This window comes from Hymenobacter taeanensis, from assembly GCF_013137895.1.
Taxonomy (GTDB): domain Bacteria; phylum Bacteroidota; class Bacteroidia; order Cytophagales; family Hymenobacteraceae; genus Hymenobacter; species Hymenobacter taeanensis.
In genome coordinates this window covers 4,342,728-4,400,398 of record NZ_CP053538.1, presented here as the reverse complement: position 1 = coordinate 4,400,398, position 57,671 = coordinate 4,342,728, and the positions used below count along the sequence as shown (strand labels likewise).

Genomic DNA, 57,671 nt, shown 5'->3' with positions numbered 1-57,671 from the left:
AAGCTTATTTGTAGGCCAGTTGATTCTGTATGACTGGGTTATCATAGGTGCTCCCGAATTGGCTTTATGATACCTCCTTCAACGGCCCGGCTACTGCGGTAGCAAGGATAATTCAGGCGCTGAATGGGCCGTGCAGGGCTTCAAAGGTCTGTTTTTTCTGGTTGAGTGGCCTAGGCTCAGCTGGTCGCTTTCCCAGATATGTAGGGGCACACCGTCTGAAGCTAGCGGCAACCCGCTATTTTTGCGCCTCCTCAACTTAGCCACTGCCCGTGCCATCCTTGCTTACCGTGTTGTTACTGCCCCTAAGCTGGCTTTACGCCGGTGTAATGGCTGTGCGCAACATGTTCTACCGCTTGGGCCTGAACTCCTCCGTATCATTTCCGGAGGTGCCGGTCATAAATGTTGGGAATCTGCGGGTGGGCGGTACCGGCAAAACGCCTCACGTAGCGCACCTTATCACGGCACTACAGCAGCTTGGTCAGTCACCGGCCATGCTGAGCCGGGGGTACGGCCGGCGCACCCGCGGCTATCGGTTCGCAACGCCCGCTGATACCGCCGCTACCATCGGCGACGAGCCACTGCAGCAATACCAGCAGTTTAACGGGGCAGTGCCCGTAGCGGTGTGCGAAGACCGGGTGGCCGGAATCCGTCAGCTGCTCTCCAGTGCTCCGGCTACCTCGGTAGTGGTCTTAGATGATGCCTATCAGCATCGGCGGGTGCAGCCAAACCTCAATATTTTACTCACGGAGCAGGAAAGACCATTTTTTGAGGATTGGGTATTGCCTGCGGGGCGGTTGCGGGAAAGCCGGGTCGGGGCTGTGCGCGCCGATTTAGTTGTGGTTACGAAGTGCAACCCACTGCTTTCTGATGCCCGCCGCCAAGACATCACGCGCCGCATCCGGGGGTATGCTAAGCCCGCCGTGCCTGTGCTGTTCTCAACCTATACTTACGGAGCCCCCGTGCCTATTGGAGCAGTTCAGCAGCCTATAGGGCCAGAAGTACTTCTGCTAACAGGCATTGCGCAGCCCGAGCCCTTGCGGCAGTACCTGGAAACTGCGGGCTACCGGGTAATACACCACGCTCGTTTTGCTGACCATCATGCATTCACGGAAGCAGAAGTTGCTGCCGTAGCTGCGCAATTAGCGCCCGGCCAGAGCGTTTTCACCACGCAGAAAGACGCTGCTCGCTTGCTAGCGCCCGCTCTGGCAGGTGTTGTCAAGCAATTGCCCGTATTTTACCTTCCTATTACTGTCCGGTTTCTGGCCGACGGCGATGCCCGCCTGCTGGAGCTTCTGATGCCCTACTTTCAGCCCCACGCTGTTGTCTGATTTATCACTGATTCCGCACTCCCGGGCTACTGTGCCCACATATTGGCTACGCCTCTTGCTGCTGGCGCTTCTGTTGCTGGGGGGCGTGCCCGCGCTACTGCCCGGCGCCCGGGCCCAGATAGTTGATGACTCCACTAAAAATCGGTACGGCGCCCGCACTACCTTCATTCTGCGCGAGGCAGACATGATGCGAGGCGACACAGTGGGCCGCATAATTGACACCACCCTCACGCGCTTGCCTCAACGGCGCTACTGGGTGCATGACTCAGCTTTCTACCAGGACCTAGGCAACTTCGGCACTGCTTCGCGGCACTTGCTCTTGCAGCCTAACACGGAGATAGGCGCCCGTTTGGGCCGTAACGTCTTCGACCGTTACGTCCGCAATCCTTCTACCATTGCCTATTACGATACCCGCTCGCCGTACACGTTTTTCCGCTTTCATCAAGGAAACCCCTTCGAACAGATATTTGAGTTAGGCTATACCCGCAGCCTCAAAAAAGACCTGAACGTGGGGTTTGCCTATGAGCGCTTCGGCTCAAACAAGGCATTGGCCGTTACTAACACTCGGGCGGGCCAGGTAGAGCACACCAACTTTCTGCTGTTTGTGCGCTATCAGACCCCCGACGACCGCTACCACCTCATGGCCAACTTCACTACTGCTCGTCACCGGGCTATAGAACAGGGAGGCATTGCCCCTTTAGCTTCTGATACTATTGAGGGTAGTGATGGAAAAGTAGACCTCACGCAACTGTTTGATTACCAGCGAGAGGAGGTTAGGCTGAGCGGGGCTAGCAACCGCGACGACCGTGACCAGGTGCACTTGGCCCACACCTACCGCTTGCTGGGCCGGGGCCTCACTGCCTACCACATGGCAGACTGGACCCGGAGGCAGAACAAATATTTCGATGATCAGCTTATCAATACTACCACGGGCGAATTTCGCTATGATGTGCGCCGACTCAGCAATACCATCACCGATGACCGCGCCGATTTCCGGCAAGTAGAGAATACGCTAGGGGTAATGGGCAATTCCCCGGCGGTGGCCTACCGCCTCTACGGTAAACACCGGACTTACTCCCTGGAGTCTCGGTCGCGCGTAGGCAGTAACACCGTAACGGTGGAGAAGTTAAACTATAAAATGGGAGTTAACACCCAGTACTTCTTAGGTGGAACGGCTAGTTTCCGCTATAAAGAATTCGCCATCGAGACTTCAGGAGAGGTGAAAGTGCCAGAGCAGTTTAAGGAGCTGATTCATATTACTAAAACAGAGTACATACTCCGCGGCGCAACTAGTTTCGGGCCAGTGCAGGTTGATGCCCTACTCACCAGCTACTCGCCTACTCTAACTGAGCAACGGTTTGTAGGAAACCACGCCATCTGGGAGAATACGGGCTTCAGTAATACGCAAGTGCAGCAGGTACGAGGGGTAGTGAACCGGGCATTTGGCAACCAGCATCTCCAGCTTGTTGGCGCCCTGGCCAATATTACCAACCTGGTGTACTATAATGAGCAAGCTGTGCCGGCCCAGTTAGGATCTGGCCGCCAAGTGTATAGCCTGACGGCGCAGCACAAATTCAATGTAGGCCACCTCTTTTTTGATAACCTGGCTACCTACACAGAGGTAACAGGGGGTACCGAAGGATTGCGCTTTCCCCGGCTGGTAGGAGAGTCGCGGTTGTATTATCAGGGCTATGTGTTCAAGAAGGCTTTGTTCGGGCAGTTTGGGGTGCAAACGTATTTCCAGTCGCGCTGGAAGCCTTACGATTATAGCCCGAGTACTCAACAGTTCTTCTTTCAGGACCACTTTACCGTACGCAATACGCCCATTGCTGACGTGTTTGTCAGCGCTGATATCAAAACAGTGAGCGTGTTCTTTAAGATGGCCTACGTAAACCAGTTTCTGCCACAGTCGGGCTACTTTACCACGCCTTATTATACGGGCCTGCCTCGCCGTCTGCAGTTTGGTATCCGGTGGCAGTTCTTTAATTAACCCATGTTTGTCTCCCACTGACAGTTGGTCAGATACCTCAATCAACTAGCAGTAGGCCACAACTAGTCATACTTCTTTTGCCATGCAACCTGAAGGAAAAGAAAAAACCATTCTGAAGCTGAAGCTAAACACCGATCCGCGGTGGGTTGATATTGCCAGCAAGAACATCGAAGACATTCTCGTCGACCATGCGTATTGCGAGCAGAAGGCCGCCAGTACGGGCATCAGCCTAATAGTTAAGTACCCCGAGAAAACCCGCCTGGTAGATGAGCTCACGCTTCTGGTTGCTGAAGAATGGGCGCACTTTGAGCGGGTATTACTGGAGCTCCGCAAGCGCGGTCATGAGTTGGGCAAGCCCCGGCGCGATGAGTACGTGGTGCAGCTCATGACCCATATCCGGAAGGGTGGGGCTCGTGAGCGGCAGTTGATGGATACGCTGCTGGTAAGTGCTCTGATAGAAGCTCGTAGCTGCGAGCGGTTCAAGCTTTTGTGGAAGCACATTCCAGACCCCGAGCTATCAAAGTTTTATTATGAGCTGATGGTGTCAGAAGCAGGCCACTTCGTGAGTTACGTTGATCTTGCTAAAGAATATTGCGACCCCAAGGAGGTGGAAATACGCCTGCAGGAATTACTCAAGATTGAGGGCGACATTGTAACTAATCTGCCCGTTCGCGACGACCGAATGCACTAAACCGCTTCTCCTAATACCACGTCGGCCCCGGCTCTGCATCTAGTTCATAGGGCAGGTCCGGGGCCGACGTGGTATTAGGAGAAGCGGTTTAGTTTGCCGGCTGGCCTACCAGGCCAGTTGGGGTTACTTCTTGCTGCTGCCGGGAGTTGAGAAGCCCGGCTGGTACGCTTAACTCACCCGTTTGGAAATCCAGCAGTCCGTTGCGCTCATCCTCAATATTGGTGGCTTGGGTGTACACGTCGCCGGCAATATCACGCTGCCGGAGCTCTTGTTTGTAAGCACGGATATTAGCAGCTCGTGCTTCTGCATCCTGGGGGCCGCCGTAATCAGGGAAGCCGAACCCACCCCACTCGCTCACGAGCAATGGCACCTGCCGCCGGTAGAAAAATGGGTCGCCAACCACAAGAGGGAAGGCCGCAGTACCCTCCATTTCCCCTTGCACCAAACGGTCCAGCAATTCCCGCCAGCGGCCTAAGTCTGGGGTATACAGGTGAGCCGTGAGCAAATCTGACTTCAAACGACCCTCCCAGGAAATATGGTGCCAGCCATCGTTATCTACCACCAGAAACTGCGGATACTTGATCTGCATATAGTGGTACATATCAACAATATACTGGCGCGTTTCTTTGTTGGTCGCAATGTCCTGCGCGCCCCAGTCTTCGTTGTATAAGCTCCAGATTACTACCGAAGGGTGGGTCTCAATCAGCTCCACCATCCGGAGCAGCTCAGCGCGGTGGTTGGCCCGGCTGCGGGCCGTGGAGCTATGCGGGCTGGGTACTTCCACCCACAGCAGGAGGCCTAGCCTATCGGCCAGGTTATAAATCCTTGGGTCAACGCCCGCAATATGCACCCTTACCAAGTTGCAGCCCAGCTCCTTCATGGCGTACATGTGGCGCTTGGTTTCCTCATAGGTGGCCGTACCTGGCTGGTACAAAATACCATCTAAATAAGTGGGCTCGTTGTTGAGATAAATGAATCGACCTCGGGCTTCAATCTTCCGCAACCCGAAGTGAGCTTCAATTTTTGCCTCATATCCTTCAGCATCAATTAACTGAGCCTCCAGGCGGTACAATTGCGGTGATTCCGGTGACCACAGCCGGGCATCCGGAACCTCCAGCACCACGCGCTGGTGCGTTTGCCCGGCTGGCAGCTGCAGCGGAAAATCAGAAGCAGCCAGCGGAGCAGATCCGGGCTCAGCCCCCCGCTCACACACCCTAATGCGTATGGTATAGGCCCCCGGATCGTGAATGCGCAGGGTTAAGTTAAAGCGGACCAGATGGTCTTCCACAATACTTACCACGCCCACCCGGGAACGGAGGCGGTTGCGCTCCACCATCTCCAGCCACACGCTACGCACTGCTCCCGTGTAGGTCTGGTACCAGATGCCGCCCCGCTTGTATACATGAGACTCCTGCTTACCACGTGGCGTTTCCGCGTCCATGGTATCAGCAATACGCACTGTGAGGCGGTTGTTTACGTGCAAGAGTTCCTCCGGTAGCTCGTAGGAGAAAGACGTGTACTCCCCGTAGTGTACTTCCTCGCCCTCAATGGTGCTGAGCAGCGTGCCATTAAGCCATACGCGTGTTTCATAGCCGCATGCCCCAAACGTGATCTGGAGCATTGACCGGGCCTCTTGTTGGTCGAAGTCTGGTAGGGTAAACTCCCGTTCATACCATACCACTACTTTATCATGCCAGCTAGTGGGTGTGCAAAGTCCCTTCGCCTCCGCAATATGTTCTTCTACTGAGCCTGGCCATTGGGCGGTTTGCTCATAGGTGTGGCCTAGGGCCCAGTCTTGCGCAATGCCAACGTCTTCGTTGTCAACTGCAAAGCGCCACTCACCGTCAAGCAGTAAGTAATTGTTCATGCGCAATACAGCGCGGGGCAGGGGGTTGGCTATGGGCTCAGCAGCTGGCACATGTTCGGATGTGCTAGTTGATAAGCCATAGTTGGGATGATCAGCGTTCATGCAGAGCAAGGCTTTCGTGACGGTATCCTGGGATAGGGGAGTAGGCCTGCTAACGTTGTCTGGAGCAGTGGCCTACGGTGGTTTCAGATGTTAACGTATTTCTTGAGCTATTGGATAATCAAGCCGCTGACAACATCTAAAATGCTGTAGCATAAGCAGCCTAGTAGAGCTTACAACAGGGATATTGCGCAGAGGTATACGCCACACTAGCAATACCTTGCTATATTAGCAGGCGTGCTTACCCGTGCTTTCGATGAAAAAACTGCTACTTCTCTTTCTGCTTAGCGCTCCAGCATTGGCCGTTGGGCAGGCAGCCACACCTGTCAACACCATTAACTTCTGCGGTACTGATTTCACTGCGCCCACCGCCTGCGCCCCCGACTCAAAGTACAGTGTGCGCTGCGAGGGCTACCAGCTGACCTGGATGTACCTAGACTACAAAATGCTCACAGACTTTCCGGAGCAATTTGTACGGCAGATTGAAAAGAAACACAAACACACCGAGCGCCAGGCGCTGGAGTGTATGATTATGGGCCAGCCCGCCAAAGGGTTTCGCGTGAGCTACCCAACTGAATCTGGCATGACCTATGAGCTCATTGCGTATGGTGTAGCTAAAGGCCAACCCGTTATGGTGGAGTTGACTATGGATATGGATCCGGAAAAGACAACCGACCTGCCGGAAATGCCCCGCCAGATTATTCAGCTTTCTAAATAGCAGTTCACAAAAAAGCCCCAACTATATGCAGTTGGGGCTTTTTTTAATGACCGGCTACTGGAGAGTGGCCTAGGTTTTCTGTTTCTTCTTTTTCGCGGCTGGAAACAGAATGTTATTTAAAATCAAGCGGTAGCCAGGTGAGTTGGGGTGTAAGGCCAAGTCAGTGGGTTCCTCTTCCACTAAGTGCTGATAGTCCTCAGGGTCGTGGCCACCGTAAAATGTCCAGGTGCCTTTGCCCAGAGTGCCGTGCATGTAGCGCACCTCGCCCGAGGCCTTGTTCTCACCCATCGTAACGACATCAGGCTTGATGAGCGACTTGCGGAACGCCGTGGTCTGACCCATAAATCCTTTAATAGTACGCTCATGGTTTTGCGTGAGCATGGTCGGGACCGGATCGTACTTTGCTGAGAAAGTGAAGAGCTGGAAATAGTCGTTGTCCTCGTACACACCTCGTTCAGCGGGTTGCATGTCGATGTTAGAATATTCGTACTCCAGTGGGTCGCGCTCTAACCTAAAGTTTTGGAAGGCCAAAGTGCGGTTGTAATTGAGCTTCTGCTGGGCCTGGGGGTCAGCGGGGTCGCCATCATACATTTCGGCCACCATATCCACGCCTAGGCCTGCCAGGGCAATATCATATGAGTCGGTGGCAGAGCACATGGCAAACATAAAGCCGCCACCAGCAATAAATTCCTGCATTTTAACCGTTACAGCTCCCTTCATCTGGCTCACCTTCGCAAAACCGTTGCGCTTGGCTGTGGCCTCAGCATCGCGTTGCTGCTGCTGATACCAGGGCCGGAAGCGGTAGTTACGGTAAAATTTGCCGTATTCCCCCGTGAAGTCTTCGTGGTGCAGGTGCAACCAATCATACTTCGGCAGGTCGCCGCGCAATACCTCGTCATCGTAAATCTGGGTGTAAGGAATTTCAGCGTAGGTAAGCACCATGGTTACGGCGTCATCCCAAGGCTGCTTGCCTTTAGGAGTGTACACCGCAATCTTGGGCACCTTTTCCAGCTTCATTACATCCATATTGGCGTTCGGGTCGGCTATTTCAGAAAGGATGCTCGTGTACTGCGCCTCGCTGATAACCTGATAGGTGACCCCCCGTACCGCCAGCTCATTTTCTGCGCCCGGCACTACGTCACAGGCAAAAGAGCCCCCCTGGTAATTAAGTAGCCAATCTACTTCTACCTGCTTGCCCAGAAGCCAGTAGGCCACTCCGTACGCCTTCAGGTGCTCCTTCTGGGTAGCATCCATCGGGATGAGTATATGGTTGGCGCTGGTTACTGCTGGCAGGCCAAAATAGCCTGCCAGCAGCAATACCGCAAACAAACGCGAGCGTAGCATAGGAATTCTGATGTAAACAATGAGGGCAAGCTGCAGTAATAGAATTACTTGGCTTCCCAATGAGCAATGACTAAGCCAGTAGAGTCACGTCTTAACTTAAAGGTAACGAAACCGACTGGGAGTTTAGCACAAACCGGCTACCTTGCGGGGCTGCCTACTGCCACATAGTTGCCCTGGCCCAACCAATTGGATAAGGCAGCGGCCCTTGGCCCAACCACTTGCTATCGTTGCTATGCATCTGCTGGAAAATATCAAAGAAGCGTTCCGCTCTATTAATAGTAACCTCCTGCGCACCGTCCTGACGGCACTTATCGTGAGCATTGGTATCATGTCGTTGGTAGGAATTCTTACGGCTATTGATGCAATAAAGGCATCTCTGAACCAAACGTTTGCCAGCTTGGGGGCCAACTCGTTTGAGATTAAAGCTAAAGGCTACAACAATAGGTCGCGTCGTGGGGGAGTGCAACAGAAAACATATCCGGCCATTACCTACCTGCAGGCCCGGCAGTACAAGCGCCAGATTGGTGAGGAAGCCAAAGTGGGCATTTCCACCTTTATTGCTGGTACCGTAGAGGTGAAGGCCAATGGTGAGAAAACAAATCCCAACATGCAAGTAGTTGCCGGCGACGAAAACTACCTGCTCATTCAAAACTACAACCTGTCGGGAGGTCGTTCCTTTTCTAACACTGAACTGGAAAACGGCACCAACGTAGCTATTGTTGGTGCTGAGGTGAAAGACAAGCTCTTTCCTAATCAGAGCCCACTCGATAAATACATTTATATGCTAGGCCGCCGGTTTTTGGTGGTAGGCCAGTTAGAGAAAAGCGGTAGCACCATGGGTGGGGGAGGTGCCGACCGTCTCGTGCTCATTCCCCTGGAAACTGGTAATCAACTCCCACGACAGCGCGCCCTCACCTACGACATCAAGACTGCCACCCTTAACCCCTCTATGCTCAACTACATCACGGGAGAAGCTACCGGCATCATGCGTTCTGTGCGGCACGATGCGCTAGGCCAGGAGGAAAGCTTTGAGCTGGAGCGGAGTGACTCATTAGCCGGCAAGCTAGATTCGCTCTCGGGCAACCTCCGGATCGGCGGGTTTTTGGTTGGTTTTATTACACTGCTAGGTGCCAGCATTGCCCTCATGAATATCATGATGGTATCTGTAACGGAACGTACCCGCGAAATCGGGATTCGCAAGGCACTAGGTGCTACGTCAGTACAAATTCGTCAGCAGTTTCTCATCGAGGCCATTGTCATCTGCGTGATGGGGGGCACTTTGGGCATAGTCCTGGGCGTAGGTATGGGGAATGGCGTGTCTGCGCTTGTAGGCAGCGGCGCGTTTATTGTGCCGTGGCTGTGGATGACGGTAGGCCTGGTAATCTGCGTAACTGTAGGCCTCATCTCCGGATATTATCCTGCCAGTAAAGCCGCCGGCCTCGATCCAATTGAATCGTTACGTTATGAGTAGCGCAGCTCACGGGGATATTCAAGGGTAAAGACTTAGCGTATACTTTTTAGTACGCAAACTGGTGCTTGAACATGGCTTGCTAGGCCTCTAGAACAGCGTAGCATTTTCAAGTATAAGGAGGTGTACAAGCGTTTGCTGGCCAGTAGCAGACTGAATAGATGTGCTATATAGTTGATGAATTAGGTTGTATGAACAGGATTTATTCCCTCTCCTGACTGCTTAGTTGGGTTGAGGTAATAGCTCTTGCCTGTTGTAGCGAATAATCTCAGTGTATTGCTATTTCTACTACTTTCATCATAGGTTGGCAGAATCAGGTAGACTGGTTTTAACAAGTGCTACCTAGCCCCTGGTCTAATTCCCAGTCGAACCGTGCCTAATGGCAACTAATGCTTAAGCCTTTTCATAGCCAAGTGTGTTGCTTGACGCGCATACTTATTGCCTCGTGCCATATTACGCACAGCTTTTGAGCTGAAATTCCCGCGTGTTGATCTCGGCGTTGCTACCGTATTATGTGAACAGTCAGCAAGCCAAAGTGAGAAGTGTTATAGTCTAAGCTTCATGCACAGTAATGTGAGCGATATGATTTAGAGAATTGAACTTATCCCTTGAAAATTCATCTGTGCTGATTACATCATCAATGGTTGCTTAAATATCTATATCTATTGCGATACGTTGATGAGTAGTTTAAACCATATGCTTGCTTAAATAAGATGCATTGCGACTCGAATTGTTTTTATACATTTGGGTATGAATGAAGCTACAACAGTTGGGCAACGCTTTCTGCAATTGATATCTTATCTGGGAATATCTAAAAATGCGTTTGCTACTTCTCTTGACAAGACGGCCACAGTAATACAGCATCTCGTTGATGAGCGTAATAAGCCCGGGTTTGACCTTTTGTGTAAAGTTTTTGAAGTGTACCCAAATGTGTCGAAAGATTGGTTGCTGCAAGGTCAAGGTCCTATGCTATATGATGATATCAAAAAAGATAGCAGTGATGTAGGCCTCACTAACAAGGACGGTGCAACTGAGCAAAAGCCTATAGCTAGTGCTTCCATCCCTGTTCCGTCCGCTATTCCTGCTTTTGCTATTTCTGATGCAATACCTAATACCAAGCCATCAATTTCTGCGCCTGTTGCCCCGGTTACTGCTCCTCCTGAAGTTCAGGCTCCTGAAACTGCATCACTTACAGTGCCTTCGTCGCCAGATACAAGTTGGCAAACTGCTCTTTACACGCAACAAATGGCTCACCAACTTGCTATGGCTGAATTGCGCAACCAACATCTGCAGGATCAACAGCGACTCATGCAACAGATGATGGACTTAATGCAACGCCAGTTGAGCCGGTGATTTGCCGTCTAATCCCAGCTCTTTTACTTGAGTTACCTCTATAGCAACAAATACTACGCCCCGTACCCTTATGATAGGATACGGGGCGTAGTATTTGTGAAGAATATGTTGGGCTTAGTGTTGAAAGACCTCAATACCTAGTTCTTCCGCCTCCATTAAGTTCTGAAAATTAACACTACTTAAGCGCAAGTGCTTTAGTTCTCCGACTAACAACGGATCATATTTAGCCGTTACGCGGATGTAGTTAGGTGTGAAGCCCTCCATCTGGCCATTAGTCACGTCATCCTCAAAAAGGACAGTAGTTTCTAGGCCTGTATGTTGCTCATAGAAATACCGCTTCTTCTTTTCTGATAGGCTGCGCAACTGAGTGGTACGCTCATGCCTATGGCGGTCCTGAACACGGCCCGGTAGAGTAGGCGCCAACGTGTTTTCGCGCTCTGAATAAGGAAAAACGTGCAAATAACTAACATCTAGTTCATTTAAGAACTGATAAGTAATCAGGAACTCCTGTTCTGTTTCTCCCGGAAAGCCTACAATTACATCTACTCCAATGCAAGCATGAGGCATAACCTCCTTAATAAGCTTCACCCGCTCCATATATAGCTCGCGGCGGTAACGGCGGCGCATAAGTCCCAGAATCTTATTGGATCCTGATTGCAGAGGGATGTGGAAGTGCGGCATAAACCGCTTAGATCGCGCCACAAACCTGATTATCTCGTCGGATAGCAGGTTAGGTTCACAGCTGCTGATGCGAAACCGCTCGATTCCTTCTACTTCATCAAGCGCCTGCACTAAGTCGAAGAAGTTTTCCCGTCGCTCACGCTCTGGCCCTTGTAAACCAAAGTCGCCCAGGTTAACGCCCGTCAGCACAATCTCCTTCACTCCAGACTCGGCCAGCTTCTGCACGCGCTCTACTACGCTCTGCACTGAGTCGGAGCGGCTATTACCACGAGCCAGCGGAATAGTGCAGAATGAGCAGGAGTAATCACAACCATCTTGCACCTTCAAGAAAGTGCGGGTACGGTCACCATAGCTGTGAGCCGCATGAAATTCCGTGGCCTCACTAATAGGAGAGGCAAATACTCTGCCCGGTTCACCGGCAGCGGGCTTTTGAAATCCAGCCAATGTTTCTACTAACTGGAATTTTTCGGCGGCACCTAACACGGCATGAACGCCCGGAATCTCAGCAATTTCTTGTGGCTTAAGCTGAGCATAGCAACCTACTATAGCTACAAACGCCTCAGGATTGTGCTTGAGTGCTTCCCTCACCACCTTGCGGCACTTGCGGTCAGCGTGGTCCGTTACAGAGCACGTGTTGATGACGTATATATCCGCAGCCTCCTCAAAGGCCGCTTTCTCGAAGCCATACTCTTCAAACTGCCGGCCTATGGCTGAAGTCTCAGAGAAATTCAGCTTGCAGCCCAACGTATAAAAGGCAACTTTCCTCTTTTCCATATTTACTACTGTCTCCTTACCCATTGCCTAGCGAAATAGGCTAAACCTCTTTAGTAAGCGACAGTTATTGATTCAGGTTCATCACTCCTATTATATAAGGAGTACTAGAGACTACACTCGCTTAGCTTTCGCCTACACAAAGTTAACACTGCAAAGCCAGTAGTACTGAATTTCTACTTTTATAAAGCGCCTGCTATTATGCTCCAAAAAGAGCCTATTAGGTACAGCCACGAGCCAGTTTACCTCAACGAGGGCTGGTATTCATTATACTTATGCCTCTACGCCACTATTCACGACCATATTATTCATGCGGTGTAATAAGTTCGGATGGGTTGCTGAGAACTAGCATCCTGCAGCCCCAAGACCTATCAACTCTAGTAATTCTTGATACCTGCATAAGGCTAGTGCCGCTAGCCTTGTCTCTAAAGTAGTGCGTATGCTCCAGCACCAGAGCATAGTTTTATAGGTTCTGACAATAAGCTGGGCACTTATCGATATTTTATATTCTTGCGTGAACTAACCAACTCACATAAGTCGTTCTGCCCCAGCCAACGGGAAGAGCCCGGGGAGGGGCCTTTCAACAAAGCTCCTGAAAGTTTCTCCGCCAGGCTTGCAAAAGCGAAGCAGAACCCGGACTTTTGCCCACCCAAATCGGACGGAGGCGGGCTACGGACAGAGCGAAAAGAAAGTTGCGGTAAGCGCTAGGAAAAGCGGAGAGACTCGGCCTACCTTTGCAGCCCGCTTCAGCTGGAAGCGCCCCAGCAGTCGAGTCGAAAAAAAAGTTTTTCTTCGCTTGCTTGCTAGTTCAGAAACTCCTGTTACCTTTGCACCCCGCTTACGACCCAAAAGGGGCTCAGGACGCGGGAAACGAAGAAAGTGAAAAGATTTTTTTTGCTTTCGGACTTGGAAAAGAGGAAAAGAGCAGCGTATCTTTGCAGCCCGCTTCAACTGGAAGCGCCTGAGTCAACCGAAAAGTGAGAAAGTTTTTTTCACTTCAGCATTTGGCCAAACAAAATAGAGTGAGTACCTTTGCCACCCGCTTCGCCTGGAAGCGCTGGCAGTGTAGCTTACCCCGACTACTAATAGGGTAGTCACGACGCTTCTTCAATAGGAAGGGGCAGACGTTCTTTGAATGATTGGAAAGACAATATGGGTGTTGACCCAGTGGAAACACGGGGTCAATAATAAGGACTCATAAGCGTAGAGAAGAAACGAATACACATACAGCTCGTCAAACAACGAGTCGGAGATGGCACTCGACATCGGCCCTGCTTCGGCAGGTGCTAAGTAATTTATACAATGGAGAGTTTGATCCTGGCTCAGGATGAACGCTAGCGGCAGGCCTAATACATGCAAGTCGAACGGGTGGTAGCAATACCACTAGTGGCGCACGGGTGCGTAACGCGTAACCAACCTGCCCTTGACTGGGGGATAGCCCGCCGAAAGGCGGATTAATACCGCATAAACTAGCAATCTGGCATCAGATAACTAGTAAAGATTTATTGGTCAAGGATGGGGTTGCGTGACATTAGCTAGTTGGCGGGGTAAGGGCCCACCAAGGCGACGATGTCTAGGGGAGCTGAGAGGCTGATCCCCCACACTGGCACTGAGATACGGGCCAGACTCCTACGGGAGGCAGCAGTAGGGAATATTGGGCAATGGGCGAGAGCCTGACCCAGCCATGCCGCGTGCCGGATGAAGGCCTTCTGGGTTGTAAACGGCTTTTCTCAGGGAAGAAAACGGTCTTGCGAGACACACTGACGGTACCTGAGGAATAAGCACCGGCTAACTCCGTGCCAGCAGCCGCGGTAATACGGAGGGTGCAAGCGTTGTCCGGATTTATTGGGTTTAAAGGGTGCGTAGGTGGCCCGTTAAGTCCGGGGTGAAAGCCCACAGCTCAACTGTGGAACTGCCCTGGATACTGACGGGCTTGAGGGTAGACGAGGTTGGCGGAATAGAAGGTGTAGCGGTGAAATGCATAGATACCTTCTAGAACCCCGATTGCGTAGGCAGCTGACTAGGCTACACCTGACACTGAGGCACGAAAGCGTGGGGAGCGAACAGGATTAGATACCCTGGTAGTCCACGCCGTAAACGATGGATACTCGCTGGTGGCGATAGACAGTCACTGGCTTAGCGAAAGCGGTAAGTATCCCACCTGGGGAGTACGCTCGCAAGAGTGAAACTCAAAGGAATTGACGGGGGCCCGCACAAGTGGTGGAGCATGTGGTTTAATTCGATGATACGCGAGGAACCTTACCTAGGCTAGAATGCGCGTGACCGGTTCAGAGATGAGCCTTTCCTTCGGGACACAAAGCAAGGTGCTGCATGGCCGTCGTCAGCTCGTGCCGTGAGGTGTTGGGTTAAGTCCCGCAACGAGCGCAACCCCTACAGTTAGTTGCCATCAGGTTAAGCTGGGGACTCTAACTGGACTGCCTGCGCAAGCAGTGAGGAAGGCGGGGACGACGTCAGGTCATCATGGCCCTTACGCCTAGGGCTACACACGTGCTACAATGGACGGTACAGAGGGTCGCTACACAGTGATGTGATGCCAATCTCACAAAGCCGTTCTCAGTTCGGATCGAAGTCTGCAACTCGACTTCGTGAAGCTGGAATCACTAGTAATCGCGTATCAGCAATGACGCGGTGAATACGTTCCCGGGCCTTGTACACACCGCCCGTCAAGCCATGGAAGTTTGGTAGACCTGAAGCTGGTGCTCGTCACAGAAGCCAGTTAGGGTAGAACAAGTAACTGGGGCTAAGTCGTAACAAGGTAGCCGTACCGGAAGGTGCGGCTGGATCACCTCCTTTCTGGAGCCCTTCGACTCGTCGACGCCGCTGAGTGGCTCGTTACTCGATACGCTTAATGAAGTACCTTCCCGTACTGTCTTTCCTTTTATTCAAGCTATACTCTTCAAACGAGAAGAGTACATGTTCTTTGACGTAGTGAAACGAGAGAGAAAAAGAAGTGTCTGCTTATTTATAGGCTGACACGGAGCGTTCAGCCCACGGGCTGAACCTAACAGAAGTAAGCAAGGGCACACGGAGGATGCCTAGGCTCGCAGAGGCGAAGAAGGACGCGATAAGCTGCGATAAGCTCTGGGGATGGGCACATACCAACTGATCCAGAGATTTCCGAATGGGGCAACCCCGCTAGTTGAAGACTAGTGATCTACCCATAAAGGGATAGAGGCAAACCCGGGGAACTGAAACATCTAAGTACCCGGAGGAAAAGAAAATAACATATGATTCCCCTAGTAGTGGCGAGCGAACGGGGAGGAGCCCAAACCGGGTTGGTTACGGCCAGTCCGGGGTTGTAGGACCTCAACAACTGATTATTCTAGCTTAGTCGAATGACGTGGGAAAGTCAACCATAGACGGTGAGAGTCCGGTAGACGAACTGCTAGAGTACGGTAGAGGATTCCTGAGTAGGGCGGGGCCGGAGAAACCCCGTCTGAATCCAGCGGCACCATCCGCTAAGGCTACATACTCCTGCGAGACCGATAGTGAACTAGTACCGTGAGGGAAAGGTGAAAAGAACCGGGAATACCGGAGTGAAAAGAACCTGAAACCGTGTGCTTACAAGCGGTCGGAGCCCTTGAGTGGGGTGACGGCGTGCCTTTTGCATAATGAGCCTACGAGTTACTCCTCTCTGGCAAGGTTAAATGTGTGAACACATGGAGCCGCAGCGAAAGCGAGTCTGAACAGGGCGCAGAGTCAGAGGGGGTAGACGCGAAACTTTGTGATCTACCCTTGAGCAGGATGAAGGTTGGGTAACACCAACTGGAGGTCCGAACCAGTTTCCGTTGAAAAGGATTTGGATGACTTGAGGGTAGGGGTGAAAGGCCAATCAAACTGAGAAATAGCTCGTACTCCCCGAAATGTATTTAGGTACAGCGTCGAGGTGGAGTCAGCGGGAGGTAGAGCTACCGATAGGACTAGGGGGTGTCACAGCCTACCGAATCCTGACGAACTCCGAATGCCCGTTGATATACTCGGCAGTGAGGCGTGGGGTGCTAAGGTCCCATGCCGAGAGGGAAAGAACCCAGACCATCCGCTAAGGTCCCTAAATTCGGACTAAGTTGAACAAAGGAGGTCCACTTGCTTTGACAGCCAGGAGGTTGGCTTGGAAGCAGCCATTCCTTTAAAGAGTGCGTAACAGCTCACTGGTCGAGCGAGAGGGCATCGATAATACGCGGGCATCAAGTCCGGTACCGAAGCGATGGATTTACGCTATGCGTAAGTGGTAGGGGAGCATTCCAGCAGCGGTGAAGGTGAGTTGTCAGACTTGCTGGAGCGGCTGGAAAAGCAAATGTAGGCATGAGTAACGATAAAGGGGGTGAGAAACCCCCTCGCCGATAGACTAAGGTTTCCTGCTCAACGCTAATCGGAGCAGGGTTAGTCGGGACCTAAGGCTAGGCCGAGAGGCTACGTCGATGGACAGCGGGTTGATATTCCCGCACTTATTCAGTGGAGTGATGCAGTGACGCAGAAGTGAAAGATGCGCGGGCGGACGGAAGTGCCCGTTGAAGCGTGTAGGTATTGACTTGGTAGGCAAATCCGCCGAGTTAGCTGAAACGTGATAGTACCTAGCGGCTTCGGCCAATGGGATAGTCATCCTAATCAGACTGCCAAGAAAACCTGCTAAGCGTTTACTGCTGAATAACCCGTACCGCAAACCGACACAGGTAGTCAAGGAGAGGATCCTGAGGCGCTCGAGTGAATCACGGCCAAGGAACTCGGCAAAATGGTCCTGTAACTTCGGGAGAAGGGACGCTTCCTTGCAGCAATGCAAGAAGCCGCAGTGAAAAGGCCCAGGCGACTGTTTAACAAAAACACATGACTTTGCGAACGCGTAAGCGGAAGTATAAGGTCTGACACCTGCCCGGTGCCGGAAGGTTAAGAGGGGAACTTAGCGCAAGCGAAGGTTTGAATCGAAGCCCCGGTAAACGGCGGCCGTAACTATAACGGTCCTAAGGTAGCGAAATTCCTTGTCGGGTAAGTTCCGACCTGCACGAATGGTGTAACGATCTGGGCGCTGTCTCAGCCGTGAGCTCGGTGAAATTGTAGTCTCGGTGAAGATGCCGAGTACCCGCCACGGGACGGAAAGACCCCGTGCACCTTTACTATAGGTTGACATTGCTGCTGGACAACACATGTGTAGGATAGGTGGGAGACTGTGAACCCGGGCCGCCAGGTCTGGGGGAGTCAACGTTGAAATACCACCCTTGTGTTGTTTGGCACCTAATCTGGCAACGGAAACAGTGTCTGCTGGGTAGTTTGACTGGGGTGGTCGCCTCCAAAAATGTATCGGAGGCTTTCAAAGGTCCACTCAGTACGCTTGGTAACCGTACGTAGAGCGCAATAGCAGAAGTGGGCTTGACTGTGAGGCTGACCAGCCGAGCAGGGTCGAAAGACGGATATAGTGATCCGGTGGTTCCGCATGGAAGGGCCATCGCTCAAAGGATAAAAGGTACGCCGGGGATAACAGGCTGATCTCCCCCAAGAGCTCATATCGACGGGGAGGTTTGGCACCTCGATGTCGGCTCGTCACGTCCTGGGGCTGGAGAAGGTCCCAAGGGTTCGGCTGTTCGCCGATTAAAGTGGCACGCGAGCTGGGTTCAGAACGTCGTGAGACAGTTCGGTCCCTATCTGTGGTGGGCGTTGGAAATTTGAGAGGACCTGACTTTAGTACGAGAGGACCGAGTTGGACTAGCCGCTCGTGCACCGGTTGTGGCGCCAGCTGCAGCGCCGGGTAGCGACGCTGGGATGAGATAAGCGCTGAAAGCATCTAAGTGCGAAACTCACCTCAAGATGAGATTTCCGATATACGAAGAGTCGTGGGAGACCACCACGTAGATAGGCGGTAGGTGTAGAGCCCGAAATGGCACAGCCGAGCCGTACTAATGACTCGAACACTTCTGTGGAAACAAGCTCCCTAGCTTCTTTTTCTTTCTCGCTCACTGCGTCGAGTTATTGCAGTAGATCCCGAACACGATCTGCTGACACCAGTAATGGTGGCTTTAGCCCGGGTGTTCACCTCTTCCCATTCCGAACAGAGTCGTTAAGCCCCGGAGCGCCCATGGTACTGCCTTCACCGGCGGGAGAGTAGGTCGCCGCCAACCTTACTGAACTGCTGAGCCGCTTTGGCCCCCGCTTACGCGTGCGCCGCGTCCGGACCCACGGGTCCAGGATGCGCCCCGCGAGCGAACAGGGGGAGAAAGCGGCTCAGCGGCGTTTACTGCCGGTCGGCAGTTCCTTGCGAGCGGACCAGCAGGCCGGTCACCCCCAGAGGCCTAGCGCGTCATGCGCTAGGCCTCTTTTTTTTTATGCAAGCAGTTATACTTATTCCCTGATGCTTTTACATAAGAACCAGTTATAGTATCTAACGAGGCAGAACTTTGCGTTATAACAAATTCGGATGTAGTGGAGGTGCTTACCTGTTCTTATACACTATACCAAGAGCAGTATTCATATATGTATGCTCGTTGTTTTCTCAATGAAAGTAACCTTACGACAGATGTGTAGTTTAACTTCCTTATGGATGCTGAACTATTGTCTGCTGAGTTCCATCGCCGATTTGGGCATGCTCCGCTGTTAGTGCGTGCACCTGGGCGGATTAACCTAATTGGTGAGCATACGGATTACAACCTCGGTTTTGTGTTGCCTGGTGCTATAGATAGGGCAATATATTTCGCTATTGCATGCAATCATCAGCAAGAGGCTCGGTTGATAGCCTATGATGACCAGCAGGATACCCTGATAATACCGGTGTCGTCTGTTACCGCAGGCGAGAAGCAATGGGCGAACTATCTGCTGGGAGTGATAGCGCAGTTCCAGCAAAGGGGTATTTTAGTTCCGGGCTTTGACTGCATTTTTGGCGGTGATATACCCTTAGGTGCTGGACTATCTTCTTCTGCCGCACTTTGTTGTGGGTTTGCCTTTGCGCTTAATCACTTACTGGATAGTGGCTTAGATGAACTCACTCTAGCGAAAATGGCCCAGAGTGCAGAGCATACTTACGCAGGAGTACGTACTGGCCTTATGGATCAGTTTGCCAGTTTGTTTGGTAAAGCTGGTCATGTTGTTCGACTTGACTGTCGCTCCTTAGATTACGACTATTACCCTTTTGATACGGCTGCCTGTAATATTGTGCTGTGTAATTCGGGCGTAAAGCATTCTTTAGCCAGTACTGAATACAATACCCGTCGTCGTGAGTGTGAACAGGGCGTAGATGTTCTCAAACGCCATTACACAGAAGTTTCAAGTTTGCGCGATGTAACATTGGCGCAGTTGGATGCCCAACTCGAGCACCTTGGACCTGTTATATACAAGCGTTGTAAGTACGTGGTAGAGGAGAACCACCGTGTTGAGGCTGCAAGTCAAGCGTTGAATGAAAGTGATTTGACTACAGTAGGCCAGTTGATGTTCGCCTCTCATGCCGGTTTGCGTGATGAATATGAGGTAAGCTGCTGTGAATTAGATGTATTAGTTGAGGCTGCTCGCCATCTTCCTGGTGTATTTGGCGCCCGAATGATGGGCGGCGGCTTTGGCGGGTGTACTATCAACTTGGTCACTCCTGAACACGTGCCGGCTTTTGAAAGAGGCATGAAAGAGGCTTATCAACGGGAACTAGGCCTATCACTGGAAACATATCACACGGTTCTGGTAGATGGCGTTTCACGTGTCGATCAAGATTTAATTGCCTAGATATCGAGCAATGTCAAACACCTCCGGCCTCTTTGCCCCTACCGAACAATCGCACCGTCGCTACAATCCGTTGCTAGGCCAGTGGCTGCTGGTATCCCCGCACCGCTCAAAGCGCCCCTGGCAAGGTCAGCAGGAAAAACCGGCAATGGAGAAACGGCTGGCGTATGATCCTACTTGTTATCTCTGCCCCGGAAATAGCCGCGCGGGTGGTATGCAGAATCCGGAGTATACCAGCACATTCGTGTTTGATAACGATTTTGCAGCGCTGCAGACTACTGTGCCAATTGGTGGTGTGAATGTGCGCGGATTACTTCGGGCCGAAGCTGAGTCGGGTGTTGCTCGGGTAATCTGCTTTTCACCACGCCATGATCTTACACTGCCCGAAATGGAAGTAACAGCCATTAGAGAAGTAGTGGATGTGTGGGTGAAGCAATATCAGGAGCTTGGGGCACGGCCTGATATAAATTATGTGCAGATCTTCGAGAATAAGGGTGCTATGATGGGGGCTAGTAACCCGCACCCACACGGACAGATATGGGCGCAACGTACCGTCCCTGACGATCCAGCGCGAGAAACGGCTCAACAACTGGCCTACTGGACAGAGCATGGCCGTAGCTTGCTGACTGACTATCTGGACATTGAGTTGGAAGAACGGACACGCATAGTGTTCCAGAATGAACACTTTGTAGTGCTGGTACCTTATTGGGCTGTTTGGCCTTTCGAGACGTTAGTTATACCGCGCCGTCACGTGCAAGATCTTGCTCAGCTCACGAATGAAGAGAAGAACGCCTTGGCTGAGGCACTACAACAGTTAACCATTCGCTACGACAACCTGTTTCAAATATCGTTTCCTTACTCGGCAGGCCTACACCAGCGCCCTACTGATGGGGAGGCTCACGAAAGCTGGCACTGGCATATGCATTTCTACCCGCCACTGCTGCGGTCAGCAACGGTTCGCAAGTTTATGGTAGGGTACGAGCTACTCGCAAACCCTCAGCGGGATATTACAGCAGAAGTAGCAGCTCAGCGCCTGCGGGAGCTACCTAGCACACACTACAAGCACACGCAGCCGCAGTAATGCCGCCGCTATATTCACGTTTTTTATAGTAAGATGCCGGGCTAAAGCCTGGTCTTGAAACCTCCAACTAATGAAAGCAACTCCCGAAACCTTTTCGTTTGGAATGATTGGCCTAGGCACCATGGGCCGTAACCTGTTGCTAAACCTAGCTGACCATGATGTGGCAGTGGCTGGCTACGACAAAGATGCTGGTAAGCTGACCCTGCTAAGTGAAGAGGGAGCCGGTAAGCCCGTCAAGGGCTTTGCTGAGTTGTCGCAGTTTGTGCAAAGCTTAAGCACGCCACGTGCTATTATGATGCTGGTGCCTGCCGGGCCCATTGTGGACAGCGTGATTGAGGAGTTAAAACCCTTGTTGGCTGCCGGCGATATTATTATTGATGGTGGTAACTCGCATTTTACTGATACGAACCGCCGCGCCGACACACTTGCAACAGCGGGCTTCCACTTCTTCGGTATGGGCATATCGGGTGGGGAGGAAGGCGCGCGATTTGGTCCGAGTATGATGCCAGGCGGTGATAAACACGCTTACCAGACCCTACAGCCTCTGTTTGAAGCTATTGCGGCTCAAGTAGACGGCCAGCCGTGTGTAGCTTATATGGGCCCCGGGGCGGCGGGGCACTTCGTGAAAATGGTGCACAACGGTATTGAATATGGCCTCATGCAGCTGATTGCAGAGACCTATGATGTGATGAAGCGTGGTCTGGGCCTGAGCAATGAGGTTATAGGCCAGGTGTTTGAACGCTGGAATAACGGTCGTCTGCAGTCTTTCCTGCTCGACATTACCAAGGACATTTTCCGGTTTCAGGCTCCGAACACCGACCACCTATTGCTGGATGATATTAAAGACGAGGCTCGCTCTAAGGGAACCGGGAAGTGGACTTCGCAGGTAGCAATGGAGTTGGAGATGCCCATTCCCACCATTGATACTGCAGTTTCAATGCGCGACCTGTCTAAGTATAAGGCTCTTCGTCAGCAGCTCGCAGAACTGTACAGCCCTTCTCCTGAACCGTTGCCAGTAGATACTGACTCCTTTCTCCAAAGCCTGGAAGAGGCCTTTTACTTCAGTATGGCCATTACCTATGCGCAGGGAATGCACCTGCTCACGAAGGCTTCGCGGGATTATAGCTACGAGTTACATTTAGCTGATATTGCCCGCATCTGGCGCGGTGGCTGTATCATCCGTTCAGAGTTTCTGAACCACATTTATTCCGCCTTTCAGCAGGCCCCGGATCTTGAGCACTTGCTGCTCGACGGGCAAGTGCAGCAGGTAGTAAATCAAGCGGCGCCGGGTGCCCGCACAGTAGTTGCCGCGGCCGTAACTGCCGGACTAGGCATGCCTGGCTACGCATCAGCCCTGGGCTACTTTGATTCTCTGCGCACTAGTCGTTTGCCCTCCAACCTGATTCAGGCGCAACGCGATTATTTTGGAGCTCACACATATGAGCTGGTTGGCAAAGAGGGAGTCTTCCACACCCAGTGGACTCCGGAGCATGAGGATGCCGCCAACAAACAAGACACGCAGGTAGGAGAAGAAAATAAAGGAGAACAGCCAGTTATCCCGAATAAGTAGACTGCGACTTTTTCCTTTTATCCGTAAAGCAACCTTTAGGCATGACTAGCCATAAAAATATTCAACCTACCGTCTTCGTAATATTTGGCGGAACGGGGGACTTAAATGCCCGCAAACTAGCGCCGGCCCTCTATCATTTGTTTATGGATGGATGGCTGCCGGAGCAGTTCGCTATTATCGGGACGGGGCGTACAGTGCTGACGGATGAAGCTTTTCGCGACCGGTTGCTGGAAGGCATCAACCAGTTTTCACGCAGTGGAAAGGCCAATGCCGATACCTGGAAGGCGTTTTCTGGTCACGTGGTGTACCAGGCGGCAGATGTGCAGGATGCAGCCGCTTATGAACCATTCGCTCGTCGGATTCAGGCCTACGCAAAAGAGTGGGGTACTCAACCTAACGTGATATACTACTTGGCAGTGTCGCCGGACTTCTTTCCGGTTATTGCTCAGAATATCTCGAAGAGCAAGCTCTCCGCTGACCCGGAGCGCACCCGAATTGTGATTGAAAAGCCCTTTGGGCATGACTTAGAGTCGGCGAAGGAGCTTAACCAGTTGCTAGGCCATATTTTCACGGAGCAGCAGATTTACCGCATCGACCACTACTTGGGAAAGGAGACGGTTCAGAACATCATGGCTTTTCGATTTGCTAATGCGTTGTTTGAGCCCCTCTGGAATCGTAACTACATCGACCATGTGCAGATTTCTGTAACGGAGCAGCTTGGGGTAGGAGACCGGGGTGGGTACTACAACGGGGCCGGTGCCCTGCGCGATATGATTCAGAACCATCTGTTGCAGTTACTCTGCTTGGTGGCCATGGAGCCGCCCGTCAATTTCAACGCCGATGAGATCCGCAACCGCAAGGTGGATGTACTGCGGGCCATGCGCCGGTTTACACCCGAAACCGTGCGCGAATCGGCAGTACGCGGCCAGTACGGAGCCGGGTGGATGGAAGGCAAGAAGGTGCCCGGCTACCGTGAGGAAGTGGAGTCGAAGCCACCCTCCAACACTGAGACGTTTGCTGCCGTGAAGTTCTTTGTGGACAACTGGCGTTGGCAAAATGTGCCTTTTTACCTGCGCACGGGCAAGCGTATGCACCGGTCGGCCTCTAGCATTACGGTACAGTTTAAGGACGTGCCGCACTGCGTATTCCCGACGGAAACCGCGGAAAGCTGGCAGCAAAACCGGCTGATCATCAGTATTCAGCCTGAAATGAGCATTCGGCTGCAGGTACAAGCCAAGCGACCTGGCCTAGACATGATGCTCAACACCGTGGACATGGTTTTTGACTACAAAGGAACGTATTCCAACGAAGCCCCTGAGGCCTACGAAACGCTGCTCCTGGATACCATGCTCGGCGACCAAACCCTGTTTATGCGCGGCGACCAGGTAGAAGCTGCCTGGGACCTGATTATGCCTATCCTCAACTCCTGGGAAGGGCGGGCCAGCCAAAGCTTTCCTAATTACTCCGCCGATTCCTGGGGGCCGGAAGTAGCCGAAGCTCTTATTGCCCGCGACGGATATCACTGGTTTACTCTCCCGCTCAATGGAAAAAAATAACATTCCCGAGCTTCACATTGCTCTGGTTAGCGAGGAAGTGCTGCGCCAAATGGCTGACTTCTTCCGGGATGCGGCCCTGCGTGCAGTGGCCGCACAAGGCCGCTTCAGCGTAGCCCTATCTGGGGGGAACTCACCGAAGAAGTTGTTTGAGCTACTGGCCTCACCTGCGTATCGGGGGCAAATACCTTGGGAGAAAGGCGCTTTCTTTTTCGGGGATGAGCGTTACGTGCCCCACACTGACCCAGATAGCAATTACGGGATGGCTAAGGCAGCTCTGCTAGACCCGCTTGGCATTAAAGCGGAGCAGGTGTTTGCGGTAGATACGGCGTTGACGCCAGAGCAGGCAGCTGAACGCTATACCCAGAGCATAGAGCAGTTTTTTGCTCCTGACACGGCCCGGTTTGATTTAGTGCTACTAGGCCTGGGGGATAATTCGCACACGGCTTCGTTGTTTCCGCACACGCCCGTGCTACACGTTACGGAGGCAAACGTACAAGCGGTGTTTGTGGAGGAAAAACAGGCCTACCGGATCACCTTTACCGCTCCCCTAATTAACCAGGCGCGTGCAGTGGCTTTTTTAGTGTATGGTGCCGACAAAGCACTGGCAGTAAAGCGGGTGCTAACAGAAGATCGGCAGATTGAAGAGTACCCAGCCCAGCTTATTGCTCCCACCAGCGGCAACGTTCATTGGTTTATGGACCAAGCTGCCGCCTCAGAGCTAGGTCACTTAGGCACCGTAACCAACGCTACATAAGGCTTACGGAAGCTGAGTAAAACTTGTAGCAGGAACAGGCCCAATGCCGGGCCGCACCGCCATTACCTGCTCGCTCTGCACTACCAAGGCCGCCCGCGCTAAACCCAGAAACAAACCGTGCTCTACTAGGCCCGGAATGGTCTTAAGCTGCGCAGCTACCTGGGCTGGGTCGGGAATTTGGTTGAAATGACAATCAACTAATAGGTTGCCTTGGTCAGAGCGAGCGGGCTCTTGCGGGTTGCGCCGATCGGGGCGCAAGACGGGGGCACCGCCTAACTCAGCTACGGCGTCCAATACCCAGGGCAGCGCGAACGGCACTACCTCCAGGGGCAACGGAAACTGGCCTAGCTGGGGTACCAGCTTGGTAGAGTCTGCAATAATGAGCAGATAATCAGAAGCGTTAGCCAGAACTTTCTCTCGTAGGAGCGCGCCGCCCCCGCCTTTAATTAGCCGGAGCTGCGGGTCCAACTCATCAGCTCCGTCTATGGTCAGGTCGAACCGCAAGCCGCGCCGTGGCTGCAACAAGGGAATACCAAGCTCACGTGCCTGAGCTTCGCTAGCCTGGGAGGTAGCGGTAGCTTGCACCCGCAGTTGCCCATTACGGACAGCCTCACCCAGCAGCGAGATGAAGTGGGCGGCTGTGCTGCCGGTGCCTAGGCCTAGTACCATGCCGTCTTGCACCCAGCGCAAGGCAGCAGCGGCAGCCAGTTTTTTTTCTTGATCGAGCTGATTGGGGTGAGGAGCAGAAGGAAGCATTAGGTTCAGATAAAAGAAAAGAGAGAGGCCTACCAACACAGCCCCATACTGTTTACTTACAAGGCGGGGGGTGTGTTTGGTAGGCCTCTCTCTTTTAGGGAAAAGCTAATTTGGCTTTACCGGATTAGAGGTGCCACACGAGTACCAAGCAACTCAATAGCCTCCATTAGTTTTTGGTGGGGCAGCGTGGCCACATCCATCTGGAAAGTAACCCGGGAAATACCACCCAGCGCCTCGCTGTGCCGCATAATCTTGGCCGCTACTTCTTCGGGGTTGCCAACCAACAGAGCGCCCAATGGGCCCGTTTGAGCCATAAACTGACCTTGCGTAACCGGGGCGCCACCCCGTTCGCGGGCGCGGCTGCTGAAGGTTTGGGCGTAGCCTGGGTAAAACTCCTCAAGAGCCTGCTCTGTGGTTTCAGCCACGTAACCTAATGAATGGAGGCCTACCGGCAATTGCTCCGGCGAGTAACCGGCCTGCTTGCCAGCATTCCGGTATAAATCAATTAAGGGGCGAAACCGATGGGTATCGCCGCCGATAATAGCCACCATGAGGGGCAAGCCTAGCATACCCGCCCGCACAAAAGACTGGGGAGTGCCACCAACGCCTAACCACACCGGCAACTGCGGTTGCAGAGGTCGGGGATAAATCCCCTGACCAGTAAGGGCCGGCCGAAATTTGCCACTCCAGTGCACCCTCTCCTTGTCGCGGATAGCTAGCAGGAGCTCTAATTTCTCTGCAAACAGCGCGTCGTAGTCATCTAGGTCGAACCCGAAGAGGGGGAAGGCTTCAATGGAAGAGCCTCGGCCCACCACCATTTCAGCACGGCCCTGGGAGACTAGGTCAAGGGTAGCAAACTCCTGGAACACTCGCACCGGGTCGGCGGCGCTCAGGACGGTTACGGCACTGGTCAGGCGGATTTGCTTGGTGCGTGCGGCAGCAGCAGCCAGAATAACGGCCGTAGCAGAGTCGAGGTACTCTACGCGGTGATGCTCACCAATGCCGAATACGTCAAGCCCCACCTGATCGGCGTGTTCAATGCGGGCAAGCAACTGGCCTATAGCATCTGCACCATTGAGGGCCGTACCATTGGTTTGGCGAGCAGCCGCGAAGCTATCTATTCCAATTTCCATATAGTTTTACTATAAGAGTATAAAAGGTTTTGTCCCCAGCTGGTTGCCATCAGGGCCGCTAAGCAGGCACCTGTTTAAGGGGATAAGCAAAGATACGCATAATTGATGTATGTACATATATTCAACTGCTCGTTCCAGTCACTTACAGCGGAACGGAGATGCTGAACCCACAGAAGAGGTATAATCTTATCTACTTCAGCAGTCATAAAAGGCTCAACTGCTCAGGAGATAAATAATGTGTTGGCTGGTTCGCGGCAAAAAGCATTAGGTAAACACTCAACTTTATTCGCTGCTATGGGTCAGCGGAACCCGCACAAGTAAGCTTAAGCAAATGAAGACTAGCCCAAAGGGTAGAACACTAACCTTTACTCTGATTGGTGATAACCGTCTAGCTTTATACTGAAATAGCCAGCACAGTTAAATTAAAGGCGTAAGGAGGAGATATGAAGCTGTAAGTAGGCTCCCCGCACAGGCCGCATAGAGGGCCATGATAAGCCGGGAAGTGACCTATAGCCGGCTTTGAATTAGTTGAATCAGCTGTTGAAGCTCACTCGCTGAAGCCAGTTCGGTGGCTGTCAGGAAAGGTTGCCAAGCCAGGCCACCTTGCCGGCGCATAACAACGGGCAGCGGCTGAGCAGCTAACTCGGGGTGTTGGCGACGTAGCTCATCGCGGTGCAGGAAGGTAGCGCGGGCGGGCAACTGCTTCAGAAATGCCCGCCACTCTGGGCGCATCGTGGCCGCTCCGTAAGTAAGGGCGCACAGGGAGCAGGAATAGGTAGCTGGTGAAATCAGTTTGTGCACCATATCAAGCAAGCCATTTACAACGCCGGCATCAGCGTTATACACAAAGAGCAGCTCTGGAAGCTTGGGGGCAGCCATATACCTTACTTTTTCAAAAAGTCCTGGAAGGAAGTTTGCTCGTAGGCCTGCCCCAGCAGCAGCTGGGTTTTAGGCACGGTACGGCTGCTGTGTAGCACGCGGTGGGCCACGTTATCATACGTTACACTGCCGCTGGGTGTCATTATCCCAAAGCCATCGGTAAAGCAGTAGAAGGCAAACCCACCCGGCCATGCTGCCGGCGCTGGAGCCAGCAGGTCGCGGCTCCAGGCAAACTGAGTGCTGGTAAGCCCGAGCTGGTGGAGTAAGGTAGCGGCCACATCCGTCTGGCTGCCATAAGTTTCAACTGCTAAGCCACGTGCGGCGGGCTGCAGGGCACCACCAGTCAGGAGGAGCGGAATCCGAAATTTAGCGGGTGCTTCATTGGGTGTGTCGCCGGGCTGGGGGTGACCATGATCGGCAACTAATACTACCAGTGTATTCTGCCACCACGGTTGTTGGCGCGCCTGTGCCAGAAACTGGCCTAGCACATGATCTGTGTAAAACACTGAGTTCCGGAATTGAGCAGCTTCACTGCTGCCACGGAAGCGAGGGGCCATTGGCACATCAAACGGTTCGTGGCTGCTGAGAGTAAAGGCCGTTGCGAAAAAGGGCTGCCGCTGTTGGGGCAATTCGTGCAGCATCCGGGTCAGGAGCACATGATCGTGAGCCCCCCATTTAGAGTTCTGGTCCTGGGGCGCAAAGTCGGCTCGCTCAGTGAAACGCTCGTAGCCTGCCGTGATGAGGTAGCTTTTCATGTTAGCGAAGGCTAGTTCTCCGCCGTGGTAATATGCCGTGCTATAACCTTGGCTTTTGAGGGTTTGCGCGAGGTGAGGCAGGCGCTCGGTTTTGCGCGGGTACTTAATAATGCTGGTTGTCGGCTGGTTAGGATAACCGGAAAGCAGTGCCACCAACCCCTTTTGGCTTCGGTCGCCGGCGGCATATACGTGCCGAAAGCTTACATCGGTACGCGCCAGACTATCAAGGGTAGGCGTGACACCCCGCTCACCGCCCAGGTGGCCTACGAGCTTGCCCGTAAAGCTTTCCAATATGATGAATAGTACGTTGGGCTTAGCGGTGCGTAGCAGGAGCCTGGTACCAGAAGTGGGCCGGTACAGCGCAGTGACCAGCCGCCGGGCGGTAGAATCGGGCAGGAACTGATAAGGATTGGGGCCGCTATTCTGCAGCAGCAATGAGTTAGCTACATTCCAGGGCACGTTTACCGCCGCGTGGTTGGCAAACGGCTGCGAGGAGAAATACACGTCACTCTGGTTAACCGGAATCTGCTGAACGCCACCGCGCATGGGTACTACCAGCAGCAGAACATACAGAAAGCTCGCAACCCCTGCCCGAAACCGGCTGAAGCTAGCAGGCAACTCCGGCAAGCGCCCAACCAGCAGCTTGTACAAAGCCCAGCCGAGGGCTAGCAAACCAACAAACAGCCCCGTTAGCAGCAGAACGGGGGCGCTGCCGGCTGAGGCAGCCATTTCCCCAGGGGTGGCCACGTATTGCAGGGGGGTAGCATCTAGCCGGAAACCCCAGGCCCGGTACAACTCCAGGTCAGCTACGGTAAAAAAGGCTACTACAATGCCTGTCACGGCCGTGAAAAACCGGAGCAGGCGTTCCAGCGGAAACCGGGGGCCGGCTAGGCTGCCCACCAAAAACAGTGAGAAGGGCAGCAGGCACAGATACGCCGTAGCGGAAGCATCCAGGCGCAGGCCATAGCTGAAAATGCGCAGCCCTGTGCCAGCCGGAAGCAGGCGGAGCTTGGCGTAATGATAAAGCAGGAATACGGCCTTCGAGGCCACGAAATACGCCAGCCAAAACAGAAAATAGCGGGGCTGAAACGCGAAACGGGTTCTCACAAGGGCAAAGGTAACGGAACCAGCGCCAGGGTTGCGTATAAAGGCTCATGATCTGGTAACAGGCCCAGCGCCCCATGCGCCGGTTGTGCCGCGTTTATCTAGGCTGCTTCCGCAAACCACGCGAAAAGCAGCAGGTTGAATTGCTTAAATGCTGTTATAGTACCTGTTATCGTTTTGAGACAATACTATCTAACAAGACAGCCTTATAAATAATAGCAAAAGTACGAGCATAGTACCGTTTTTTTAAGGTGTAGGCCTGTTATATTACAGGGGTATGTAGATAAAATTGCTGATTTTGTCGAAAAGGCCTTCTTATTAGAGGGGGTATTTGGAAAAGATTGACGGATAACTCTACCTTTGCGTAAGAACTCGCACTTGAATTGCTCACTTTACTTTCTACATGGCAACTCTTCGCTTTAAAGCTTTAGAAATAGTAGACCAGCGCCAGCCTCTGGCTGTAGCTATTTCTGGGGAGCGTCGCTCCGACTCATTCGGTAAGAATGTTTTTAACCTCGACGCCATGCGGGCCACCATGCCCGGTGAGTATTTCAAAAAGCTGCAGGCTGCCATTAAGCAAGGCTCGCCAGTAGAGCGTAGCGTGGCCGATGCGGTTGCTTCGGCAATGAAAACGTGGGCTATGGCCAAGGGGGCCACGCACTACACGCACTGGTTCCAGCCCCTGACCGGTGCTACCGCTGAAAAGCACGATTCGTTCTTCGACCTGAATTCTGACGGTCGTCCGATTGAGAACTTCAAAGGCTCCGCGCTGGTACAGCAGGAGCCAGACGCTTCCTCCTTCCCGAACGGTGGTATCCGTAACACGTTTGAGGCCCGCGGCTATACCGCCTGGGACCCCACCTCGCCGGCTTTCATCATTGAAACCGCTGGGGCCAAAACCCTGTGTATTCCCACAATTTTTGTGGCCTACACTGGCGAAGCCCTTGACTATAAAGCTCCGCTGCTTAAGTCGTTAGCCTCGCTGGAGAAAGCAGCAGTTGATGTGTGCCAGTACTTTGATAAAGATGTGCAGCGCGTACATACCACGCTGGGTATTGAGCAGGAGTACTTCCTGGTTGATAAGGCGCTGTATGTTGCTCGCCCTGACCTGATCATGACTGGCCGCACCCTGTTCGGCCACTCGCCGGCCAAAGGCCAGCAGTTGGAAGACCACTACTTCGGTTCTATCCCAGCTCGCGTTCATGCCTTCATGCTCGACTTCGAAGAGGAGTCTAACAAGCTGGGTATTCCGCTGCGCACCCGCCACAATGAGGTAGCCCCTCACCAGTTTGAGTGCGCCCCAACCTTCGAGGATGCCAACCTGGCCGTTGACCACAACCAGCTCCTGATGGACATCATGGAGCGTGTGGCCGACAAGCACAACTTCAAAGTGCTGCTGCACGAGAAGCCTTTCGCGGGCGTAAACGGCTCGGGCAAGCATAACAACTGGGCCATGAGCACCGACACGGGTGTTAACCTGCTCGCTCCCGGCCGCCGGCCCAAGGAGAACCTTCAGTTCCTGGCGTTCTTCATTACTACTATCAAGGCCGTGCACCGCTACGGCAACCTGCTGCGCGCCAGTATTGCCTCAGCTTCCAACGACCACCGTCTGGGAGCTAACGAAGCACCGCCGGCTATCATGTCGGTTTTCGTGGGCTCAATGCTGGACTCTGTGCTGGACGAGCTGGAGCGCACCGCTAAAGTGCCGCTGGACAAGGGCGACAATATCTACCTGAAGCTGGGCATTGATAAGATTCCGGCCATCTTGCTCGACAATACTGACCGCAACCGGACCTCGCCGTTTGCTTTCACCGGAAACAAATTCGAGTTCCGCGCTGTTGGCTCCTCGGCTAACAGTTCTTCGGCCATGACTACCCTCAATGCCATTGTGGCTGAGCAGCTAATCGACTTTAAACAGTCGGTAGATGCGTTGATTGAGCAGGGCAAGAAGAAGGAGGTAGCCATTGTGGAGGTGCTGCGCGAATATGTAATCAGCTCCAAAAACATTCGTTTTGAGGGCAATGGCTACTCCGACGAGTGGAAGGAGGAAGCTGCTAAGCGTGGGCTGGCTAACGTGCCTACCACGCCGCAGGCCCTGGACGCCCTGATTCAGGACGATGCTTCCACGCTATTTGAGCGTCACCGCATTTTCTCGCATGTAGAGCTGCATGCTCGCCACGAGATTTTGCTGGAAGACTACATCAAGAAAATTCAGATTGAAAGCCGCGTGATGGGTGATTTGGCCATCAACCACATCATCCCAACCGCGGTGGCCTACCAGACCAAGCTGGTTAACAACGTACGCGGTCTGCGTGAGCTAGGCCTCGACGATGAGAACTCGCAGGTGACGGTAGATACCATCAAAGCTATTTCGCGCCACATCAGCATCATCAAAACCAATGTGGATGAGATGGTGAACAGCCGCAAAGTGGCTAACAAGATTGACGATACACGCGAGCGGGCCTTGGCCTACTGCGACAACGTCAAAGGACATTTCGACACCATCCGGCGCTCCGTTGACAAGCTGGAGCTGATGGTGGCCGATGAGGACTGGCCCCTGGTAAAGTACCGCGAACTTCTGTTCCGGCACTAAGTCCAGAGTCAGAATCGCGCCGGAGTTGGGTGGGAATTTTCTCCGCGCCGCGATTTCAAAAAAGCCGTTTCCGGGTGGGGACGGCTTTTTTTTGTGCCTGTTGTACTGGCCTAGCCTTTGCGGTGCTTATGTGGGTACACTAAAGGCTGGATGAGAAGCGCTCCGCTCTGAGGTATCTTTAGGAACTATAGATGGTGCTGCTCACAAAGAGCCCTAAGATTGAATCTTGGGGGCTCTTTGTTGGGGAATGATGCTGGGTTACTGTGCTAGCTTGTACTCTAAGCGCGGCCCATCACATGCCAGTGCTGAGCTGACAAGCGTATCGGCATTGAAAATGAGGGTTTCTTTGGGAGAAGCCACACAGTTATTGACAAGCTCCTGCTTGCTAGGGTACGTGAGAATAACGGACTGCCGATCTGCATTTCTGCGCAAAGAAAATGTACCCGTGGTTTCTGCCTTCTGGTCGCCTTGCTTGCGTGTTTTAGTGAACGTGCTGTCTGCCCGGAAAGCTAGTGTCTCTTGCCAGGGAAGGGCAGAGCCTGTGGTGACCGAAGCTGGAAACTGACCAGTCATTTTCACGAGGCGCCACGTTTGGGGATAATCGTTGAGCTCAGCTTGCGCAACACCTTCTTTCTGGCAGGAAAAAAGCGTAGCTGATAATACAGAGACAAGGAAGAGGTTTTTCATTACAACAAGGTATGGAATGCTTGTGTAGAAGTAGTCTGCTGAATGGTTGGTTAGCTAAGCCGCCCTATTCAGATTATAAAGGCTTATCTCTGCTATAGGCAAAGGGAGTTCTGGAAGCAGCTTAGGCAGGGTAATGCAGGGATATTGAAGCTCTGTTGAAGGAAATTTTCCATCTGATCAAGCTCTCGCAGGAGCAATTTAATTCTATTTGAGGGTGCTATTCTGCTTGATGAATACTAAATATATTAGTATACGTCTAGCTAAATAAATTAGCTAGACGTATACTTGTGGCATACCTAGTAGTTCTTGCCATGAGTAAGGTTGTTCTTTTACCTGTTGCGCGTAAGCCGTTATGGCTACTTTTCTTTGAAACATTGGTTCCTGCAGGGTTTCCCTCGCCGGCAGAAGACCATCGTGGTATCAAGCTGGATCTGAACCGCTTGCTGCTGCCCCATCCTGATTCTACTTATTTAGTACGAGTTATGGGGGATAGTATGACTGGGGGTGATTCGGGCATACGCGACGGGGCTCTACTGGCCGTAGACTGTAGCCTAAAACCTCAATCAGACGACGTAGTGATTGCGGTATTAGAAGGCGAGTTCACGGTGAAGCGCCTCATTCAGCGCGGGCCAAGCGCCTGGTTTCTGGTGCCCGACAACCCATGCTATCCGGAAACCTCAATTACCCAACCCGACCTGTTCGACGTGTGGGGAGTGGTGACGCACGTGGTAACCGAAACCCGGCGCGGCCGGCTCTCCAGCCATGTTCGCGTTAGTTGATTGCAACAGCTTTTACGTGAGCTGTGAGCGGGTATTTCAGCCTGGCCTAGCGAATAAGCCGGTGGTAGTGCTCAGCAATAACGACGGCTGTATCATCTCCCGCTCCGACGAAGCCAAAGCCTTGGGCGTGCGTATGGGAGAGCCTTACTTTAAAGTGAAACCCCTGATTCAGCGCCACGGGGTACGGGTGTTTTCCAGCAACTACGCCCTGTACGGCGACATGTCGCGGCGGGTGATGCACTACCTGGCCTCTGTGGCCCCGGAGGTGGAGATATACTCCATTGATGAGTGCTTTTTGGATTTGCATGGCCTAGAGGCCTACCACGGCAGCCTGCCCAAACTGGCCGCTACCTGGCGAGAGCAAGTGATGCGGCGCACCCATATTCCCGTCTGCATCGGGATTGCCCCCACCAAAACGCTGGCTAAGCTAGCCAACCGCCTGGCCAAGAAAACGCCGGCGCTGAAAGGCGTGCTGCAGCTCAACTCGGAGCAGCTACGACAATGGGCCCTGGAGCAAACTCCTGTGGAGGACGTGTGGGGCATTGGGGGGCAGTACGCCCAGAAGCTCTGGGCCCAGGGCATTAGCACGGCCGCCCAGCTGGCCAGCCAGAGTGAGGGCTGGGCCCGCAAGCAGTTGGGTGGGGTAGTGGGCGCACGCCTGGTGCGCGAGCTGCAGGGCACCCCGTGCTACGCGCTGGCCCCGAGCGAAGACGGCAGCCTGAACCGCAAAAGTATTGCCTGCACCCGTACGTTTGGCGAGCCACTAAGCGAGTACACCCGCGTGGCCTCGGCCGTGGCCTACTTCACCAGCAAGGCGGCCGAGAAGCTGCGCCGGCAGGGCTCAGCCGCCAATGTGCTCACCGTATTTATCAGTAAGAGCCGGTATGGCACCGAGCCCCCGCCGCACACGCATTCGGCCGTGCTCACCTTGCCCACAGCTACCAGCGACACCGGGGAGCTGCTGCGCCACGCCCGGGCAGCGCTCAGGCGCATTTGGGAGCCGGGGGCGGTGTACCGCAAGGCCGGGGTGCTGCTGGATGGGCTGGAGACGGCTGGCCAGCAGCAGCTGTTGCTGTTTGAGCCCAACGAGCAGGCCGAACGACGCACCAAGCTCATGGCCGAGCTGGATAAGCTAAATCAGCGCTTCGGGGCGGGGGCAGTGCGCTTTGCTGCGGCGCTACCACTGAAGGGGGAGTATGTGATGCCGTGGGTTGGGCAGAGCCAATGGCAGACGCCAGCCTATACCACCTGCTGGGAGGATTTGCTCTGCATTCAAGCGTAAGTTTCAGACGTGGAAGGAGGGCTCCACTAACGGGACAAGCATAACTGCGCTTTCCAGATTGGTATACGGATCGAAAGTACGCTGGGGGATGAAGCGCAGCACCAGCTTATGATCCGTGATTTCCAGGATTTTAGCCCGCGTTCTATCATAGCGGAGAGTGTCCCCCCCGCCGAGTGAAGGTAGTTGGCCACCGTAAGCGGGTGTCGAGCCTGCGCGTTACGATAATTGAATCGGGAGTAAACCTCCAATCAAATGGCTCCGGTGGGTAAATATTCTCTTGCAACTACTATCCAGTGGTTGCATCCATATTATAGAAGATACGATTTTGTTCGGTCCACTGGTCTTCCAACGCCGGGCCAGGCTTCAGCAGCAGATGAGGGAGTAATCGTGAGAGCATAGAGTAAGCACTGATCTATGCCTCCGGCTCAGCAGCCATTGTAGCGGAGGAGCGACGGGTGAAGTAAGGACGGAACAGGTAGACCCCGACACTAAGCAGCAGGAGCATGTTGAACCCATCAATACTCAGGCCTAGGCCAGTGCCGGCCAGCAAGGCGGGAAGATCACCGGCGAAGACATAGAGTGAATAGGCTAGTAAAAGCACGTAGAGCACTTTGGTCCATATTTGTCCAGCGCGCATGCTGCGGGCGACTAGTATCCCAAACAACGCCTTGATTGCAAAAACGAGTAGGGCACTGGCATACACCTGAAGTCCAGCGTGAGAGCTTGGATACAGATAGAGCAGAACTGCGTGGGTAAGGATATGCAAAGCCACATAAAGCAAGTAGAGAGTACTCGCGGTTTGATAGTGCCTGCGTGCAATTGAATCCATTTAGTAGCTATCAGAGTGTTGCAGCCTCCAGACACCTAACTTCAGCGCCCGGCTCAGCAGGAGTGGCCTACGCCCAGCCGTTCTTCCTGCATGCGAGGAGAAGAACGTGGGCCGGTTAGGGTTAACCAGTAGTAGCGTCACGAGTGACCCAACACTTAGGCTGGAAAAAGCAGATCCAACGCTCTGATATCGTTTTTGCGCATAGTAGCTGCCATATAGTCTAGCTAACAAATGGGTATTCTTTCTTCAACGGCATCTCGAGCAACCGGATGATGCGCGCCTTATCTACGAGCGGCTTGCTGCGCCTCGCGTAACCAGGCTTTGGCCTGCTCAATATCACTGAACATGCGCATTTCCAGGCGCTGGCCGATGCCCAGAAACATTGATTCAGCGGACTGAGCGGCCATCGATTCGGGGCTGACGATATGGGCGAAGTGAGTGAGGCCCTGCTCAATAGCGCGCGGAGCCCACTGGGTGGCAATCCACTCAACGGCGTGGTTCCAGGGGCCTAGCACCTGCCGGTTATCGTTGAGCAGGTAGGCGCACTTGTTCTCACTAAGCGGAAACAGGCAGGCATCTGCTCCGGCGATAATACCCGTGAAGGTTTGATACCCAATCCAGTTGTTATAGACCCACCGGTTGGCAGCATCATATTCGATGGTGAGATATACTTTACCGAAGCCGTTGGTTAGTTCTATGGGCATGAGGGGTGGTTTACCTATTTCTTCAATTGCTTCTGCCGCTGAGTACCTCGTTCTGAAGCGGCTGTAGTAGTAGCGCGGAGCTGATACCCGCACCTGCGCTGCAGCAGGTTTACTAGGCCAGTTAGCGCTGCTGGCCCAGCCATAGTTGATGCAGCAGCGTCAGGCCTTCCAGTACCAGCTCCCGTTCCTGTTCCCAATGCCAGTGAATGTGTGGGGAAGGCGTCAGGAGTTCCAGCAACTCGGCGCCCCGGTAGGGCAGGGTGGGCTCCTCTTGCAAGTGGGTAAGCAGAAATTCCCGAGCCTGAGTTAAGGGCGCCGCGCTGCCTACGTCGCCAGCGCTGTGGTCTGCGTCCAACTGCTGGCCGAGGATTTGTAAGCGGGAAAGCAGGGCGTCAGTTGCCATCAGCAAAAACAGGATAGAGGAGGTTCAAATCTAGTCTTTTTTCCTTGTTGCCCGAGCAGAAGGCAGCACCTGGCTCTGAACGCAGGATGCCCCAGGCAGGGCGTAGGGTACAGAGCGGCGGTGGCAGGCGAGTAAGGGCAGCGCCAGGCCGAGTGCAACTACAGAAAACTACCGGCCTGCCTTGCGCAGCATGTAGTGAAAGGTAGCGTTGCCAGGATCAACACCCAGTGGGAGGATTTCCCAGCTCTGGCTGGCCAAATAATTAAGTACTTCGGCCTGAGATTTTCAGGCCCGCTTCTTACCCTGCTCATCCTGCACATAGAACTGGCTGGTGGGGTGCGCAGGATCAGTATCAACTAAGCGCCATTCCCGATTGAATTGGCTCTGAATGCTGGCAGTGCCATACTCGTAGGCCACTGTTGCTGGCGCAGTAGCACTAGGCGCTGCCGGAGCTTGTGCCCGTGCCGCAATGGGGAATAAACTAGCAACACCCAGGAGCAGGAAAGGTAGGTGCTTCATAATAATACGTAGAGAAGAGAATAAAGGAAATAGGATCCGCTGACGCCAGATGTGTAGGTAGGGTGCGGTAGAAGTGCGCTAACAAAGACTATTTGCCGCAAGCCCAGGCGCGGGCCGTTGGCAGGTCAGTGAAGTGGCGCACTTCAATGGGCAGGGCTTCGAGCGGCGGTATGTAGGCCTCCTGAATAAGCTCTCGGTTCAGTAAATCCTCCGATTCAACGATGGCCAGGCGACGGATACCGGATTCGGCCAGGGCCGGTAGTACGTCGGTGGCTACCCATTCCAGGTCGGCGGGCAGCATAGGGCCGAGCTGCCGGTCGTCGGCTATCCAGCACTCGGCCTGGTATTGCCGGGCCAGAGCCAGACCCTCCATTATAGACTCCCGAAACACTGCGCTGCCGCCGTGGTCGCTCCATCTTGCCTCTAAGGCCCGGCAGCCAATGTTGTGCAGATAAAAGCTTACGGAGGACAGGGAAGTGAGTAGGAGCATAAATGTAGCGGGGCTTGTATATAAATAGCTGATGGTTGGGCCGAAAGCCAAAGCGCTAGTAACTACGTTGCCCGTTGGAAATTGGCTGCCAGAGAGAAGTAACTAGCGGCGAAGCAAATGTCCGATAATAAATAGAGCCGCCAATGTAATGTAGCCCGACGCCGCAGAGGCAAGCCAGTAGCGCGGATATGCGTTTCGCGACGAGTACCTAGTACTGCGCAGTTGCTGTTACTGGTCAGCGGCTCGTCGCGAAACGGTTTCTCTCGCTGCTGGTTTACAAGCCTGAATCAGGTGTGTGCTGTTGCGCCGGCGCTATTGCTGCTGGCAAAACAGGCACGTAAAGCTTAGGCAAACGGAACCAGTGTAGCTAGTAAAGTAGTGGTAACCTGACGCCAGTGCGCGTAAGACCAGCTGCTTTCGGGAAGCAGACTGAACGCCGTGGCATCGCGTTTGGCGGTGGCAGCCCACGCTAGCAGCACCTGCCGACTAGGGAATGGGTACGGGCCGGGTTGGGTAGTAGGCCACTGCTCCTCGGGCCAGGCATGCAGAAAGTATTCGGCCTGATCGGCAATACGGGCCAGCCGGGCAGCGGCGTAGGGGTCGGAGTGGTAAATATGGCGGGCAGTTCGATACAGCTCCCGCAGCGCCTTACCCGACGGAGAGGCCTGAACGGAATTTGTGGCAATAGTGGAAACTGAGTTTTTCATTGGCCCCACCTACGACCTGGTAAAGGAGACTGGATTGATGCTTGCAAGTAAAAAAGGGGCAAAATAAAGTAAAGTTTAGGGAGTGAATTTTTCTAAGAAAAACGGTGTTTTAGCGCCCTTCGAGCCGATTTTAGGCCGGAAGCTGGCGAGGAGGCTCTGCGTCATCGGGCAATACTTCAGCTCCGGTGCCATGGTCGGGAGCCAGGGCTTTCCAGGTCGCCTGCTTAAGCTCCTCGAGGCGGCGCAGCGTGTCAGTAACCGTGCTGTTTTCGCGAATTTTCTCGAAGAGGCCTGTGCGGTGGCCTACCTTAACTAAGTGCTCCACCACAAAGGGGAGCACCCAGCCTACCACACTAGAGGCCAGCACCCCGCGCAGGCCCAGCCGGATTAGCAGGCGGGAGGCCATGCGCTCCAGCAACAGCGCCCGGGCGGCGGGCAGCGCCTTGTTGGTCAGAAAATCAGCCACCAGTTGCCCGTTGCCCTTTTGTACTTCGGCCCGCAGTACTTCCTGCACCGAGTCGAGAGCGGTACGAACCGCCCGCTGAAACAACCGCCCCGTTTGCCAGGCCCGGAGGCCTGTAGTGCGGGCAGCCTGCAGGAAGGTGGGTATGAAGGAGACCCTTTTCATGGAAGTAAACACAACAATAATATACGCAAACTGAAAAACTAAAGTTGGTGATTAAAGCAGGAGCCTAACCCCCTGAGGCTAGTTCGCGTCCTGTGTTGAGTAAGCAGAGCTGCCGTATGGTAGTAACAAACACCCACTTTATGCAACACATTACGATTTCCGCGCCCGGAGGGCCAGAAGTGCTACGGCTACAAGAAGCTCTCATTCCTGAGCCCGCCGCTCACCAGGTGCTGGTGCGGGTAGAAGCTGCCGGCGTAAACCGCCCTGATGTGCTGCTGCGCCAGGGCAAGTACCGCGGCAGCGGCGACGTGGCCGGTACGGTGCCAGGCCTGGAGATAGCGGGCCGCGTGGAACAGTGCGGGGCCGCTGTCACGCGCTGGCAGCCCGGCGACGCGGTGTGCGCCCTGCTGGCGGCCGGGGGCTATGCCGAGTACGCCGTGGTAGATGCGGGCCACTGCCTGCCGGTGCCCGAGGGCTGGAGCATGACCGAAGCTGCTTCCCTCCCCGAAACGGTGTTTACCGTGTGGCACAACGTATTTCAGCGCGGTGCCCTGCAGCCCGGCGAAACGCTGCTGGTACACGGGGGCAGCAGTGGCATTGGCATAACCGCCATTCAGCTGGCACATGCTCTAGGCAGCCGCGTGGCCACCACCGCCGGCAGCACCGGGAAGTGCGAGGCGCTACGCTCCTTGGGGGCCGATGTGGTCATTAACTACAAGCAGGCCGACTTTGAGCAGGTATTAGCCGAGGAAGGGGTGGATGTGGTGCTGGACATGGTAGGGGGCGACTACACGCCCAAAAATCTGCGCCTGCTGCGCCCAGATGGCCGACTGGTATTCATAAATGCCATGCAGGGAGGCCCGGCGGAGTTCAATGCCTTGGAGGTTATGGCCCGCCGCCTCACTATTACGGGTAGCACCCTGCGGCCCCGCTTAGCCGAGTTTAAAGCAGCCCTGGCGGCAGCGGTGGAGCAGCACGTGTGGCCGCTGCTGGCCGCAGGCAAGTTTAAGCCCGTTATTTACCAGACCTTTCCGCTCGCCGAGGCTGCGGCCGCGCATCAGCTGCTGGAGAGCAGCACCCACATCGGTAAACTGGTGCTGGAGGTGACGCAGGGGGCATAGGAGCAGAAGAATTTGCCGAAATTCGTCGAAACCGGTCACCTACCCGTACAACTGTCGAGCTTGAGAAATCGTCTTTGTTGGCTTCGGTGGTCAAAACATCACTGTGGAAACCATCAGAGGTGTTTTTAGGATGCTGCTCCGGCTTGATTACTAACTACCTCCTCATGAAAACAGCCATACTAATTGGGGCTACGGGCCTGGTTGGCGACTACCTGCTTCAGCAGTTGCTCCTCGACGACCGTTTCAGCAGCGTAAAAGTGTTTGGGCGCCGCCCCACGGGCTATCAGAGCCCAAAGCTACAAGAGCACTTGATTGATTTTGGCCAGCCTCAGGAGTGGAGCGGGCTGCTGACCGGAGATGTACTGTTCTCCGCCCTCGGCACCACGCTCAAACAGGCTGGCAGCCAGAACGCCCAGTACGAAGTGGACTACACGTACCAGTACCGCGCCGCCCAGGCCGCCGCTGAGCATGGAGTAGAAACTCTGGTGCTGGTGTCGTCGGCCGGGGCCGATGCTCATTCGATAATTTTCTACAGCCGAATGAAGGGTGAACTGGAGCAGGACGTTAAGAAGCTGCCCTTTCACCGTATCCGGATACTGCAGCCAGGTATGCTGGCCGGCTTCCGGAAGGAGCCCCGCACCGGCGAGCGGATAGGCCTACTGCTAGGTAGTTTGGTAGGCCAGTTACCCGTGCTGCGGCAGTACCGCCCCATTCATGGGCGCACAGTAGCTCAGGCTATGATTAATGCTGCCCTCGATGAAACTCCGGGTGTGCAAACCATCAGTCTGGAAGACGTATTTACGCGTGCTGAAGGGGTTTAGCTTACGGTACAGCATTGCCCTGCACAACGGCGCAAGTCGTTTTAAATTAGTTGTTTAATCGTAACAAGATGATTCATCATTGATGCGCAAAAGGCTTGGGGCGCAGTGTGGGAGTAAACAGGCTAGAGGCTTGTTCCTGCTCCGAAAGCCCGGTTTTCACACTATTTATTAGGGTCACGGCAACAAAAAAGCTCGCTGTAGAGCGAGCTTTTTCATGGGGGTAAGCTGCAGTAGCCTAGGCGCGCTTCCATTTGATGGTGCAGCCTATTGCCTTGGTAGAATTTACGGAGGCCGGCTTACCAGCTATGATGTCGGTCATGGCGTTTTCCAGGTACTTGGTTTTCACCTGGCTGGCATCCTCGGAGTTGTCGTCGATGGCTCCGATGTAGCTCACTATAAAGTCATTGCCCTGTCGGGTGAGCACGTAGAGATGGGGCGTGCGGGTGGCGCCGTAGGCTTTAGCAATCTGCTGAGTTTCGTCTTGCAGATACGGAAAGGCATACTGCTTCGCCTTGGCCCGCTTCTGCATATCGGCGAAGGAGTCGCCGGGCGCTACGGCGGGGTCATTAGGGTTAATGGCTACTACCGGGTAGCCCTGGCGGGCGTACTTCTGGTGCAGGGCCAGTATGCGGCTCTCGTAGGCCTGGGCGTAGGGGCAGGTATTGCAAGTAAACACCACAATGTAGCCCTTGGCCGTCTTGTTATCGGCCAACGACACCATCTTGCCGTCCACATTCTTGAGCTTAAAATCGGTGGCTTTATCGCCCACCTGATACCCCGCCGCCACCGGCCGAAGTACGATGAAGCTGCTCAGCGCCAACACCAGACAAGCAGCCAGAAAAGGAAGTAGCTTTTTCATAAGGCAAAAGATGGTAAAAGTGAGTGATGAGAAACCTGCGTTTGTTTTTCCAGGCAGAGCCAGAAACCAAGATACTGGCCTAGAAACCGTGTGGCCGGTAACGCCTTTAGCGTACTAAAGAGACCGTGATGCTGAGCGTAGCTGAAGTAAAAATTCGCTTACCATTCTTACAATCTGGAAGATAACTCAGATTCTTCCTGCGTCAAAACGACAGGCATAGCACGAAATACCTGCTATTTCATAAAGGCCTGTACCTGCTTGTTCAGCTCGGCCGCCGTAAGTTCCTGCTCGAAGGTGGCCCGTTTCTTTTTGGCGCTGTTTACCAGGATGGTAAACGGTATTGCTCCCGTCCATCTAGAGTCTACTTTGTCCATCCAGGAGTTTGGGTCCGGCTCGTTCAGGAGCACCACTTCCGACTTCAGGCCCCGCTTCGCCACGAAGGGCTTTACTTTCTTATCGAGTTGGGAGGCGTAGTCCATGCTTACCAGCAGCACTTTTACTTTCTGGTTAGCATACGTTGTAGTTAGCTGATCGAAGTGAGGCAGCTCTTTCACGCAGGGGGCGCACCAGGTAGCCCAGAAGTTCACTACATAAGTAGTGTCGTTCTGGCGGCTCAGACGCTTCTGCAGCTCCGGCAGCTTTATAACCGTGACTTGCTGCGCCAGGCCAGGCACTGCAAACAAGAGGACAGCGGCCAGCGCAAGGAATTTCAATTGCTTCATGTTGGGGGAGAAGGTAGTTGAGTTAAAGACAGCAATTGCCGGCTAGAAGTTGCGGAGAAGTTCATTGGCTAACTACCGGCCAGCTCAATATGACGGCCTTTTGACTTCATTTCTATACCACCTAGGCCAGTCGCTCGGTGCCAAGACGCAAGAGATAACGGCCCTACATTGAGCTCGTGGCACATATGTTGAGCACAAACCTTCCGTTACCTTTGTTACTCTTCTGAAAAACGCTCCCCCTTTGGGTTATGAACAAAACGTATTGCCCCAGCCTTACTGAGTATAAGCGCCGCCTCAGCCGGGAAGTCCAGCTCGGCGACCTGCCCATGGGTGGCCTCAACCCCATTCGGGTGCAGAGCATGACCACCGTTGACACCATGGACACGCTGGGCTCAGTGGAGCAGACGCTGCGCATGGTGGAAGCGGGCTGCGAGTACGTGCGCATCACAGCGCCCAGCGTGAAGGAGGCTCAGAACCTGCTGGAAATCAAGAAGGAGCTGCGCAAGCGCGGCTGCAACGTGCCCCTCATTGCCGACATCCACTTCACGCCCAACGCCGCTGAGCTGGCCGCCCGCATCGTGGAAAAGGTGCGCGTGAACCCCGGCAACTACGCCGACAAGAAGAAGTTCGACATCATTGAGTACACCGACGCTACCTACGCCGCCGAGGTGGAGCGCATTCGGGAGCGGTTCCGACCGCTGGTGCAGATCTGCAAGCAGTACGGCACCGCCATGCGCATCGGTACCAACCACGGCTCCCTGTCCGACCGGATTCTGAGCCGTTACGGCGACACGCCGCTGGGCATGGTGGAGTCGGCGCTGGAGTTTTTGCGCCTTTGTGAGGAGGAGAACTATTACAATGTGGTGCTGAGCATGAAGGCCAGCAACACGCAGGTAATGGTACAGGCCTACCGCCTGCTGGTGCAGAAGCTCGACGCAGAAGGCCTGCAGCCCTACCCGCTGCACCTGGGTGTAACGGAAGCCGGCGAAGCCGAGGACGGCCGCATCAAAAGCGCCGTGGGCATCGGCACACTGCTGGAAGATGGCCTCGGCGACACCGTGCGCGTGTCGCTCACCGAAGCCCCTGAAGCCGAAGCCCCCGTGGCTAAAGCCCTGATTGACCGCTACACTAACCGTGCCGCCGAAGCCAAACCTATTACCCCGCTGGCCGCTGATTTTGCTGCAGTAGTGGTTAACAACGCGGCCATAGGCCAGTCAGAAACGGCGGCAGTAGCAGAGAATGATGCCAATCTGTCGCCGATTGATCCGTTCCAGTACCACCGCCGCGCTACCCGCGAGGTGCTGAACATAGGAGGGCAGAACGTGCCCCGCGTGATGGCCGACCTTTCGCGCCTGCCGGGCCTGGAGTACGCCGACCTGCGCGCCGTAGGCCACTTGTACTCAGCCTTCCTCGACAAGTTCCAGATGAACGACCTTGGGGCCGACTACGTGTACTCCGGCCAGCGCCCGATTCCGTTCATGCTGCCTAATGGCCTGAAGGAAGTAGTAGACTTCTCGGCCTGGGTGGATGGTGGTCAGCGCCCCGACCACTTCCCGGTGTTCACTCAGGTTGAATTTGCCACCGCCGAAGTCCGGCATCCGGAGCTGAACTTCGTGTTTCACAACCTGGCCTCACTGACTGAGGAGGCGCTGAGCCAGTTGCACGCTGATGCCACGGCGGTTGTTATTCTCTATACCGATAACGCCCACGCCATGCCGGAAATCCGGCGGGCGTTCTTCCGGCTCATCAACAAGCAGATTACCAACCCGGTCATCATCAATCGGCAGTACCCTGTGCTCACGCCCGAGCAAACCCAGCTCTACGCCGCTACCGATGTGGGTGGCCTACTGCTCGATGGCCTCGGCGACGGGGTAGTACTGAGCACCGAGCTGTTGCTAGAGCGCAGCAAAGAGGAGTGGCTCCAGACCTTGGACCAGCTCAACCAGCTTAGCTTCGGGATTTTGCAGGCGGCCCGCACGCGCATGTCCAAAACCGAGTACATCAGCTGCCCCAGCTGCGGCCGTACCCTGTTTGATCTGCAGGAAACCACCGCCATGATTCGCAAGCGCACCGACCACCTGAAGGGCGTGAAAATCGGCATCATGGGCTGCATCGTGAACGGTCCCGGCGAAATGGCCGATGCCGACTACGGCTACGTGGGCGTGGGAAAAGGCAAAATTGCCCTCTACCGCGGCCAGGAAGTCATCAAAAAGTCTGTACCCGAAGAGCAAGCCGTAGACCAGCTCATTGACCTCATGCGTGAGGATGGCAAGTGGATTGAGCCGGTGGTATTAGAAGAGCCGGTAATAGGTTGATCTGCTTATTTGAAGCAAAAAACGGGATTAGACAGTCAGTCTAATCCCGTTTTTTGCTTCATCCCGAAATGTGTTACCCAATTATGAGTGTTAGAATTGAGCTGTTCGCGGGAGAAACTAGGTCAGGCACAGTAGACGCTGATGTTATTGATGCTTCAAGGGGAGTCATTGGCGGTATATTAAAACCAACAGCCGCTTACTACGCTGAGTATCAAGATTTCTTCCAAGCGCCCTCAAAGAAATTAGACTGGAATAAACTGGAAGCGCTCCGCTTAAACGCCATTTCTACTTTGACTGGTCAACTTACAGCAGAAGGAGTTGATATTACTGACATGATGGACCAGTTTAGCGTTGAGACTGTTGATGTCAACATAGTTGGAATTACTCATCAGCAAATGGCCAAGCTCTTTCCTGACTCATAAAGCATCCGCGCCTCTCATCCGTCTACCACCCCATGAAACTACGCGTAATTGTAACCGGGGCCACCGGGATGGTGGGAGAGGGTGTGCTACTTGAATGCCTAGGTCACCACGAGGTGGAGCAGGTGCTGTCTGTTAGCCGCAAGCCTAGCGGCCTCACGCACCCCAAACTGCGGGAAATTTTGCACAGTGACTTTCAGAATATCAGCCCAATTGCTGACCAGCTCACGGGCTACAACGCCTGCTTTTTCTGCTTGGGCGTATCGTCAGTAGGCATGAAGGAGCCGGAGTACCGCCGCCTCACCTACGACCTGACCCTGCACTTTGCCCAAGCGCTGCTGCCGCGCAACCCCGAGCTTACGTTCTGCTACATCTCAGGGGCGGGTACTGATGGCACCCTGCAAAGCCGCCAGATGTGGGCACGGGTGAAAGGCGAAACCGAAAATGCCTTGCTGCAGTTGGGCTTCCAGGATGCTTATATGTTCCGGCCGGGGTTTTTGCGCGCTACTGAGGGCCAGCAGCACGTACTATCATACTACAAGTATTTCGGCTGGCTGTTTCCGGTGCTGCGGGCCGTTGCGCCTAACTACGCATCTACGCTCGCGGAGCTAGGCCAGGCCATGATACGGGTAACGCAGCGCGGCTACCTGCGCAAGGTGCTGGAAGTGCCCGATATTGTGCTGCTTGGGAAACGCTAAGCCACTCAGTAAGCGGAGTATGAAGCCTGGCGCGGCTACAAGGCCTGCTTCCTGTGGGCGCGGGGACGGTGCACCTGTACCTTATCAATGATGGCAGCCCCGCCGTTACGGCTGCCGATGTACAGTTTCTGCAAGAGCGGCGGCCGCACTTCACCTCCCGCCCATACCCCATTAACCGGGGTAAGGGCTATGCACTGCGCACCGGCTTGGAGCAGGTGAAAGAACGTATTGGTTTGTTTACCGACAGTGATTTTTCCCTATGAGGAAACCAGCGTGGCCTACGGGGAAAGCCTGTGCCCGTGCGTCTTGAGCCAAGAGTTATCTACTCTAAAATCAATCTCAGGATTATGCTGAAGAAAGGCAGCAGCCTGAAAATTCTGCTGGTCCGGTTTAGAGAAGTTTGGCTGCTACTTACACTTCTCCTTGCGGCGGGTGTCGATGATGTGGGCAATTTTCCAGCCATCGGTGAGCTTCACGAGCTGGAAGGAGTTATAGCCGCAGTGGCTGAAGGTGTTGCCCAGGTAAAACTCATAGGGCGTCCAGACGCTGGCCAAATTAGCGTCAATCAAGATCTTATCAAAGGTGATGCGCTCATCATACACCTCCTTGTGCGGCGTGGCCACCGATTTCAGGAAGGCGGAGGGGCTCTCGGGGCGCAGCGTGGTTTGGCCGTTGCGGGTGTATATGGTATGAAACACCGCCCCCGGAGCTAGGGTGGTCCGGAGCAGGGTGCTGTCGCCCTTGCGCATACCATCAAAAAATAACTGAATAGTTTTCTTAACGGCCTCCTTTTCAGCTGCGGGTGTGGTTTGGGCAAAGGTGCTACACGTTGCCGGGAGCAGCAGGCAGGAGAAGAGCAGTTTTTTCATGAGTGACAGCAGGCAGGGAATAAAACCACGGAAAGGTAACGCAATGTGTCCGGAGGTTGCACTCTGATAGCCACACGCCACGGGGGAGGGCTACTGCTGGTACATGCAGTGAAAGTATGATCCGCCGCCCAGTTTGCCGCCAGGAGCGGCTATTTTTGCGCGGGCAGCTGATCTGTTTGCCCTTGCCCGTCGTTATGCCTCCATGGAAATCCGCCGCACCTTCGATCTACTCACGCACCTATCAACGCTCAACCCCCAGGCCAGCTGCCTGGTAGAAAAGAAGGCCGACGCTTGGCAGGCCTTAAGCGTGCAGCAGGTGCAGCAGGGGAGCAACCAGGTGAGCCTGGGTCTGCGCCATCTGGGCATAGCGGCAGGTGATAAAGTAGCTATTATCTCGGCCAATCGGCCGGAATGGGTGCTGGCTGATTTTGGCATTGCGCAGCTGGGAGCCGTGAGCGTGCCCATGTACCCCACCATTACGGTGGAAGACTACCGCCATATTTTTCAGGATGCCGGCGTGCGGGTAGTGCTGGTTGAAAACCAAAAGCTGCTGAGTAGGGTGCAGGAGGCGGTGGTCGGCCTCGCTGAAGGGCCAGAATACATTTTCACCTTCGACCACCTGCCCGATGCGCGTCATTTCGGGGAGCTGCTGGCGCTAGGCCAGTCGGGCCTGAATGAGGAGACCGGTCTGGAGGCGCTCAAGGCTGCCGTGCAGCCCGATGACCTGCTGACGCTGATTTATACCTCGGGGACTACGGGCCGGCCCAAGGGCGTGATGCTCAGCCACCGCAATATCTTGTATAACTGCGAAAACCTGACGGGCTACCTGCCCTTGCCGGCGGGACAGAAGGCGTTGAGCTTCCTGCCGCTGAGCCACATTTTCGAGCGGACCGCTACCTACCTGTACTTGATGTTAGGCTTTAGCGTGTGGTACGCCGAGTCAGTAGAGCGCATTGCCGACAACCTGCGCGAGGTGCAGCCCCAGGTGTTTACCACCGTACCCCGCCTGCTGGAGAAAATTTATGATAAGATAGTAGCCAAAGGACATGAGCTGACGGGCCTGAAGAAAAAGCTGTTCTTCTGGGCCCTCGACCTGGGCCTGCGCTACGACACCCAGCAAGACCAGGGTTTGCTCTATAACACCCAGCTAGCCCTGGCCAATAAGCTTGTTTTTAGCAAGTGGCGGGAGGCGATGGGAGGGCAGGTGCACTATATTGTGAGCGGGGGTGGTGCCTTGCAGCCCCGCCTGGCCCGGGTGTTTTGGGCGGCTGGCATTCGAGTAATGGAGGGCTACGGCATGACGGAGACCTCGCCGGTAATTGCCGCCAGTCAGCCAGAAGCCAGCGGCAACCTCATTGGTGCCGTAGGCCCCGTGATACCCGGCGTGGAAGTAAAGCTGGCCACCGATGGCGAAATCCTGACCCGCTCGCCCTCCGTGATGCAGGGGTACTACAACCGCCCCGACCTAACGGCCGAAGTAATTGACCGCGAGGGCTGGCTGCACACCGGCGACATTGGAGAATTTATTCAAGGACGGTTCCTTAAAATCACGGACCGCAAGAAGGAGATGTTCAAAACCTCCAATGGTAAGTACGTGGCCCCGCAACCCCTTGAATCCAAGCTGGCAGAGTCGCCGTTGGTGGAGCAGTGTATGGTGGTGGGTGAAGGGGAAAAGTTTGCCGCGGCTCTGCTGGTGCCCGCCTTTACTGAACTGCGGGCCTGGGCCAAAAGCCATAACCTACCCACCGACCTCTCCGACGCGGCACTGGCAGCCCATGCCCAGGTACAGCAGTTGTATGAACAATTAGTGCAGCAAACCAACGCAGCCTTTGCGCAGTGGGAACAAATCAAGAAGGTAGCGCTACTACCCGTGGTCTGGAGCGTAGAGTCAGGGGAGCTCACGCCTACCCTGAAGGTGAAGCGCAAGATCATTAGCCAGAACAATCAGCAGCGTATAGAAGCGCTATTTCAGTAACAGTTCTGGCGAAGGCCTTGGCACCCTCACGGAGAGTACGCACTGCCGGAAATTCTCTCTGAGTTTTGGTTCAGCACCACAGCCTTTCCAGCACAACTACCCGCTCAGTACTTATTGATTAAAAGCCAGATACAGACCTCAAGCCGAGGTGTAAGTGGCGAATTGCTGGGCAAAGTAGAGCAGGTAATGGGTTGAGCAGTAGCCTGATAAAATAGAAACCTTTTTAGGGCTAGACTAAATCTTTATGCCCCTTGCGGTGTTATCTTAGCGTACCACAAGCCTACTGCCATGCGCACTAAAGATCTTTTCGATTTCGGTCCGGTTTTCGGTTACTTCTTCCGTAAGAATGACCCTAATCGCAAAACTAATTTCAACCTGCGCACCATGCACTTCATCAACAAGCTCTCCATGAGCATGTTTCTGGTGGGTTTCATTGTGCTGCTCTACCGCTGGTTTATTCGCTAGCAAATTTGCTGGCTCTCCCCTGAGTTTACCTCTGACGGAGACTCTCCGCTCACACATAGTAAGCGCCCGCCTTGGCCTTTGGCTGAGGTAGGCGTTTTGTGCTATATGAACATTGAAGACTTCCGCGATTATTGCCTGCTGAAAGCCGGCGTAACTGAAGAAACACCCTTCGGCCCCGATACATTGGTGTTCAAAGTGGGTGGTAAAGTGTTTGCTCTCACCGATATCGAAACCTTTGGCAGCATTAACCTGAAGTGTGACCCGGAGCGCGCCCAGGAACTACGTGAGCGGCACGAGTACGTGCTGCCCGGCTACCATATGAACAAGAAGCACTGGAACACGGTGCTCATCGGGACGGGTGCATCCGTAGGCCTGTTGCGCGAACTAATTGATCATTCCTATGATCTGGTGCGGGCTTCTTTGCCCAAAAAACATCGGGAGGAGTTGGCAGAAGCAGAAAGACAAGCAGAATAAAGCAAGTGTACTGGCCTAGGGTGCTGTTAGTCAACCACGTAGCCGGTTCGTGCAATAGGCCAGGTAGGAGTGGGCTGGTCGGCCATTTCCAGTAAGGTAGTTTCTATCATCTGGCTCATGGCATTCAGGGCCAGATCGTTGGGCTCTGTACCGAAGGGCTCTTCAATTTCTCCAATGATGGCATCCAGCGCCATAAAGGTGTAGCCAATAAACACGACAATAAGCGGTGTGGCCCAGCTGATGCTTTCGACCAGACCGAAGGGCAGCAGGAAGCAATAGAGATACACGGTGCGATGCAGCAGCACGCTATACGTATAGGGCACAGGCGTGCTGGCCAGCCGTTCGCATCCGCCCACAATGTCGGAGAGTTGGTTCAAGTTACGGTCGAAGGCCAGTTGAGTATTGGAATCGAGGTGGCCGGTTTCGCGGGCTTCCTGCAGCCAGCGGCCCATTTCGCGCAGCAATAGCATCGGCCGGAAATGGGCTTGCTGCACCGTGTAGGCCTGTTCTGGCGGCAGCAGGCGCTGCAGATCGGCCGCAGGGTCGGTGTGGCGGAGTTGGTGGCGCAACGTGTGGGTGAAGGCAATGAGCAGCCGCACAAAATGCGTAACCGGCGCCGAGGTAGCCGGGTAGCCGCTCATAGTGAGGGCCTGCCGCGCCAGGGAACGGGTGTCGTTGAGTAAGGCGCCCCAGAGCTTGCGGCCCTCCCAGTAGCGGTCGTAGCTCACATTGTTGTAGAAACCCAGAAAAATGGCTAGGGCCACCCCAAACAACGTAAAGGGCGCAGCCGTAAGCGGCACCCGGTGCTGAAAAATAGTGCCGTGGAAGTACGTTACGCCCAACGACAGCGCAAACAGAATCAGGAGACGCGGCAACACCTGCGGCAGCACAGAGCCCTGCCACACGAACAGCATGCGAAACCAGTTATATCTCGGTCGGATAATCATAGGCCAGCTTACGGACAGCGGGCAGATTTGGCTGGTGCTGTTACGGATGTAACGCGCTTCTTTTGCTCTTCACGCAAGACTCAGCTGAACAGTTTCGAGTACCGATAAACCCAAAAAAGGCTCGCCGGACGAATTCGACGAGCCTTTTGTATAAAACAACTGACCTAGGCCACTTACACTACTACGTTTACCATGCGGCCAGGTACCACAATGATCTTCTTGGCCTCTTTGCCTTCGGCGAAGCGGGCCAGAATGTCGGTGGCGCGCACAGCGGCCTCGATTTCAGCAGTTGTGGCAGTAGCCGGAAACTGCAGCTGCTCGCGCACTTTGCCGTTGATGGCTACGGGGTAGTTCACGGTGTCTTCCACCAGATACTCTTCCTTAAACTCGGGGTAGCTAGCCGTGCTGATGCTGCCGGCCTCGTGGCCTAGCTTCTGCCACAGCTCCTCGGCCAGGTGCGGGGCGTAAGGCGATACTAGCACCACCAATGGCTCCAGAATGGAGCGGTTGTGCGTGTTCAGAGCCGTCAGCTCGTTCACCGTAATCATGAGGGCGCTGACGGTGGTGTTGAACGAAAACTTCTCGATGTCCTCATCCACCTTCCGGATAGCCTTGTGCAGAGCTTTCAACTCAGCGGGCTTGGGAGCCTCGTCGGTTACGGCGAAGTCGCCATCCTGGGGGTGGTAGAGGCGCCAGAGCTTCTTGAGGAAGCCCGCTACGCCGCTCATGCCGTTGGTGTTCCAGGGCTTGAACTGCTCCAGCGGCCCCAGAAACATCTCGTACAAGCGCAGCGCATCGGCCCCAAACTTGTCTATCAGCACATCAGGGCTCACCACATTGTACTTCGACTTTGACATCTTCTCGACCTCGACGCCGCACACATAGGTGCCGTTGTCTTCGAGGATGAACTCAGCCGTTGCGTACTCGTCACGCCATTTCTTGTAGGCTTCAATGTCGAGAACATCATTCTCCACAATATTGACGTCTACATGCAAGGCAGTTGTTTCATGCTGGTCCTTTTTGCCTGCTGTCACGAACGTATTGGTGCCGTTAATACGGTACACGAAGTTCGAGCGGCCCAAGATCATGCCCTGGTTGATGAGCTTTTGGAAGGGCTCATTGGCCGTTACTAAGCCTAGGTCTTTAAGGAAGAGGTGCCAGAAGCGGGAGTAGAGCAAGTGGCCCGTAGCATGCTCTGCACCACCGAGATATAGGTCTACATTCTGCCAGTATTGCTCGGATTCCTGGCCTACGAAACGTTCGTTGTTCTGTGGGTCCATGTAGCGCAGAAAGTACCACGAGGAGCCGGCCCAGCCGGGCATCGTGCTCAGCTCGTAGTCGTACTGGCCTTTGTACTTCCAGTCTTTGGCGCGGCCCAGAGGCGGCTCGCCGGTTTCGGTGGGTTTGTACTCATCAATTTCCGGGAGCACCAGCGGTAGGTCGGCTTCGGCCACGCCGTAGGCCACTCCATCCTTGTAGTAAATCGGGATGGGCTCACCCCAGTAGCGCTGGCGCCCGAAGATGGCGTCGCGGATACGGAAGTTGACTTTGCCCTTGCCGATGCCGCGCTGCTCCAGCTCCTGAATCAGGATTTGGGTAGCCTCCTTGTAGCCTTTGCCTTCGATGAGGCCGTGCAGGTACACGCCTTCCTTGGTGGGGTCGGCCTGCTCCTCGATTTGCTGCTGATCTACTACCTGCACAATGGGCAGGTGGAAGTGCTTGGCAAACACGTAGTCGCGCTGGTCGCCGGAGGGCACGGCCATTACGGCGCCGGTGCCGTAGCCCGCCAGCACGTAGTCGGCAATCCAGATCTGGATGGGCTCACCGCTGAACGGGTTGATACCGTAGCTCCCCGTGAAAGCACCCGAAACCGTTTTGGTGTCGGCCATCCGGTCGCGCTCCGAGCGGCGCTTGGTAGCGTCTATGTACTCCTGAATGGATTCCTGCTGCTCGGGCGTGGTCAGCTCAGCCACCAGCTCATGCTCAGGAGCCAGCACCAGGAACGTAGCACCATAAATGGTATCAACGCGGGTGGTGTACACCTTAATCTGGGCGCTTTCGTGGCCTTGTACCGAGAAGGTCACTTCAGCCCCAATGCTCTTGCCAATCCAGTTGCGCTGCATTTCCTTCACCGCCTCGGGCCAGTCAATGGTGTCGAGGCCCTGGAGAAGACGGTCGGCGTAGGCGGTAATGCGCAGGTTCCACTGCGGCATTAATCGACGTTCTACGGGAAATCCGCCGCGCTCAGAGAGACCGTCTTTCACCTCATCATTAGAGAGTACCGTACCCAGGCCAGCGCACCAGTTCACGTAGGTGTCTGACTGGTAGGCCAGTCGGTAGGGGTGCACAGCTTGCAGGCGTTGCTTCTCGCTCATCATCTGCCACTGGCCCGCCGTGAAATCGTGGCGCTCTTCCTCGTCGCCAGCGGCGCGCACGCCTTGGCTGCCGTTCTCGGCAAACTTGTCGAGGAGGGTTTTCAGGGGCTCGGCGCGGTCGGTGTCGAGGTTATACCAGCTATTGAACAGCTTCAGGAAAATCCACTGCGTCCACTTGTAATAGCTGGGGTCGGAGGTGCGCACTTCGCGGCTCCAGTCGTAGCTAAACCCCAGGGAGCTAAGCTGTTCAATGTAGCGGGCAATGTTCTCGCGGGTGGTTTTCTCAGGGTGCTGGCCCGTCTGGATGGCGTACTGCTCAGCGGGGAGGCCAAACGAGTCGAAACCCATGGGGTGCAGCACGTTAAAGCCCTGCAGACGCTTGTAGCGCGTGACAATATCAGAGGCAATGTAGCCGAGGGGGTGGCCTACGTGCAAGCCCGCACCGCTGGGGTACGGGAACATGTCCAGCACGTAGTATTTGGGCTTCTCAGAGGCGTTATCGGCCTTAAAGGTATTGTGCTCTTTCCAGTGGGCTTGCCACTTCTTCTCGATATCCTGGGGATGGTAGCCGGGCATGGGCAGTCGATAGTACGATGATTCGGAACGGGCGAAATTACGGAAAAACAGCCGCAGCCGGGCTTTTTTGTAAGTAGCAGGATGTGCGGCGCGCAAGAACACGGTAAAGACGCTATACTTGGCGTGTTGGCGGGTGTTTCGCTCTGGTAGGCACCTCACCTCCCCGGTCCCATCTCCAGAAAGTCAAAAAGCGAGAGGGGGCCACGGCTAATTATAGAGACACACATTTGTGCCTCGCCACTGCTGATGTTATGTGACTTCTTTGTTCTAGGCCAGTCAGTCGTTCCGGCATAGTTGCTCAAAAAGGATACACAAGTACGTTTCTTTGCATCTTCAGCGCGTAAGTGCCCGGGCCAACACTGGCCTAGCTCTACCATAAGCAATGGGCGCCCCACTCTAATTTATTGCTGCTTTTGCGTTACCTCAGCTTCCTGCTTCGCTTCTTACGCCACCGCTTCGATTTACTTGAAGACACCGCTGACCCAGATGTAATCGAGGATAGCGTTGAGTCAAGTACTTCTTTCCGGGGGACCAATCTTTGGGTGTTGATCTTCGCCATCCTGATTGCCTCAGTAGGCCTGAACGTAAATTCTACGGCCGTCATTATCGGGGCTATGCTGATTTCGCCGCTGATGGGTCCGCTCGTGACGTTGGGTTACAGTGCCGCTACCAACAACCCCGATCTGTTGCGGCGGGCCGTGAAGAATCTGGGTCTGGCCATCATTATCAGCCTGATGACCTCGACGCTCTACTTCCTGCTCACGCCCCTGAGAGGAGCGCAATCGGAGCTGCTGGCCCGGACTGAGCCCACCATCTGGGACGTACTCATTGCCCTGTTTGGTGGGCTGGCCGGTGCCGTAGGCCTCACGCGCCGCGAGAAAAGCAACGTTATTCCCGGCGTGGCCATTGCCACGGCCCTGATGCCGCCGCTTTGTACCACTGGGTACGGCCTGGCCTCGGGGCACTGGCAGTACGCGCTGGGAGCATTCTACCTGTTTTCTATCAACTGTGTGTTTATCACGCTGGCCTCGTTTCTGGTGATGCGCTTTCTGCGCCTGCCGCCGCACCGGTTTCAGCATGAGCATGAGGCCCGGCGCGTACGCCGCCTGATGCTTCTGGCGGCGGCCATTATTGCCGCCCCGAGTGTGTGGCTGGGCTACCGCATTGTGCAACGGTCTGTATATGAGCACGCCGCCGAGGATTTTGTGAAAGAGCAGCTGGATTTCCCCGGCACCTACGTGGTAACGCGGCAGATTGATGCCCGCCGGCGCCGGATAAACGTACTGCTGGTTGGCCCAACGGTAGATTCCGCGCGTTTGAGGGCCGCCAGCAAGGAGCTGGCCAAGTATCGGCTGATGCCCACCACGCTCACCGTACGGCAGGGCCTGCAGGCCTACGACTCACTGGATGCGCAAACGCTGCGCCAAAACCTATTGGAAGACGTGCGTGCCCGCCAGAACCAATCTGAGTTACGCTCGGAGGCCGAAATAGCGCATCTGCAGCAGCTAGTTGCTTCGGCTAAAACGGCGCTGCCCACACCCGAGGCCATGCTGCGCGAAGTGCAGGTGGAGCATCCTGCGGTGCGCCGGCTGGCACTTGGGCAGCTAATGCGCCCCGCTTTGCTGCGCGATTCCCTCCCCGCCGATACCGTGCTGGTGGTTAGCGTAGAATCGCGGGGGCCGGTGCCAGTTCCTGAACGGGAGCGGCTGGTACAGTGGCTGAGAGCCCGCACCAATCGGAAGCAAGTAGAACTGCTGGTATTGCCACCCCCAACCATCCAAAAATTGCTGCCCGCAAAACTGCTCGTTCCGGATAAAGTTGTGATGCCCGCCAAAAAGTGACAGCCTAAGTATGACACGAAAACCCATTTCGCTACGAGCATAGCGAGTAGGCAATAGCGTGCGGTTCTGAATACTCGCTATGCTCGCCGGGAAACGGATCTTCGCGCTATACTTGGCGGCGGCCGGCGCTAGGCTCACGTTTCTACCTATGAGCGGCCACCTTGCATAGCATCAAACTCGCGGGAAATGCGGAGGCCCAGGCCAGAGCTGCCTCTGGGTTACCCTATAGAGGCGACACTTCGCCTCTATAGGGTAACCCATTATTGTGCTGCTAAGGTTAGTGGATAGTAGCCAAAAACGGGTGCTTAGGTGGCAGTTGGCAGGCATGAGTTGGCCGCTAGCATCTAGATAGCATCCAGCCCCGGCAAGCTAAGCAGACCAGCGACGCGGTACGCTACAGTTTGGACACTAGCTACATCTGGCCCAGTGATGGTCAGGTGGCCCATCTTCCGGCCCGGGCGCGCCTCTACCTTGCCATACAAATGCAGGTGCGTTCCCGGCAGGCTCAACACGGAATGCCAGTCCGGCTCCTGCAAGTGGCCGCTGGTGTCAAACCACACATCACCCAGCAGGTTGAGCATGATGGCCGGGGAGTGCTGGCGCGGCTGCGGCAAGGGCAAGCCCGCCATCGTATGCACCTGTAAGTCGAACTGTGAGGCGTCACAGGCGTCCAGGGTGTAGTGGCCGCTATTGTGCGGGCGTGGGGCCATTTCGTTAACTACTAAGCCGCCGTGCTCGGTGCCATCTTCCACCACAAAAAACTCGACGCACAGTACCCCTACATAGCCGATGTGCTGCGCAATGGAAACGGCAGCGTCGCGCGCCCTGTCAGCCAGGGCTGCGGGCATATTGCCTTCGTATGCGTGGGTCACGGCCAGAATGCCATTAACGTGCACGTTGCGCTGCGGGGCGAAGCTAACGACTTGGCCGTCCCAGCCGCGCGCCACCAGTACCGAGCACTCGGCGGTTAGCGGGAGCATCTTTTCGAGTACGCAGGCAACGCTGCCCAGCTCTGCCCAGGCGGCGGCCAACTCATCGGTGGTCTTAACGCGGACCTGGCCCTTGCCGTCGTAGCCCATGCGGGCGGTTTTCAGAATACCGGGTAGCAAATCAGCCCTTCCGGCCTGAACGGCTTGGAGCTGGGCGGTCGTTTCAACCACCGCGTAGGGGGCACAGGTCACTCCTGATACAGCCGCGCAGGCCGCGAAGTGGGCTTTTTCCTCGATGCGGTTTTGGGCAATGCCTACCACGGCCGCACTAGGCGCCACGGGTCGGGTCTGGGCCAGCGTTTGCAGAGCCTGGGCCGGCACATTTTCAAACTCGGTGGTGATGGCCTGGCACAAGTGGGCCAATTGCGCCAGACCAGCCGGGTCGTCGTAGTTGGTCTGGATGTGGTGGTGACTTACCAGCCCGGCCGGGCTTTGCGCATCGGGCTCTAGCACGGCAGTGAAGTACCCCAGGCGCTGGGCGGCATGCACAAACATCCGGCCCAGCTGGCCACCGCCCAGCACGCCAAGGGTAGCCCGCTGGCCGGCGGCGTCTATACTGCCTGGGTAAACCGGGCTCATGACTGTAACGTGACTATCGGCATTCATAGGGGCAGCGTCATGGCGCGAGCGGCTTCGGTTTGATCGGCGCGAAACGCCAGCAGCTTGGTCGCCAGGTCTGGGTTGTGTAAGGCCAGTAGGCTGACCGCGAACAAGGCCGCATTGGCTGCCCCGGCATTACCAATGGCAAATGTGGCTACGGGTATCCCTTTGGGCATTTGCACGATGCTGTGGAGCGAATCTACCCCTTGCAAATGGCGGCTGGCTACCGGCACTCCCAGCACGGGCACCGTTGTTTTGGCGGCCAGCATGCCCGGCAGGTGGGCAGCACCACCCGCGCCGGCGATAATGGCCTGCAAACCGCGCTGGCCGGCTTGCTCGGCGTAGGCAAATAAGTCGTCGGGCATGCGGTGGGCTG

General features: G+C 54.7%; 46 protein-coding genes and 3 rRNA genes (1 of these 49 only partly in view). 27 read left to right on the top strand and 22 right to left on the bottom strand.

What is annotated here, in order from left to right; all coding sequences use genetic code 11:
* Positions 1–269: 269 nt before the first annotated feature.
* The 3 genes from lpxK to HMJ29_RS18445 all read left to right on the top strand — a co-directional run bounded on the left by lpxK (position 270) and on the right by HMJ29_RS18445 (position 4,009).
* Positions 270–1,328: a tetraacyldisaccharide 4'-kinase gene (gene lpxK / locus HMJ29_RS18455; RefSeq protein ID WP_244679052.1), complete on the top strand. Its 1,059-nt coding sequence runs from the start codon at positions 270–272 to the stop codon at positions 1,326–1,328.
* Positions 1,321–3,318, top strand: coding sequence for a putative porin (locus HMJ29_RS18450; protein ID WP_171592872.1), 1,998 nt, complete (start codon positions 1,321–1,323; stop codon positions 3,316–3,318). The genes lpxK and HMJ29_RS18450 overlap by 8 nt, the downstream gene beginning before the upstream one ends.
* Positions 3,319–3,400: 82 nt before the next feature.
* Positions 3,401–4,009 (top strand): MiaE family protein, encoded by a 609-nt coding sequence (locus HMJ29_RS18445; RefSeq protein WP_171592871.1) that lies wholly within the window; start codon positions 3,401–3,403, stop codon positions 4,007–4,009.
* 88 nt (positions 4,010–4,097) lie between these two features.
* Here the strand turns inward: HMJ29_RS18445 and HMJ29_RS18440 are convergent, their stop codons facing one another.
* On the bottom strand, positions 4,098–5,978 hold the full coding sequence (locus tag HMJ29_RS18440; RefSeq protein ID WP_171592870.1) for a glycoside hydrolase family 2 protein: 1,881 nt from the start codon (positions 5,976–5,978) through the stop codon (positions 4,098–4,100).
* 253 nt (positions 5,979–6,231) lie between these two features.
* On the opposite strand from HMJ29_RS18440, the gene HMJ29_RS18435 reads away from it, so the two are divergent.
* Positions 6,232–6,693, top strand: coding sequence for a hypothetical protein (locus HMJ29_RS18435; RefSeq protein WP_171592869.1), 462 nt, complete (start codon positions 6,232–6,234; stop codon positions 6,691–6,693).
* Positions 6,694–6,762: 69 nt separating this feature from the next.
* Here the strand turns inward: HMJ29_RS18435 and HMJ29_RS18430 are convergent, their stop codons facing one another.
* Positions 6,763–8,037, bottom strand: coding sequence for an asparagine synthetase B (locus HMJ29_RS18430; RefSeq protein ID WP_216634069.1), 1,275 nt, complete (start codon positions 8,035–8,037; stop codon positions 6,763–6,765).
* 232 nt (positions 8,038–8,269) lie between these two features.
* Here HMJ29_RS18430 and HMJ29_RS18425 point away from each other — a divergent pair, with 232 nt between their 5' ends.
* Both HMJ29_RS18425 and HMJ29_RS18420 read left to right on the top strand, forming a co-directional pair.
* The gene (locus tag HMJ29_RS18425; RefSeq protein ID WP_171592868.1) at positions 8,270–9,508 is read left to right on the top strand and encodes an ABC transporter permease; all 1,239 of its coding nucleotides are present in this window, start codon (positions 8,270–8,272) and stop codon (positions 9,506–9,508) included.
* Between the two features lie 747 nt (positions 9,509–10,255).
* Entirely contained in the window at positions 10,256–10,858 is a 603-nt protein-coding gene (locus HMJ29_RS18420) for a hypothetical protein (RefSeq protein WP_171592867.1), read from the top strand.
* 114 nt (positions 10,859–10,972) lie between these two features.
* On the opposite strand, the gene mtaB is transcribed toward HMJ29_RS18420, so the two are convergent.
* Positions 10,973–12,313, bottom strand: a complete 1,341-nt coding sequence (mtaB, locus tag HMJ29_RS18415; protein WP_244679054.1) for a tRNA (N(6)-L-threonylcarbamoyladenosine(37)-C(2))-methylthiotransferase MtaB — start codon at positions 12,311–12,313, stop codon at positions 10,973–10,975.
* A 1,296-nt stretch (positions 12,314–13,609) separates the two neighbouring features.
* Between mtaB and HMJ29_RS18410 the strand changes: the two genes are divergently transcribed.
* The 8 genes from HMJ29_RS18410 to pgl all read left to right on the top strand — a co-directional run bounded on the left by HMJ29_RS18410 (position 13,610) and on the right by pgl (position 24,981).
* Positions 13,610–15,124: ribosomal RNA gene (locus HMJ29_RS18410) — 16S ribosomal RNA — on the top strand.
* Between the two features lie 211 nt (positions 15,125–15,335).
* A 23S ribosomal RNA gene (locus HMJ29_RS18405) occupies positions 15,336–18,240 on the top strand.
* A gap of 86 nt (positions 18,241–18,326) precedes the next feature.
* Positions 18,327–18,438 (top strand): 5S ribosomal RNA (gene rrf / locus HMJ29_RS18400).
* Together the 16S, 23S and 5S rRNA genes form the textbook arrangement of a ribosomal RNA operon.
* 415 nt (positions 18,439–18,853) lie before the next feature.
* Positions 18,854–20,023, top strand: coding sequence for a galactokinase (galK, locus tag HMJ29_RS18395; RefSeq protein ID WP_171592865.1), 1,170 nt, complete (start codon positions 18,854–18,856; stop codon positions 20,021–20,023).
* Between the two features lie 10 nt (positions 20,024–20,033).
* Positions 20,034–21,101: a UDP-glucose--hexose-1-phosphate uridylyltransferase gene (locus HMJ29_RS18390; RefSeq protein ID WP_171592864.1), complete on the top strand. Its 1,068-nt coding sequence runs from the start codon at positions 20,034–20,036 to the stop codon at positions 21,099–21,101.
* A gap of 70 nt (positions 21,102–21,171) precedes the next feature.
* Positions 21,172–22,671: an NADP-dependent phosphogluconate dehydrogenase gene (gene gnd, locus HMJ29_RS18385; protein ID WP_171592863.1), complete on the top strand. Its 1,500-nt coding sequence runs from the start codon at positions 21,172–21,174 to the stop codon at positions 22,669–22,671.
* Between the two features lie 41 nt (positions 22,672–22,712).
* Positions 22,713–24,227 carry a glucose-6-phosphate dehydrogenase gene (zwf, locus tag HMJ29_RS18380; protein ID WP_171592862.1) on the top strand — a complete coding sequence of 505 codons (1,515 nt, stop codon included), beginning with the start codon at positions 22,713–22,715 and terminating at the stop codon, positions 24,225–24,227.
* Entirely contained in the window at positions 24,214–24,981 is a 768-nt protein-coding gene (pgl, locus tag HMJ29_RS18375) for a 6-phosphogluconolactonase (protein ID WP_171592861.1), read from the top strand. Before zwf ends, pgl begins: the two co-directional genes overlap by 14 nt.
* A gap of 3 nt (positions 24,982–24,984) precedes the next feature.
* On the opposite strand, the gene rpiA is transcribed toward pgl, so the two are convergent.
* The 4 genes from rpiA to HMJ29_RS18355 all read right to left on the bottom strand — a co-directional run bounded on the left by rpiA (position 24,985) and on the right by HMJ29_RS18355 (position 29,611).
* The gene (rpiA, locus tag HMJ29_RS18370) at positions 24,985–25,737 is read right to left on the bottom strand and encodes a ribose-5-phosphate isomerase RpiA (protein ID WP_171592860.1); all 753 of its coding nucleotides are present in this window, start codon (positions 25,735–25,737) and stop codon (positions 24,985–24,987) included.
* Positions 25,738–25,853: 116 nt separating this feature from the next.
* Entirely contained in the window at positions 25,854–26,870 is a 1,017-nt protein-coding gene (locus HMJ29_RS18365; RefSeq protein ID WP_171592859.1) for an LLM class flavin-dependent oxidoreductase, read from the bottom strand.
* A gap of 507 nt (positions 26,871–27,377) precedes the next feature.
* Positions 27,378–27,749, bottom strand: coding sequence for a hypothetical protein (locus tag HMJ29_RS18360; protein ID WP_171592858.1), 372 nt, complete (start codon positions 27,747–27,749; stop codon positions 27,378–27,380).
* A 5-nt stretch (positions 27,750–27,754) separates the two neighbouring features.
* Positions 27,755–29,611: an LTA synthase family protein gene (locus HMJ29_RS18355; protein WP_171592857.1), complete on the bottom strand. Its 1,857-nt coding sequence runs from the start codon at positions 29,609–29,611 to the stop codon at positions 27,755–27,757.
* A gap of 400 nt (positions 29,612–30,011) precedes the next feature.
* On the opposite strand from HMJ29_RS18355, the gene HMJ29_RS18350 reads away from it, so the two are divergent.
* Positions 30,012–32,201: a glutamine synthetase III family protein gene (locus tag HMJ29_RS18350; RefSeq protein WP_171592856.1), complete on the top strand. Its 2,190-nt coding sequence runs from the start codon at positions 30,012–30,014 to the stop codon at positions 32,199–32,201.
* 258 nt (positions 32,202–32,459) lie between these two features.
* Here the strand turns inward: HMJ29_RS18350 and HMJ29_RS18345 are convergent, their stop codons facing one another.
* Positions 32,460–32,888, bottom strand: coding sequence for a hypothetical protein (locus HMJ29_RS18345; protein ID WP_171592855.1), 429 nt, complete (start codon positions 32,886–32,888; stop codon positions 32,460–32,462).
* A 311-nt stretch (positions 32,889–33,199) separates the two neighbouring features.
* Between HMJ29_RS18345 and umuD the strand changes: the two genes are divergently transcribed.
* Complete coding sequence (gene umuD, locus HMJ29_RS18340) at positions 33,200–33,667, top strand: translesion error-prone DNA polymerase V autoproteolytic subunit (RefSeq protein WP_171592854.1); 468 nt, start codon at positions 33,200–33,202, stop codon at positions 33,665–33,667.
* On the top strand, positions 33,651–34,949 hold the full coding sequence (locus HMJ29_RS18335) for a Y-family DNA polymerase (RefSeq protein WP_171592853.1): 1,299 nt from the start codon (positions 33,651–33,653) through the stop codon (positions 34,947–34,949). The genes umuD and HMJ29_RS18335 overlap by 17 nt, the downstream gene beginning before the upstream one ends.
* A gap of 412 nt (positions 34,950–35,361) precedes the next feature.
* On the opposite strand, the gene HMJ29_RS18330 is transcribed toward HMJ29_RS18335, so the two are convergent.
* The 7 genes from HMJ29_RS18330 to HMJ29_RS18300 form a co-directional block, all read right to left on the bottom strand.
* Positions 35,362–35,586 (bottom strand): hypothetical protein, encoded by a 225-nt coding sequence (locus HMJ29_RS18330; protein WP_171592852.1) that lies wholly within the window; start codon positions 35,584–35,586, stop codon positions 35,362–35,364.
* Positions 35,587–36,059: 473 nt separating this feature from the next.
* Positions 36,060–36,482: an STAS/SEC14 domain-containing protein gene (locus tag HMJ29_RS18325; RefSeq protein ID WP_171592851.1), complete on the bottom strand. Its 423-nt coding sequence runs from the start codon at positions 36,480–36,482 to the stop codon at positions 36,060–36,062.
* 121 nt (positions 36,483–36,603) lie between these two features.
* Positions 36,604–36,885, bottom strand: coding sequence for a hypothetical protein (locus HMJ29_RS18320; protein WP_171592850.1), 282 nt, complete (start codon positions 36,883–36,885; stop codon positions 36,604–36,606).
* Positions 36,886–37,170: 285 nt separating this feature from the next.
* Complete coding sequence (locus HMJ29_RS18315; RefSeq protein WP_171592849.1) at positions 37,171–37,404, bottom strand: hypothetical protein; 234 nt, start codon at positions 37,402–37,404, stop codon at positions 37,171–37,173.
* Between the two features lie 88 nt (positions 37,405–37,492).
* Positions 37,493–37,894 (bottom strand): hypothetical protein, encoded by a 402-nt coding sequence (locus HMJ29_RS18310; RefSeq protein WP_171592848.1) that lies wholly within the window; start codon positions 37,892–37,894, stop codon positions 37,493–37,495.
* Between the two features lie 344 nt (positions 37,895–38,238).
* Entirely contained in the window at positions 38,239–38,601 is a 363-nt protein-coding gene (locus HMJ29_RS18305) for a hypothetical protein (protein ID WP_171592847.1), read from the bottom strand.
* Between the two features lie 130 nt (positions 38,602–38,731).
* The gene (locus HMJ29_RS18300) at positions 38,732–39,229 is read right to left on the bottom strand and encodes a hypothetical protein (protein ID WP_171592846.1); all 498 of its coding nucleotides are present in this window, start codon (positions 39,227–39,229) and stop codon (positions 38,732–38,734) included.
* Positions 39,230–39,369: 140 nt separating this feature from the next.
* Between HMJ29_RS18300 and HMJ29_RS18295 the strand changes: the two genes are divergently transcribed.
* Positions 39,370–40,350 carry an NAD(P)H-quinone oxidoreductase gene (locus tag HMJ29_RS18295; RefSeq protein ID WP_171592845.1) on the top strand — a complete coding sequence of 327 codons (981 nt, stop codon included), beginning with the start codon at positions 39,370–39,372 and terminating at the stop codon, positions 40,348–40,350.
* 164 nt (positions 40,351–40,514) lie between these two features.
* Complete coding sequence (locus HMJ29_RS18290) at positions 40,515–41,171, top strand: NAD(P)H-binding protein (RefSeq protein ID WP_171592844.1); 657 nt, start codon at positions 40,515–40,517, stop codon at positions 41,169–41,171.
* A gap of 235 nt (positions 41,172–41,406) precedes the next feature.
* Here HMJ29_RS18290 and HMJ29_RS18285 read toward each other — a convergent pair whose 3' ends face one another.
* Complete coding sequence (locus tag HMJ29_RS18285; protein WP_171592843.1) at positions 41,407–42,030, bottom strand: thioredoxin family protein; 624 nt, start codon at positions 42,028–42,030, stop codon at positions 41,407–41,409.
* 233 nt (positions 42,031–42,263) lie between these two features.
* A complete protein-coding gene (locus HMJ29_RS18280) occupies positions 42,264–42,752 on the bottom strand; it encodes a TlpA disulfide reductase family protein (protein ID WP_171592842.1) in 489 nt (162 codons plus the stop codon).
* 248 nt (positions 42,753–43,000) lie between these two features.
* Between HMJ29_RS18280 and ispG the strand changes: the two genes are divergently transcribed.
* The 4 genes from ispG to HMJ29_RS18260 all read left to right on the top strand — a co-directional run bounded on the left by ispG (position 43,001) and on the right by HMJ29_RS18260 (position 46,447).
* On the top strand, positions 43,001–45,067 hold the full coding sequence (gene ispG, locus HMJ29_RS18275; protein WP_171592841.1) for a (E)-4-hydroxy-3-methylbut-2-enyl-diphosphate synthase: 2,067 nt from the start codon (positions 43,001–43,003) through the stop codon (positions 45,065–45,067).
* 53 nt (positions 45,068–45,120) lie between these two features.
* A complete protein-coding gene (locus HMJ29_RS18270) occupies positions 45,121–45,489 on the top strand; it encodes a hypothetical protein (RefSeq protein WP_171592840.1) in 369 nt (122 codons plus the stop codon).
* A 32-nt stretch (positions 45,490–45,521) separates the two neighbouring features.
* Positions 45,522–46,184: a Rossmann-fold NAD(P)-binding domain-containing protein gene (locus HMJ29_RS18265; RefSeq protein ID WP_171592839.1), complete on the top strand. Its 663-nt coding sequence runs from the start codon at positions 45,522–45,524 to the stop codon at positions 46,182–46,184.
* A gap of 68 nt (positions 46,185–46,252) precedes the next feature.
* Positions 46,253–46,447 (top strand): glycosyltransferase, encoded by a 195-nt coding sequence (locus HMJ29_RS18260; RefSeq protein ID WP_171592838.1) that lies wholly within the window; start codon positions 46,253–46,255, stop codon positions 46,445–46,447.
* Positions 46,448–46,591: 144 nt separating this feature from the next.
* Here the strand turns inward: HMJ29_RS18260 and HMJ29_RS18255 are convergent, their stop codons facing one another.
* A complete protein-coding gene (locus tag HMJ29_RS18255) occupies positions 46,592–47,053 on the bottom strand; it encodes a nuclear transport factor 2 family protein (RefSeq protein WP_171592837.1) in 462 nt (153 codons plus the stop codon).
* 133 nt (positions 47,054–47,186) lie between these two features.
* On the opposite strand from HMJ29_RS18255, the gene HMJ29_RS18250 reads away from it, so the two are divergent.
* From HMJ29_RS18250 to HMJ29_RS18240, 3 genes are all read left to right on the top strand, one after another.
* Positions 47,187–49,028, top strand: a complete 1,842-nt coding sequence (locus HMJ29_RS18250; protein ID WP_244679057.1) for an AMP-dependent synthetase/ligase — start codon at positions 47,187–47,189, stop codon at positions 49,026–49,028.
* A gap of 288 nt (positions 49,029–49,316) precedes the next feature.
* Positions 49,317–49,493 carry a DUF6728 family protein gene (locus HMJ29_RS18245; protein ID WP_167855347.1) on the top strand — a complete coding sequence of 59 codons (177 nt, stop codon included), beginning with the start codon at positions 49,317–49,319 and terminating at the stop codon, positions 49,491–49,493.
* A gap of 105 nt (positions 49,494–49,598) precedes the next feature.
* Positions 49,599–49,967, top strand: coding sequence for an MmcQ/YjbR family DNA-binding protein (locus HMJ29_RS18240; RefSeq protein WP_171592836.1), 369 nt, complete (start codon positions 49,599–49,601; stop codon positions 49,965–49,967).
* A 26-nt stretch (positions 49,968–49,993) separates the two neighbouring features.
* Here the strand turns inward: HMJ29_RS18240 and HMJ29_RS18235 are convergent, their stop codons facing one another.
* A complete protein-coding gene (locus HMJ29_RS18235) occupies positions 49,994–50,914 on the bottom strand; it encodes a bestrophin family protein (protein WP_171592835.1) in 921 nt (306 codons plus the stop codon).
* Positions 50,915–51,087: 173 nt separating this feature from the next.
* On the bottom strand, positions 51,088–53,865 hold the full coding sequence (leuS, locus tag HMJ29_RS18230) for a leucine--tRNA ligase (RefSeq protein WP_171593403.1): 2,778 nt from the start codon (positions 53,863–53,865) through the stop codon (positions 51,088–51,090).
* Positions 53,866–54,278: 413 nt separating this feature from the next.
* Between leuS and HMJ29_RS18225 the strand changes: the two genes are divergently transcribed.
* The gene (locus HMJ29_RS18225; protein WP_171592834.1) at positions 54,279–55,706 is read left to right on the top strand and encodes a TIGR00341 family protein; all 1,428 of its coding nucleotides are present in this window, start codon (positions 54,279–54,281) and stop codon (positions 55,704–55,706) included.
* 344 nt (positions 55,707–56,050) lie between these two features.
* On the opposite strand, the gene HMJ29_RS18220 is transcribed toward HMJ29_RS18225, so the two are convergent.
* Positions 56,051–57,274 carry a 5-(carboxyamino)imidazole ribonucleotide synthase gene (locus HMJ29_RS18220; protein WP_171592833.1) on the bottom strand — a complete coding sequence of 408 codons (1,224 nt, stop codon included), beginning with the start codon at positions 57,272–57,274 and terminating at the stop codon, positions 56,051–56,053.
* A 23-nt stretch (positions 57,275–57,297) separates the two neighbouring features.
* A protein-coding gene (purE, locus tag HMJ29_RS18215; RefSeq protein ID WP_171592832.1) for a 5-(carboxyamino)imidazole ribonucleotide mutase crosses the window boundary here: on the bottom strand, positions 57,298–57,671 show its 3' portion. The gene runs 139 nt beyond the window's last position; 374 of the gene's 513 nt are visible here — the last part of the coding sequence; its start codon lies beyond the right edge, outside the window — the gene reads right to left on this strand; it ends in the stop codon at positions 57,298–57,300.

Coding starts and splice junctions, on each gene's coding strand:
- HMJ29_RS18445 (WP_171592871.1), top strand. CDS start 3,401: ATGCAACCTGAAGGAAAAGAAAAAACCATTCTGAAGCTGAAGCTAAAC.
- HMJ29_RS18440 (WP_171592870.1), bottom strand. CDS start 5,978: ATGAACGCTGATCATCCCAACTATGGCTTATCAACTAGCACATCCGAA.
- HMJ29_RS18435 (WP_171592869.1), top strand. CDS start 6,232: ATGAAAAAACTGCTACTTCTCTTTCTGCTTAGCGCTCCAGCATTGGCC.
- HMJ29_RS18430 (WP_216634069.1), bottom strand. CDS start 8,037: ATGCTACGCTCGCGTTTGTTTGCGGTATTGCTGCTGGCAGGCTATTTT.
- HMJ29_RS18425 (WP_171592868.1), top strand. CDS start 8,270: ATGCATCTGCTGGAAAATATCAAAGAAGCGTTCCGCTCTATTAATAGT.
- HMJ29_RS18420 (WP_171592867.1), top strand. CDS start 10,256: ATGAATGAAGCTACAACAGTTGGGCAACGCTTTCTGCAATTGATATCT.
- mtaB (WP_244679054.1), bottom strand. CDS start 12,313: ATGGAAAAGAGGAAAGTTGCCTTTTATACGTTGGGCTGCAAGCTGAAT.
- galK (WP_171592865.1), top strand. CDS start 18,854: ATGGATGCTGAACTATTGTCTGCTGAGTTCCATCGCCGATTTGGGCAT.
- HMJ29_RS18390 (WP_171592864.1), top strand. CDS start 20,034: ATGTCAAACACCTCCGGCCTCTTTGCCCCTACCGAACAATCGCACCGT.
- gnd (WP_171592863.1), top strand. CDS start 21,172: ATGAAAGCAACTCCCGAAACCTTTTCGTTTGGAATGATTGGCCTAGGC.
- zwf (WP_171592862.1), top strand. CDS start 22,713: ATGACTAGCCATAAAAATATTCAACCTACCGTCTTCGTAATATTTGGC.
- pgl (WP_171592861.1), top strand. CDS start 24,214: ATGGAAAAAAATAACATTCCCGAGCTTCACATTGCTCTGGTTAGCGAG.
- rpiA (WP_171592860.1), bottom strand. CDS start 25,737: ATGCTTCCTTCTGCTCCTCACCCCAATCAGCTCGATCAAGAAAAAAAA.
- HMJ29_RS18365 (WP_171592859.1), bottom strand. CDS start 26,870: ATGGAAATTGGAATAGATAGCTTCGCGGCTGCTCGCCAAACCAATGGT.
- HMJ29_RS18360 (WP_171592858.1), bottom strand. CDS start 27,749: ATGGCTGCCCCCAAGCTTCCAGAGCTGCTCTTTGTGTATAACGCTGAT.
- HMJ29_RS18350 (WP_171592856.1), top strand. CDS start 30,012: ATGGCAACTCTTCGCTTTAAAGCTTTAGAAATAGTAGACCAGCGCCAG.
- HMJ29_RS18345 (WP_171592855.1), bottom strand. CDS start 32,888: ATGAAAAACCTCTTCCTTGTCTCTGTATTATCAGCTACGCTTTTTTCC.
- umuD (WP_171592854.1), top strand. CDS start 33,200: ATGAGTAAGGTTGTTCTTTTACCTGTTGCGCGTAAGCCGTTATGGCTA.
- HMJ29_RS18335 (WP_171592853.1), top strand. CDS start 33,651: ATGTTCGCGTTAGTTGATTGCAACAGCTTTTACGTGAGCTGTGAGCGG.
- HMJ29_RS18330 (WP_171592852.1), bottom strand. CDS start 35,586: ATGCGCGCTGGACAAATATGGACCAAAGTGCTCTACGTGCTTTTACTA.
- HMJ29_RS18325 (WP_171592851.1), bottom strand. CDS start 36,482: ATGCCCATAGAACTAACCAACGGCTTCGGTAAAGTATATCTCACCATC.
- HMJ29_RS18320 (WP_171592850.1), bottom strand. CDS start 36,885: ATGGCAACTGACGCCCTGCTTTCCCGCTTACAAATCCTCGGCCAGCAG.
- HMJ29_RS18315 (WP_171592849.1), bottom strand. CDS start 37,404: ATGAAGCACCTACCTTTCCTGCTCCTGGGTGTTGCTAGTTTATTCCCC.
- HMJ29_RS18310 (WP_171592848.1), bottom strand. CDS start 37,894: ATGCTCCTACTCACTTCCCTGTCCTCCGTAAGCTTTTATCTGCACAAC.
- HMJ29_RS18305 (WP_171592847.1), bottom strand. CDS start 38,601: ATGAAAAACTCAGTTTCCACTATTGCCACAAATTCCGTTCAGGCCTCT.
- HMJ29_RS18300 (WP_171592846.1), bottom strand. CDS start 39,229: ATGAAAAGGGTCTCCTTCATACCCACCTTCCTGCAGGCTGCCCGCACT.
- HMJ29_RS18295 (WP_171592845.1), top strand. CDS start 39,370: ATGCAACACATTACGATTTCCGCGCCCGGAGGGCCAGAAGTGCTACGG.
- HMJ29_RS18290 (WP_171592844.1), top strand. CDS start 40,515: ATGAAAACAGCCATACTAATTGGGGCTACGGGCCTGGTTGGCGACTAC.
- HMJ29_RS18285 (WP_171592843.1), bottom strand. CDS start 42,030: ATGAAAAAGCTACTTCCTTTTCTGGCTGCTTGTCTGGTGTTGGCGCTG.
- HMJ29_RS18280 (WP_171592842.1), bottom strand. CDS start 42,752: ATGAAGCAATTGAAATTCCTTGCGCTGGCCGCTGTCCTCTTGTTTGCA.
- ispG (WP_171592841.1), top strand. CDS start 43,001: ATGAACAAAACGTATTGCCCCAGCCTTACTGAGTATAAGCGCCGCCTC.
- HMJ29_RS18265 (WP_171592839.1), top strand. CDS start 45,522: ATGAAACTACGCGTAATTGTAACCGGGGCCACCGGGATGGTGGGAGAG.
- HMJ29_RS18255 (WP_171592837.1), bottom strand. CDS start 47,053: ATGAAAAAACTGCTCTTCTCCTGCCTGCTGCTCCCGGCAACGTGTAGC.
- HMJ29_RS18245 (WP_167855347.1), top strand. CDS start 49,317: ATGCGCACTAAAGATCTTTTCGATTTCGGTCCGGTTTTCGGTTACTTC.
- HMJ29_RS18240 (WP_171592836.1), top strand. CDS start 49,599: ATGAACATTGAAGACTTCCGCGATTATTGCCTGCTGAAAGCCGGCGTA.
- HMJ29_RS18235 (WP_171592835.1), bottom strand. CDS start 50,914: ATGATTATCCGACCGAGATATAACTGGTTTCGCATGCTGTTCGTGTGG.
- leuS (WP_171593403.1), bottom strand. CDS start 53,865: ATGCCCGGCTACCATCCCCAGGATATCGAGAAGAAGTGGCAAGCCCAC.
- HMJ29_RS18220 (WP_171592833.1), bottom strand. CDS start 57,274: ATGAGCCCGGTTTACCCAGGCAGTATAGACGCCGCCGGCCAGCGGGCT.